We start from the raw sequence: 57,671 nt of genomic DNA on the forward strand, positions 1-57,671 counted from the left end.
ATATTGATGACATCGGCAATACCTAACTCACTCAACAAGAATACTGTGCCCAACAGCTTTGCTCATTGCCAAGCTGCGTCACTCCAATTGGAGTCGCTTGCTTGGTCACCCTACCGGCATAAAGCTTTGCTAGCGCCGATTAGTATTAAAATCAATGCGGGGGAATTTATCGCGGTAGTAGGCCCGAATGGCTCAGGTAAAACCAGTCTGTTGCGCTGCCTCTATCGTGTTAATAAACCCTCATCTGGCCGTGTGCTGCTCGATGGTGTCGATATTTGGTCACTGTCTCCTCGCCAATGTGCCCAACGCGTTGCCACCGTATTACAAGACGCAGGTGGGGAGTTTGGCTTGAGTGTTTTTGAGATGGTTGAGATTGGTCTTACACCAAAGTCCCATCGTTGGGGGCGCTCAAACGAAGATGTGGCCGCTATTGAAAACGCCTTAGAGCTACTGGATGTGACGCATTTGGCGCAGCGCCCTTTTAATGCTTTATCTGGTGGCGAGCGCCAACGGGTAATGATTGCCCGAGCCATAGTACAAGGCCCAGACCTACTTATTCTAGATGAGCCCACTAACCACCTTGATATTCGGCACCAACTAGAGGTACTGGAGCTTTTAGCCAGTTTACCCTGTACCGTGATTGTCTCTTTACATGATTTATCCCTTGCCGCTCACGCAGATCAAGTTTTGGTGATGAAGTCAGGGAAGATGCAAGATTACTCGCCACCGCAAGAAGCCTTTAAAGCACAGCAGATTAAACATGTTTTTGGGGTAAACACCGTCATTGACAAACACCCGGTGACACAACGACCACGATTTTCTTTTTACCTTGAGAACCCTGAGGACTGACCATGACAATTGCTAATCTATTACCAATGAATGCACTGCTAATCACGCCTGCTTTATTACTGAGCTCTCTTGCCGCTCATGCCCAAAATGATGGTCATTACCCAATCGAGGTACAAAGCTGCAATAGAGTAGTTAGTTTTCAACAAGCCCCTCAGGCTGCGGTGTCAAATGATGTGAACCTAACCGAGATGATGCTCGCCCTGGGCTTAGAGCAACACATGGTTGGCTACACAGGTATCTCTGGCTGGAAGACGCTTTCCCCTGAGCTAAGAGATGGGGTGGCCGAGTTGCCTGAGCTGTCCCCTAAATACCCAAGCAAAGAAGTACTGTTAGGAGCAGACGCGGACTTTTACTTTGCCGGTTGGAATTACGGTATGCGTGTTGGTGGTGGCGTCACCCCGGACACACTCAAGCCTCTAGGTATCAAGGTATATGAGCTGAGTGAAAGCTGTGTTCATATTATGGATAAGCCCAAAGTCTCCATGGATGATTTATACATCGACTTACTCAACTTGGGTCGCATTTTTAACGTTGAATACAAAGCTCAAGCACTGGTGAAGGGTTACCAGCAGTCGTTAGAGCAGTTCCAGCAAACACTGGCACCTCTTTTTGAACCCGTAAAAGTATTTGTCTATGACTCTGGAGAGGAACAGCCTTTCACAGCCGGTCGCTTCGGCATGCCAACGGCGCTTATTGAAGCGGCAGGCGGGATCAACATTGTAGATGATGTCGCTAAAAGCTGGACACAAATCGGTTGGGAATCTGTAATTGATCGTAATCCTGAAGTCATCGTCATTGTGAACTATGGTGATGTGACCGCTCAACAAAAAATAGACTTCTTGCTGAGCAATCCAGCGTTTAGTGACATCCCTGCGATTAAAAACCAACGCTTTGTTGTGCTTGAGTATGTAGCCGCTACCCCTGGGCCTCGCAATATCGACGCTATTAAAACCTTAGCCGAGGCATTTAGAACGGCCCTATGATTCTTAAACAAACACATACCCCATCGCTGGCTAAGCTGCCGATGACTTGGCTGCTCACCAGCCTAGCTATTCTATTGGTCGTTAGTATGGGAATTGCGGTGGGTGTAGGTTCAGTCGCCATTGACCAAGCAACGGTTTGGGGTGTCATTGCTCATAAACTTTCCTTGAGCAGTAGCCTGCCGGACTGGTCTATGGGTCGCGAAAATATTATTTGGGCTGTACGCTTACCCAGAGTGATTTTAGCTGCCATCGTCGGTGCTGCGTTAGCCATGGTGGGTGGCGCACTGCAATCTGTTACGCGTAACCCTTTGGCAGACCCGCACTTATTAGGCGTGTCTTCTGGAGCGGCACTAGGAGCGATTATCGCGTTACTCCATACCGGTATGATTTTAGGGGTTGCGACCGTGCCTGTGTTTGCTTTTATCGGTGCATTAGTGGCTATTTTTTGTGTGCTATTAGTCGCAAACTTTTCCGTGGCACACAGTGCTGGCCGTCTCATTTTGGCAGGGGTTGCCATTGCCTTCATTCTCACGGCGTTAGGAAACTTGTTTATTTTTATGGGCGACCATAGGGCATCTCATACCGTTATCTTTTGGATGTTGGGAGGCTTAGGTCTAGCCCAGTGGGATCAACTTTGGTTTCCGTGTTTGGCGCTTCTATTAGGGGCAAGCTATCTTATCTACAAAGCACGTTTTCTTAATGCCATGACCTTGGGAGATGAGACCGCCAGCACCCTAGGCGTACCTGTCACACGTTTTCGCCTCATGGTGATTGTGGTGTGCGCTTTACTCACTGGTGCTGCCGTAGCTTTTTCTGGCGTGATTGGTTTTGTGGGGCTCATGGTACCCCATATTACGCGTTTACTGGTCGGTGGGGATTATCGAAAGTTACTGCCTCTCTCTGGGTTATTAGGGGCACTCTTTCTTGTCATTGCAGACATTGTCGCCAGAGTCATTATCCCTCCACAAGACATGCCTATCGGTATCTTAACTGGGTTGGTGGGCGGTATTGCCTTCGTCTTCTTGATGCGTCAAAAACGCCACGTATCGTTTTAGCACTGCACCTTTAACCCATATACGAATGAATAGAGAAGTAGTAGCCTCATCGGGCAATGATGGTGATGACAGTAAGAATCTAAATTAGGAAGTAATTAAGAGGAAACTCGTTGAGTAAGGGCGAAAAAAGTCAGCCCTTACTCTGCATTTTCATAGGCCAGTTTATATTTCAGAACATCGTGAGCAGACATAGCTTTATTATGATACCAACCCTGATGTAGCACCACACCCATTTCTGTTAAGTGCTCAACATTCTCTTCACTTTCTACCCCTTCTGCAATACAAGCTATATTCAGCTCTTGAGCAAGCGTTTGAATTGACTTCATGATTGCATTATTTTTTAGGTTGTCGCCCATAAAAATTTTATCTGTTTTAATGATTTCAAAATCAAATTCAGAAATATAAGATAAACCCGAATATTCCATACCAAAATCATCTATTGCAAAGCGACAACCAGCAGTGCGAAGTAACTCCATGTTTTGTTTGATTTTATCCTTATGCCTCATAAGATTTTCATCTTCTGTAATTTCTAGAATAAGACTGTTGCGCATCGCTTCACTTAATTCAGAAATTTTACGTATAAAGTCTTCACTCTCTATATGCTTACTTGATACGTTAATTTGAAAATCATTCTCTCGTATAAAGTGTTCGGTAAAGCTCGTCTCAACCTCGGCAATTTGGAACAAAGTATGCTCGATGTATAAGTCAAAGTCTTTGATAATTTTAGCAATTTCACCGGCATCTTGAGTGCTTTTACTTCTCAGAAAGACTTCTATAGAAAACAACTTTTTGGTCTCTATATTCACAATTGGCTGGTAGACATTATAGAAATAGTTTCTATTTATTTTTCTCTTAAGGTCTTTTAATTCAAACCAACGTACTAGTTTAGGAGTTAGTAAAAACAAACAAATAATGAAGAACAATATGATTGTCGGAATAACATAGTAATTTATTTCTTGGTCATTACGTTTTGGAAGAGAAATATAAGATAAGTTCTTAATATGATCTGACTTTTTATAAAAAGTGCTAGCAGGATGTACTGAGTTAAAAATAGAAAGTGTTAACAATGATTCTTCAGGCAATAACTCTTCTATCGTACTTCTTTTAATAACCAAGTTATATTCTTGCGGACCAACTGTCTTCTTTATAATAAAAACAGGCTCTGACAATGACTTAATATCGAATGGCCCTATTATTACAAAGCCTTCAAATGGCAGAGGTCTGCCTACTTTCAGAACGACCTTATTTCCCCATGAGTCACAAGTGATAATCGCATGATCGCCTTTGTTGTCCACTATACCGAACTCGATACCGCCTGGGATGGTGAATAGCTCTTGGCGCATGGAATAAATGAAGTCTTGAGGGCATGACTCACTATAACTTTTTGATAGTTTAGTTATCATTTCAGTAATATCGCCAAAATAGCTTTCGGCAACAGCAAAGGCAGATTGTCTTTGAGTTTGAATCCTAGTTTCTTCGGTGTTTTCGTGCCACCTTTTCTCTGCAGAATAAAGAAAAACAGAAAAAGCAGCCACAAGGAAAACATTAAAGAACACTAAGAAAAATAATCTTTCCTTTTTGAACATGAAAACTATCCGACAGGCGTCATAAAAGTATGGGTCATTATATATTTTAAAGCATCTTAAGTGAACATTAATTAAATTCTGGTTAATCGCTTAAAAATAGCCCTCTAAAGCTTTTTTTTATCACCAAAAAATCACTCCTCGCTTGGCGTGGCAATCAAATAACTATTTGGCATATTTATACACAGTATTTCTACTCACCCCAGCTTCTTTGGCGGTTTGCGTAACATTTCCATTGAACGCCTCTAGCAGGCGAGGGATTAGACGCTCTAGAGGCTCGATGACTTTTGCAGGTTGCTCAAGCTTCTCGGGGTCATCCGCAGGGAAAGCTAAATCCTCAAAAAAGTCATCCGGCAAATGCCAATCTTCCAATTCTTCACCATCCGCCATGGCTAAACCGACTTTGAGTACGTGAGCGAGTTGACGCATGTTACCCGGCCAAGGGTGTTGTACAAGTAAATCCAGCATGGCTTGAGAAAGTTCAGGCCCAGCCTCTTCAAGTCGCAAACGATTATGTAGATATTGAATTAGCCTTGCCTTATCTTGCCGATCCCGTAACGCTGGCAATTCAATATTAAGGCCAGATATTCGATAATAGAGATCCTGTCTAAAATTCCCTTCTTTTACTTCGTTCTTCAAAGCGCGGTTGGTCGCTGAAATAAGCTTTATGTCTACAGGATAAACTTCTGTCGAACCTAAAGGCGTGACCACTCTTTCCTGCAGCACGCGTAGTAGGCGAGACTGGACAGCCGTGGGCATCTCGCCAATTTCATCGAGAAACAAGGTGCCACGATGTGCACGGCGAATCAGGCCAATAGACCCTTTCGTTTGCGCTCCTGTAAAGGCACCTTTTTCGTAACCAAACAGCTCAGATTCGACTAATTCCGCTGGAATCGCAGCACAGTTCACCGCCACCAGCATTTCTTGGCGACGCGAGCTATGGTAATGAAGGCTCCGAACAAAAATTTCCTTACCGGCCCCTGTTTCACCGTGAATTAAGATAGGAATGTCTTTTTCCATTATTTTATGGGCTTGTTTGACGATACGCTCGACATGCTCATCCCCGTGTTGTAGCTCTGTTAATGGGATAACATTGTCCGGTATGCGACTCATTTCTATCCTTTGATTCTCTTGTTTATGGTTGACCTTCATTGCCCCTTGTTGAGGAGCAACATACCCGCCACGCTGGCGAAAGTCGGGGACTTTCATAATCTGCTGGACTGGCGGAATGACTTTGACATAAAACTGATAACGGCCCATCGCCAGAAGTTTCATGGGTAATCGACTAGGATGATGTTTGATTTCACGCATTTCTACGTCGAAAATCTGGTTAATATTGAGTAAAGCTAGATCTCTAGCGAGCACAACTTCCGCCCGTCGGTTTGCAGAGACAATCGTACCGTTCTCGTCCAACACCAATATGCCTGACCAGTGGCTATCTAAACTGACAACATTGGTATTAAAACTGAGAATAAAATGCTCTTGCTGAAAAGCAGAGAAGATAAGCCGATTCTCAACGCTCAAAGACATGAGTTTGACCATTCCTAACGTATGGTCTTGGGGCAAATAAGCATCGGAGGAAATATCCAACACGCCTACCAGGTCATTTTGGGTGTTATAGATAGGCGATGCAGACCCCACCATGAAACGATTCGCTCGTAGAAAGTGCTCATCTCGACCAACTTGTATCGCCTCCCCCGTAATCAAAGCGGTGCCAATGGCATTGGTGCCAGCAGCCATTTCCGTCCATTGATTACCACCTACCAAGCCATGCTCGGCGGCGCTACCGAATCTCGGCTGCCCCCACGTATTTAGCACATGGCCTTGGCGGTCAGCCAATACAATCATGCAGGAAGAATTACTAAGAATATTTTCATAGTAAGGCAAAACTTCGTTTTCTGTGGTTTCCAAGAGACTGCGATGTTGATCAACTAGGTCATTTAATGGGCCTTTCGCTAACGAAGAAAAATCGGGACGACTACCATGCTCTAAACCAAATTGTTCACAGCGATACCAAGAAGCCTGAATTAATTCTTTATGTTCTTGTTTATCTTCATTTTTATTTTTTTCATCAGACATCTTTGTGTCTTTGAATTGATTATTTTTTGTTGGCATTTACAGCTCCAGATTCACTGGGGGCATTCTTATTTTTATGGCTAACCGGAATAGGTTGCTAAGCTCTAAATTTCGTTATAGCTGTTCACTAAAACTGTTAAAAAGTGTTCACTTTGTCAATTCACTGTAAACACTTTGAACACAACTGAACAGCATTTTTTCAGATGTGAAATTCATCAACACTTCAAGAAACAGCGAAAAAACCTCATATATTTCATGTAGATAGAATAAAAAATGGAGTGTTAATTTATTTTGGCACGGCATTTGTAATGTATAAATCAACATCACGTGTTCTTTTTTGATCCTGTTCAAGGTCAGATGTGTTCACGTAGACAAAACAATAACAACAAGAAAAAGGTACTCTCAATGTCTTTAACGCTGCAGAATGTCTCGCGCGTTGTTGACGGAGAAACATGGATCGATGAGGTCAATCTGACCCTAGAACCAGGCTCCTTCAACGTTTTACTGGGCAGAACACTATCCGGTAAAACCACGCTGATGCGATTAATGGCCGGTCTCGACCGCCCCTCCACTGGCAAGATCCTCATGAACGGTGTGGATGTTACAGGGGTTGCTGTTCGTGAACGCAACATTTCCATGGTATACCAACAGTTCATCAATTACCCCAATCTAACTGTCTACGAAAACATCGCATCACCGTTACGGCTCGCCAAAATGGCTGACGCGGAAGTAGACAAACGAGTCCGCGAAACTGCGGCCATGCTGCGCATTGATCCCTATTTAGATCGTCTACCCTTACAATTGTCTGGTGGCCAGCAGCAGCGTACCGCCATGGCCAGAGCCCTGGTCAAAGATTCCCAAATTATTCTTTTCGATGAGCCTTTGGTGAACTTGGATTACAAGTTAAGAGAAGAGTTACGTCAGGAATTAAGAGCCCTATTTAAAGCCCGCAATTGCATTGCAATCTACGCCACAACGGAACCAAACGAAGCGCTTGCCTTGGGAGGCAATACGGCAGTTCTGCACGAGGGGCGCTTATTACAAATGGGGCCTACGGCTGAGGTTTACCATCAACCGAAAGACATCATTACTGCGGAAATGTTTTCTGAGCCACCAATCAATGTAGTGCCTGGGCGAGTCAGCGAAGAAGAAGTCACCTTTGATGATACGGTGCATTTTCGTCTCAATAATGATTTACGTCGTCTGCCTCCGGGTGAATACCAATTTGGGGTACGCGCTTCCCATATCGGTTTGGTGCCCCATTCCGATGATGATCTTGAACTTCCTGTTCGAGTCGATCTGGCTGAAATCAGTGGTTCAGAAACATTTTTACACGTGCACAACTCTCATTTTGATTTAGTACTACACCTATCTGGTGTACACGCTTATCAGGTTGATCAGGAAATCAAAGTCTATTTCCCTACGCACAAACTCTATGCCTTTGATCATCAAGGTCAAATGGTGCATTCCCCAGCACGCATGAGGGAGCAATAATCATGGCCGAAATTACCTTAAATGCTTTAGCTCATACTTACTCTGACAACCCGAGCAAACCAGAAGATTATGCCATTCGCGAAATGAGCCATGTCTGGGAACAAGGGGGAGCGTTTGCACTACTGGGCCCTTCTGGCTGTGGTAAATCCACCTTGCTGAATATTATTTCTGGACTGCTTGAGCCCTCCGATGGAGAAGTATTATTTGACGGTAAGCGTGTCAATGAACTGAAACCGGAAGAGCGTAACATCGCTCAGGTGTTTCAGTTCCCAGTGGTCTACGACACCATGACGGTGTTTGATAATCTGGCCTTTCCGTTGCGCAACATCGGCATTCCTGAATACAAGGTAAAGTCGAAGGTTCATGAAGTGGCGGAAATTCTAGAGCTTTCCGATCAACTAAAACGTAAAGCCAAGGGTTTATCAGCGGACCAAAAGCAGAAAGTCTCTATGGGCCGCGGCTTGGTACGTGATGACGTGTCTGCCATTTTGTTTGATGAACCACTGACCGTCATTGACCCTCAGCTGAAGTGGAAATTACGCCGTAAGCTAAAACAGATCCACGAGCAATTTAATATCACCATGGTGTATGTCACCCATGATCAGCTCGAAGCGTCTACCTTCGCCGATAAAATCGCCGTTATGTATAACGGCCAGATCGTCCAATTTGGCACGCCAAGAGAGCTTTTCGAAAATCCAGCTCATACCTTTGTAGGTTACTTCATTGGCAGCCCTGGCATGAACTTCTTTGAGGCGGACCTAGAGGAAGGCTTAACCTTTGGTAACCATCAAATTGCTGTCAGCGACGCTATGTTAGCGCGTTTAAAAGCCATGAATGTGAATAAAGTTACAGTTGGTATTCGACCTGAATTTGTTCATGTTTGGGACGGTAAAAGTGATGATGCTTTTGCCGTCGAAGTCGACTTCGTTGAAGACTTGGGCACTTATAAGATTTTGTCTTTCCTCTTTAATGGCCAAGCCATGAAAGCACGCCTAAGCGAAGATCAAGTCATTCCTTCTGGGCAGGTATACGTTAGCTTCCCAGAGCAATGGACGAAGATTTACGTTGACGAATATCTAGTGGAGCGTCCACAAGCCACATCCGCGACTGAGCAGGAGGTTTCTCATGCAAACTAAGGTTGAAAATAACAAGGCTTGGTTCCTTGTACTGCCTGTGTTTTTGATTGTGGCGTTCTCAGCCATTATCCCTTTAATGACGGTGGTCAATTATTCGGTACAGGACATCTTTGATCCCTATACCCGCTACTTTGTTGGTACAGAATGGTTTAAGCAAGTCATTCTCGACAGTCGCTTACACGAAGCGTTGCTTCGCCAATTTTTGTACTCCTTCACAGTTCTGGCCATTGAGGTACCCTTGGGGATTTGTGTGGCCTTAATGATGCCCACAAAAGGGCGTAGTGCCTCCCTAGCGTTAATATTGGTCGCCATTCCGTTACTGATTCCATGGAACGTTGTCGGCACCATCTGGCAGATTTTCGGTCGTGCCGACATTGGTCTTTTCGGCGCCTTCATGAGCAGCATTGGAGTAGATTACAACTATGCCTCAAACCCAACTGATGCTTGGCTAACCGTAGTACTAATGGATGTTTGGCACTGGACACCACTTGTGGCGCTATTGTGTTACTCAGGTCTGCGTGCAATTCCCGAGGTTTATTACCAAGCCGCACGCATTGATCAGGCCTCGCGCTGGGCCGTGTTCCGCTACATTCAGCTGCCGAAGCTAACCAACGTGCTGATTATTGGTGTGCTATTGCGCTTCATGGACTCTTTCATGATCTATACCGAGCCTTTTGTATTAACCGGCGGCGGCCCTGGTAGTTCGACGACTTTCTTGAGTCAGTCCTTGGTACAGCAAGCAATTGGACAGTTTGATCTAGGTCCTGCAGCCGCTTTCTCGCTGGTGTACTTCTTAATCATCCTATTGGTGTGCTGGGTGTTCTACACCACCATCATGAACATGCAAAAAGACAAGTAGGAGCCGATCATGACACAAGCATCTATTACTCCCAGATCAGCACAAAACAAAGGCACAGCGACACAGGCCCCAGTGCACAGTAAAGCAGAACGTAAAGCTCGTAATGCCACCTTAAGAGGCCGCTTCGGCTTAGTACTCTATGTGGTGCTTTTATTGTTGCCTATTTATTGGTTAATCAACATGTCGTTCAAGACCAATACCGAAATCCTGAGCGGCCTGTCCTTTTTCCCAGCGGATTTTACGCTGGAAAATTACGCTAAGATTTTTGGTGACCCAACGTGGTACATGGGTTATGTAAACTCTATTTTCTACGTTTCCATGAACATGGTCATCAGTCTGATCGTCGCCTTACCAGCGGCCTATGCTTTCAGTCGTTATAAGTTTATTGGCGATAAGCACATGTTTTTCTGGCTACTGTCTAACCGTATGGCACCACCAGCAGTGTTCCTGTTGCCATTCTTCCAGCTTTATTCGTCTGTTGGCTTATTTGACACCCACATTGCCGTCGCCCTTGCCCACTGTCTTTTTAACGTGCCACTGGCGGTATGGATCTTAGAAGGCTTTATGAGCGGCGTCCCAAGAGAAATTGACGAGACCGCTTATATCGATGGCTACACCTTTCCGAAATTCTTTGTGCGTATCTTTATTCCTTTGATCCGCTCAGGCATTGGCGTTACCGCTTTCTTCTGCTTCATGTTCTCTTGGGTAGAGTTGCTACTGGCGCGTACTTTGACCTCTGTGGAAGCAAAACCTATCGCGGCCATCATGACCCGTACTGTGTCGGCTTCTGGGATGGATTGGGGGCTGCTCGCCGCCGCCGGTGTGCTAACCATTATCCCGGGTATGTTGGTCATTTATTTTGTTCGTAACCATGTCGCGAAGGGTTTTGCCCTTGGCCGAGTATAAGGAGAACCCCGATGGCTTGGATGTCTTGGACACTACCAACGGCAATGTTTTTTATCACCATTGCGGTCATTTTGATCTCGATGACCGCGTGGCAAATCATTTCACCCTGTATAGAACGCCGTGGTTTCTTGCCATTGGCCACTACGCGCGGTGACCGCTTATTTATAGGACTGCTTAGCAGTGCTTTTATCCACCTTGCGTTCGTTGCATTAACGGACGTGAATATCGCGGTGGCAACCGCCCTATGTGCCATTTGGATGATCGTCCTAATGCGCTGGGGTTAGTCTCGGCGTCCCTAGACACTAGGAACGATGGAATATCTGGCTTGGAAGCCAATCACTATTAACTTTGTTGAGGTAAATCATGCACTACAATAAGAAAAAAATTGCACTAGCCGCCTTACCCCTAGCTGTTATGCTGCATTCTGCATCATTATGGGCAGACGCCTATTCTGACGCCGCAGAAAAGTGGGTAGAAAACGAATTTTCTGTTTCAACGCTGACTAAAGACCAGCAGTTAAGTGAAATGCAATGGTTCACAGAAGCCGCGAAAAAATTCCGTGGTATGGAGATCAACGTTGCATCCGAAACCCTTACGACACACCAATACGAATCTCAGGTGTTAGCAAAAGCCTTTGAGGAAATCACTGGCATTAAAGTGAACCACGATCTGATTCAAGAAGGGGACGTGGTTGAAAAGCTACAAACTCAAATGCAATCAGGTCGTAATATTTACGATGCTTATGTAAATGACTCCGACCTTATTGGTACTCATTTCCGTTACGGTAAAGTTGTGCCAATTTCAGACATGATGACTGGAGATGGCAAAGCTTTCACCTCACCGACGCTAGATTTGGAAGACTTTATTGGTCTTGATTTCACGACAGGTCCAGATGGCAAGCTATACCAACTGCCAACTCAGCAATTTGCTAACCTGTATTGGTTCCGTGCGGATTGGTTTGCTCGTGAAGACCTCAAAGCGAAATTCAAATCCATTTATGGTTATGACCTAGGTGTACCCGTTAACTGGTCTGCTTATGAAGACATTGCGGAATTCTTTACCGATAAAGTAAAAAATATCGATGGTGAGCGTGTTTACGGCCACATGGATTACGGTAAAAAAGACCCTTCTCTTGGCTGGCGTTTCACCGATGCTTGGTTCTCTATGGCCGGTGCCGGCGATAAAGGCATTCCAAATGGTTTACCGGTGGATGAATGGGGTATTCGTGTAGAAAACTGTCACCCTGTTGGTTCAAGCGTGTCTCGTGGTGGTGCTACCAATGGCCCAGCGGCCGTTTACGCGACCACCAAATATGTGGATTGGTTGCGTAAGTACGCGCCACCAGAAGCACAAGGTATGACCTTCTCTGAATCCGGCCCAGTACCGGCTCAAGGGGGCGTTGCACAACAAATTTTCTGGTACACCGCTTTCACGGCCGATATGACAAAAGAAGGCTTAGCCGTTGTGAACCCTGATGGTTCTCCGAAATGGCGTATGGCGCCATCTCCTGTCGGGCCATACTGGCAAGAAGGCATGAAAAAAGGTTATCAAGACGTGGGCGCATGGACTTTCATGAACTCCACACCAGATGATCGCCGTCTAGCGTCTTGGTTGTATGCGCAGTTCACTACGTCTAAAACCGTTTCTTTGAAGAAAACCTTGGTGGGCTTAACGCCGATTCGTGAGTCTGATATTAACTCACCAGAAATGGCTGCTGCAGCGCCAAAACTGGGTGGTTTGGTTGAATTCTACAAGGGTCCTGCCCGTAAAGAATGGTCGCCAACGGGTACTAATGTGCCTGACTATCCAAAACTGGCACAGCTATGGTGGCAATACATTTCACAGGCCGCAAGCGGTGAAGCAACACCACAAGAAGCGCTTAATGGTTTAGCGGAAGCGCAAGATAAAGTCATGACTCGCCTTGAACGTGCAAAAGTTCAAGACATTTGTGGCCCTAAATTGAACGAACCTCGTGATGAGGCATACTGGCTAGCACAGCCAGGCTCACCAAAAGCTAAGCTTGCTAATGAGAAACCACAAGGAAAAACGGTTTCTTATGATGAGCTACTTCGCTCTTGGGAATAAGCTAGAGCCTAGTCACTCCCATTGATTTGGACCGGCCTTGCGCCGGTCTTTTTTTTGGCGGATAAGGAAACCACGCAGCAATGTTAGAAATAGGTTGCATCAAAGCTATTCGTTCGTTTCTATAAACACACGCTGCCACTATCTAATCCACTCATAAATACTATCCATGACGGAGAGAAAGCCTATGCAACTCATCATCGCGAATAAAAATTACTCATCTTGGTCATTACGGGGCTGGTTGGCACTAAAAGCGTTTAATGTGCCATTCGATGAAATCCAATTGAGCCTAGAAACGGAAGAGTTTTACCAAACCCTCGCACAGCACACTAACGTGGGTAAAGTACCAGTACTGATTGATAATGATTTGACTGTCTGGGACTCTTTGGCCATCTGTGAATATGTTAATGAAGCGTATTTACAAGGCAAAGGCTGGCCTGCAGACAAAAACAAACGTGCGGTAGCTCGCTCTATCGTTGCAGAAATGCACTCTGGATTATTGGCGATTCGTAACGAAATGCCCATGAACTGCCGTGCGACACGTCGTATTGAACCGACTGAATCCGCTCTTCAAGAAATTGCCCATGTAGATGGCATGTGGTCAAAATTGCGGGCTGAAAATAGTAAAGAGGGTGATTACCTGTTTGGCGACTTTAGCTTAGCTGACGTATTTTTTTCGCCACTTATCTTCCGCTTCATGACTTATCGTGTCGTCGTATCTGACTCAGTAAAAGCCTATATGGACACTATGTTTTCTCATCCAGCTATGCAGGAATGGTATCAGGCGGCACTTTCCGAAACAGAAATCGTTGCCTCAGATGAAGCTGGTGAACCAGTATAAATCTTCGCTTGGTCGGTGGTTAACTTGGCTCAAAGAGACACTGATTAGCTTTCGATAAAATCGAAGTGTGTATTTTTTGAACAGTTGGTGTCAGCCTTTGGAGCGCTTTTGTAATGTAATTTTAATTAAGTGTTATTTTGTATCTATATTGAGACATGAACAGGCAATCTAGGGATAATGCCCCTTATTGCATTAACAAAACTCGACTTTATTGTTCTCAAGGAGACACAACATGCCTTTTAATAAGAAACACTGCGCATTAATGACAAGTGTTTTAGCTCTTTCAACGGTTTCTTCTCAACTAATGGCAGAAACCCAGGAAGGCTTTACACTGACGCCAAGCATCGGCTACTACAACATGGACAATAAACGTGGTGTTGATAACGAAACCGCTTTGTCTCTTGGTTTAGGTTATCAGTTCAACTCCCCTTGGGCGGTTGAGTTTACTTACCTAAACGCTGACAGCAACACACTTAGCGGTGGTGCTGATGTGGATGTCGATCAATTGCGTCTTGACGCTCTATACCACCTTGCTAGCCGCGAAGGCCTAACGCCTTACCTAGCAGCAGGTGTTGGTTCAACAGACTTCAGTAGCCCGACCAACCTAGACAACACTCAACTTAATGCGGGTGGTGGTATTAAGTATGCCATCAACGACCAAGTTTCATTACGTGGTGACTTCCGTCTACTAAAAGATACCGAAGACCACCACCTAGATAACCTGACCACTCTGGGTGTGCAATTCACATTCGGTAATAAAGCAAGTAAGCAAGAAGAAGCGGTGGCACAACCTGTTGCCGTTGTTGCAGAAGAGCCTGTAGAGCAAGCACCAGTTGATACAGATGGTGATGGCGTTGTAGACGCAAATGACCAATGTTTAAGCACTCCAAAAGGCGCTGCCGTATACGCTAATGGTTGTGAGCTTGATGGCGACAATGATGGCGTAGTGGATCGTTTAGATCAGTGTTTAACGACACCAAATGGCGCCTCTGTAGATGCTAAAGGTTGTGCTCTTGATGGCGATAAAGATGGCGTTGCGGATTACAAAGACCAATGTTTGTACACAGCAGCAGGCGCTAAAGTGAACGAGCAAGGCTGTCATGAAACACTAAGCAGCACTAAGACCGTGAGCTTAGACGTTCAATTTGCTAACAACTCTGATGCAGTGGATGCGAAATACTTCCCACGAATCGAAGAAGTAGCAACTTTCCTCACCGAGTACCCAGAAACCAACGTTGTGATTGAAGGTCACACTGATGACCGTGGTTCTGCTGCTTACAACCAACAACTTTCTGAAAAGCGTGCTAAGGCAATTGCCAATGTACTCGTTGAAGAATTTTCTATTGCGGAAGATCGTGTAGCAGCTATTGGTTACGGCGAGTCTCAACCAAAAGTGGATAATGATACTGCAGCCAACCGTAACATTAACCGTCGAGTAGTTGCCGTTGTTTCTGCAACCGTTGAAGAAGCGGCTCAGTAAAGAAAAACGACCTACTGATCAAGCCATACCCTAAGCTTAGGGTATGGCTTTTTTATGATTGTAGATATTGCTCAACTCCTTGCGCAGCCAGAACACCCGTTGCAAAACAAGCCGTTAATAAGTAGCCACCTGTTGGCGCTTCCCAGTCCAACATCTCTCCAGCACAAAATATCCCGGGTATGTTTTTTAGCATAAGATGCTCTGTAACGCTCTCTTCACACACGCCACCAGCACTCGAGATGACCTCTTCAATGGCTTTCACTTGATCAAAATGTACGACCACACGTTTCAAACTTGCAGCAATTTTTTCAGGTGTGGATAAATTCTCTGGCTTAGTCACTTCATGCAGTAACGCCACTTTTACACCACCTAAATTCAAGGTGCGTTTGATGTACTTGGAAAACGATTCTTTGGCTTTACGATGAGACAGTTTTTTCACCAACTGAGAATGATCGAGCTGTGGCAATAAATCGATCACTAGCTGAGCTTGTCCGCGCTGTTCGATCTGATCCCGCAGGTATTTAGAGAAAGCGTAGATTAAGCTGCCTTCCATACCATCTTGGGTCAAAATACACTCGCCTTTCTTTGACACCTCTACCCCTTCGATCGTCGTACAACGAAACGCCACGCCTTTAAGAGGAGAGCCAGCAAACTTTTCCTTAAGGAAATTGCTCCATGGACTGTAGAAACCACAATTAGCACTTTTCAAAGGCTCAATCACTACCTTATGTTTTGCAAGTGCCTGCTGCCAACGGCCATCTGAGCCTAGCTTTGGCCAGCTTGCTCCCCCCATAGCCAAAACGAATGCATCTGCTTTGGCGACGGTTTCTTGATTATCATGGGAGAAAACAGCGTATGTGGATTCGATAGCGAGCATTTTTTGGCGCATATGAAACACTACGCCCATTTCTCGTAAGCGTTTCAGCCAATTACGTAGCAAGGGAGCGGCTTTCATATCTTTTGGAAAAATACGGCCAGAGCTCCCAATGAAAGTCTCAATTCCTAGGCCATGAATCCAATCTTGCAATGTATCTGCATCGAATTGACTGATGGCTCGGTCAAGCCAATTGGCTTTATCGTAATATCGTTGGATGAAAGCATCATAGGGCTCTGAATGGGTAATATTCATGCCACCCACACCCGCTAATAGGAACTTACGGCAAGCACTGGGTTTGGCATCATAAACATGCACTTGATACCCCTGTGCACAAATACGCTCTGCGGCCATAAGGCCAGCAGGCCCTGCTCCTATTACAATGACTTTCTTTGGCATCGATCGACTCATAAATACTGGAAAACAGGCATCATAAAGAAAAGTAGCGTCAGTACCAAATGATTATAAACTAATAGGTTAACTCGTTTTGCCAAGTTACGCCGTCTACTAACACCTTAGCAGGCGTACCGGCCGCGATGCTGCCCGCCGTCACAGATTTAGTAAGAGTCGAGTTAATGCCAACCACACAGTCATCTCCAACCTGTACGCCCTTTAGTACGGTTACATTATCAGCCAGCCAAACACGATTACCAATGTTAATGTTTTGAGCTGGGTTAATGCGCTGCCCTGATTTCATAATATTGTGTCCATCACTGGTCATGACCTTAACATTACGAGACAGCATACAGTTTTTACCGAGTGTTAAATGTGTCCCTTTTTCCCGTGCCGATAAATAGCAATTTTCACCGATTACACAGCCGTTATCGATAGAAACAACACAATCATCACCTAGAATCTCAATGTGTACGCCTTTAAGGTTCACTCCAGACGCTATTCGTAATTGGTTATTCTTGCCCTTCATAACAATTGTGCAGCCTCGGATACGTACACCTTCTTCAATATCAAGGTGGTATTCACCTTTAAGTTTTAACTTGTTGCGCAATGACAACAAGAATGTCATGAACATGTCCATACAGGCTCCTTAGAACTCGTCTATATCATTCACACTTTAATGCTAGGTCGAAGACAACTTACGAATACTCGCTTCAAGCTCTTCTTCAATAAGGTAAAAAGGTGTATCTATTGGGATTGCCTTATGTTTTTCGTCATTATAGGAGTGGCTATAAGGGTAACTTTTAACAGGAATCAATGAAAAAGTGGGAACCCCCATATAAGCTGACAGATGCTTAATCCCTGTATCCATCCCAATGAACATAATGGCATCTAAAAAATATAAAGGTAGCTCATTTAAAGGTTTTTCAACGAATGTTACGGGGGCTTCCAGTTCGATGAGTTTTTGTTTCATCGTCTGATCCACCTTGGATTTGCTTAGAGGGTAAATAATCTCAATTTTTTCAAATCGCGTCTTAACTTTTGTAATCAATTTCAGGAAGTCTTCAGGTTTACATAAATGATCAAAGGACGAGGACGCCATAGACATGACAAAATAGCCCTTCCTTTGCTCCACTACCTGCTGATACTGCTCATAAGAAGGAGGACTTTTTCTACCAGTGCCAATAGCCCACCAAATTTCATTTAGGCTTGATTGTAAAATATTCTTATCGACGAACTCATCTGGAATTTCTAAGTCTCTGTTTTTTGAAGAATAGAAAGTAAACTTTAAGGTTAGGTCAATAAATTTCAAGGCTTTTATAACCTTACCGACTCGCCTTACCGGGCATAACTCTATGATGTAGTCGGGCTTTATTCTTTTTAGTGCCTTATAGAATGAAATGATGCCTTTAAGCGATCTGTAATCCACTCCAAAAGATGAAAACTCGAAACCCTCCTTATCTTTTGCGAAAAGCTCATGTTCAAATAGGCCAGCATGCTTCTCATGCACACCAAAGTGGATGTCTACATCACCCAACAATTCCCTGATATAGGGGAACGTCATAACACTAACGATACAGTCCCCCATCCCTCTATTGTTTAGCACCAAAACTCTTTTATTCATATCTATCCTTTTCTGTAAAACTACGTCATGTTGTCAATATCCATCTACCTTTCGGCATGGAAGAGGTGCTCAAATCTAAAATAACCGTAGGGTAAATCTACTTAATGTTTAATCCGCATACAGTGCAAGCAAGTTCCTAATTTACCTATCATCAACGCTATGTTCTAATTCTTATCAATTGTATTGAAAATTTGACCATATTACAGGGCTTTAGGACATCACATGAAACATCCATGGCTTGCGAGCATGAAAAACCTTTGGTTTGAACAAGGGGCATACGTTACAAAAAAGGCCCGTGAGTATATCACCTCTGACTTCTCTCCAGAGGGCGTTAAAAAAATAGCTGTAATTCGCCACGCAGCACTTGGTGATCAAGTCATTTTAAGGCCTTTCTTAATCGAAGCGAGACGTTTCTTCCCGAATGCCGAGATTACGCTAGTAGGTGTGTCAAACTATCAGTACGGTATGCCGATTGATCTGGTTGATAAAACTCATATTATGCCGGGTAAAGGTGATACACAGCACCAAGGCGTGAAAGCAAAGTTTGCGAATATCAAGGAGCTTGGTGAACAAGACATTATTTTTGACCTTGCTGGTACAAATCGCTCCTATTGGATGACACTGCTTACGAAAGCCAAATTGAAAGTAGGCTTTCCTTATAAGCCCTTACATCGCGGCACCCTATATAATTTGTGTGTGTGGCGTTCCGACTTTCAAGCGGAGGTTGAAACTATGCTCGACATGCTGAGAGTTTTGGGCCATAACCCACCGCGTCGACTCGATTTCGCCTACCCAGACCATCAAGTGCTTTGCGAAAAAGAAAAACCGTTTATTCTGTATTTCAATGGTGCTTCGCAATTAAGAAAAATTTTAACCAAAGAACAAATGCGCACTGTAATGGTAAAGGCCATCGAGAAATTCCCTGATCATCAACACGTGTATTTAGAAGGTAAAAATGACTTTGAAAAGGGCGATTATCTAGAAGACCTAGTGTCGTCAGCGAGAAACTTTTCTATTCAGCCTTGTCTTGACCTTGATGAGTTGGTGACCTTGATTGCGAAAGCCAGTCTTCTAGTTGCACCTGATACAGGTGTGCGCAATATTGGTATTTCAACACATACACCAACTGTCGGTATTTTCTTTTCTACCGTGCCATTTCGCTACACACCACGTTATGAGGATCATTATATTGTCATGCGTCCTGATGCAACGACACCCTCTGCCGACGAAATAATACAAGGTATTCAAGACGCCCTATAACCCCCCATTAGCTAGACTTTTACATAATAAGAGTCTAGCTAATTCTATTTTAGGGTTTCTCCCCACCCTGCACTCCCCCAGTAATCGCGATACGCATCGCTTCTTCAACGCCAATATCCAGCTCTGTTAAGCGGTCACGGGAGACGTAAGCGGTAATCCCACCGATTTGATAACTTAGAGGAATGTAAACTCCCACTAGATCTTGTTCTTTAAACAGCCGTTGCCCAGTTTGCTCACCGGTGACAAAGCCAATCATTTGTGCCCCGTTCATTTCCAAGGCCACCACGCTTTTCATGTCATTTTTTTCAGATAGATTAAAGACCTTCATCATGTCTTTAATCGCGCCATAGAGAGATTTAACTAAAGGGATACGTTCGAATAAGTTATGGCTCAGCTTTATCAGATAGCGAATACCGTACAAGTTAACCAATAAGCCAATCAACACTAGACTCACAAGGCTGGTTAATACTCCTAGCCCCAAAAAGTAATAGTCCTCTGGCATTACCCATAATAATAGTGACTTAGTCACTTCCTCAGCCTTGGAAAGTAGCCAGTAGATTAAATAAACCGTTAAGCCTATCGGTAGTACCGCTGCAAGCCCTTTTAATAATAAAGACATCAATTTATTCATGATCACATCGCCTTATTCGCTGAAGATTTTCCCACATTGTACGCCAACTAGAGCAGGGAATACTCTAGATTAAGCGGCCATTTGTTCTCTGCCACAACAAAAGATTGCTCATCGTCCGGCCACCTTATACTCTTTCTCACTATTAACTTTAAACAACTTGTTAGGAGCCTGCTGGTGAATTACAAACGCCTAGAAACTTTTGTGTGGGTGGCTACTTTGGGCAGTTTCCGCAAAACAGCGGAACGATTGCACACCACACAACCTGCCATCTCAGCACGCATTACGGGATTAGAAAGCGATTTGGGGGTAAAGCTATTTGAACGAGAAGGTGGCTCTAGTCCTATTATTTTGACGTCCAAGGGCAAAGAGTTGCTTCCTTATGTCGAAAAAATTCTTTATCAAACAGAGCAGCTCAGAAAACGCGCAGAAATCTCGACCGCTTATTCGGGCGTGCTTCGACTCGGTGTTTCTGAAACCATAGTCCATACTTGGCTGCCTGACTTCCTGTCCCGTTTACACAAAAACATGCCGAATTTAGACGTCGAAATGACGGTCGACATCTCTAGTGCTTTAGCGGTGGCACTGAAAGAAAGAACCCTTGATTTGGGCCTTCTCATGGGACCAATATCTGAGCCTAATATAGTCAATAGAGAGCTATGTACCTTTCCGCTTTCTTGGGTGGCCAGCCCACATCTAGACTTACCTGATCGCCTGCTCTATCTGGAAGAGCTTACTCAATGGCCCATCATTACTTACGCCAAAGCCACAGGCCCTTATGTAGAAATCAATCAAAAACTGAGAGAGCTTGAAGGGCCTGCGGTACATTTTTTTGCTTCCACTTCCTTATCTGCTTGTCGCAGTTTAGCCATCGATGCTGTGGGAATCTCAACCTTACCAGATGTGATCATTGGTAAAGAATTAGAGCGAGGCACGCTGAAAAAGCTGCGTACTATTTGGTCTCCAAGCCCTTTGAAATTTACCGCATCCTATTCTAATGACCCTTTTAACCCATTAGCAGAAGTGGCCGTTGAGTTCGCTGTAAAAGCGGCACAGGAGTATGAAAGAAAAAGCATTCGATAAATATTTTTTATCAAACAAGCAAAAAAAACACGATTAGACTTTCCTCTGCCACAACATCTACTCTTGAATGTAAGAAATGTGGCAAGAATGAGGAATAAGCACAATGAGTCTATCGGCAGCACCACTATTGCAACAAACCTATGAATTGCGTCAAGCCATTCGAAGCAAGCGCCATACTGGCCCGACCAGCGGTCTAGCTACAGGGGCGATGCAAGGCAATGTAGTTATTTTACCGGCCGATTGGGCGAATGATTTTTTACTGTTCTGCCAAAAGAACCCTGTCTCCTGCCCTCTCATTGGCGTTTCAGAAGTCGGCAGTTTCAAACTGCCAGAACTTGGTCAAGACATTGATATGCGCCACGACATTCCTGAATACTTTGTTTACCGCAATGGTGAAAAAGTTGAAAGCCGTAGCGACATTGAAGATTTGTGGCAAGACGATATGGTGGCCTTTGTACTAGGTTGCTCTTTCTCATTCGAACATGCGCTATCACAAGCGGGTTTGACACCACGCAATATTGAAGAAGACGTTAATGTATCCATGTACGAGAGCAATATTGCCACCGTACCGGCAGGACGTTTTTACGGCAACACTGTGGTCACCATGCGTCCATACCAACCCAAAGATGCCATTCGTGCCATACAAATCACCACGCGCTTTCCTAAAGCTCACGGCGCGCCTTTACATTTTGGTACCCCAGAAAATATTGGCATTAATGACCTAACCAAACCAGACTTTGGTGACTCGGTGAGCGTAAAAGAAGGTGAAGTGCCTGTTTTTTGGGCTTGCGGTGTGACCCCACAAGTGGCACTACGCAATGCCAAGCCACCCATTTGCATCACCCATGCACCTGGCAAGATGCTCATCACCGATATTCTAGATACGGATTTATCCGTTCTTTAAAACGATTGCTTTACCACCTGGCCTTGTCAGGTGTCGGATATACCTAAAACCATAATGAAAAGATAACGCATCATTAAGAGGAAGGAATTATGTTAAAAGTAACCAGTGCTCTACTTATCGGCGGACTTGTATCAACGGCTAGCTATGCTGACAAATGGCACATGCCAACACCTTACGGTGACGGTAACTTGCAAACGCAAATCGCTTATGAATTTGCTCAAGAGATTAAAGACAAATCTGAAGGTAACCTAGACATTACCGTGCATTCTGGCGGCTCGCTGGTTAAACACACAGAAATCCCACGTTCCGTAAAAACAGGTCAAGTGCAAATGGGTGAGTTGTTCCTAGGCATCCTAGGTAATGAAAATCCAGTTTATAAGCATGACAACATTCCTTTCTTGGCCACGACTTATGAAGAAGCTGAGAAGCTATGGGAAGCAGCTAAGCCTTCTGTTGCAAAACAACTCGATAAAGATGGTATGCAACTACTTTATGCTGTGGCATGGCCTGCACAAAGCCTTTACAGTAAAGAGGCAATCAACTCCCTAGAAGATATTGAAGGCGCAAAAATGCGTGCTTACAGCCCATCTACATCACGCCTAGCGGATCTAATGGGTACCACACCAACGACGATACAAACACCAGATATTCCTCAGGCGTTCAGTACTGGCATTATTCAAGCCATGGTGACCTCGCCTTCTACAGGTGTAGACAGCCAGGCATGGGATTATGTCTCACACTTTACGGATGTTAGAGCTTGGATTCCGAAGAACATCGTAGTGGTTAACAAGCGCGCTTTCCGTCGCCTAGATAAAGCCACTCAACAAATCATCCTAGATGCTGCGAAAAATGCTGAGCAAAAAGGCTGGACTGGCGTTGCTGCACGCGCTGCGAAAGACAAAGCGACTCTAATCGAGAAAGGTATGGTAGTTACCGACCCTACCGCTAAGCTAGTTGAAGAGCTGCAAGCCATTGGTAAAACGATGACAGAAGAATGGTTAGCAGAAGACCCTAAAGAAGTTGGCGCCATCTTATCTCGCTACCAAAATTAATTAGGCAATTGCTGTTGTCCTAATACACCGCGTCCTCCTTTCACCGTCTGGCTTGGTTTCTAACTCCTTCGGCCAGGTTAGACGGTGTCTTTTATTCCAAAAAGAGAACACTATGAGCCATATAAAAGAAAAATGTTACCAATGCTCTGGGTTGTTATCCGGTTTTTTCATTGTCGCGATCACCTTACTGCTGCTCGCACAAATCGTTGGTCGACTGTTTGGGTTTATTGTCCCTTCGGCTGAAGATTTTGCCGGTTATTCCTTAGCTGCATCAACTTTTCTAGGGCTTGCTTATACCTTTCGTGAAGGTGGTCATATTCGCGTAACACTGTTAATTCAGCGTTTCTCACCCTTGCCACGACGTATTCAAGAAGGCGTGATTTTAAGTTTGGCCTTTTTCTTACTGTGTTTTTTAAGCTACTCATGCTCCTACATGGTGTACGAGTCTTATATTTATGAAGAAGTTTCCTATGGGTATATTCCTGTGCCTTTATGGATTCCTCAAATTCCCGTTGCCCTCGGTGTCATTGCTTTAAATTTAGCAATTTTAGACGCTTGGATCATGGTCATACGCGGCCAAAAACCTAGCTATTCTGAGCAAGAAGACGCTTTATCCTTGGAGGAAATTTAATGGACATGATGTGGATTTCAATCCTCCTTGCGTTTGGCATGTTTGCCTTGCTTTCTATGGGCGTGTGGGTGTCATTTACCCTGATCACCATTGGCGGTCTAGGACTCATACTGTCAGAGAACTATCAAATTGACCTACTCTTCGCTACCTCCAGTTGGGGTGCAAGTACGGCGTGGTCACTCACCGCTCTGCCGTTATTTATCTGGATGGGGGAAGTGCTGTTTCGAACCCGCTTATCCGAGGATCTCTTTAAAGGCTTATCTCCTTGGTTAGGAGGCGTACCGGGTAAATTGCTACACGTTAATATCTTAAGTTGTGGTATTTTCGCCGCGGTTTCAGGCTCTTCTGCAGCAACTGCCGCCACCATTGGCCGCATGACCTTACCTGAGCTACGTAAGCAGGGTTACAGTGATCGTATGGCCATCGGCACCTTAGCAGGTTCGGGTACGCTTGGTTTATTGATCCCACCTTCCATTATTTTAATTGTGTATGGGGTGGCAGCAGAAGTATCCATTGCTCGATTGTTTATCGCCGGAGCCATGCCTGGGTTGCTGTTAGTGTCATTATTTATGGGCTTCACCATGATTTGGGGCTACCTACACAAAGACGAACTACCAAAAAGCACGGGTCATGAAAGCAGCTGGAGCGCCCGCATTAAAGGTTTACGCCAACTGCTGCCCGTAGTCGGTTTAATCGGTTTTGTGCTGGGTTCTATCTATGGTGGTATTACGACACCAACGGAAGCCGCGGCCATTGGTGTAACCGGCGCGTTAGTACTGGCCGCTTGCACGGGCTCCTTAAGCCGTCACAGTTTTATGGACAGCTTACTAGGAGCCGTAAAAAGCTCGTGTATGATCGGCTTTATCTTAGTCGGGGCACACTTCCTGACCCTTGCTATGGGTTTCCTCGGCATACCTAAAGCATTGGCCGTGTGGATCGGCTCCATGTCTTTGTCACCGATGGAATTGATCTTATACCTCACCGTATTGTTCGTAATATTAGGGTGTTTCTTAGATGGAATTTCCGTTGTGGTCCTGACCGTTGCGGTTATTTTACCTATGGTACAAGCGGCCAATATCGATTTGCTTTGGTTCGGTATCTTCATCGTACTGGTTGTTGAAATGTCGCAAATAACACCGCCGGTGGGCTTTAACCTCTTTGTCATCCAAGCCCTTACCGGCAAAAACATCTTATACGTCGCTAGAGCGGCACTGCCTTTCTTCCTACTCATAGGTGTCGCTATTCTATTAATCAGTGTATTCCCTGAAATAGTGACTTACTTACCAACCACCATGTCCCAGAACTAGTCAGTTAGGACAAGGAGATAATAATGAAATTAAATTGTGATATGGGTGAAGCGTTTGGCGCTTGGAAAATGGGTTTAGATGATCAAATCATGCCGTTTGTTGACTTAGCAAATGTAGCTTGTGGGTTTCATGCTTCCGACCCATACACCATGGCAAAAACCGTCGCCCTTGCTGTTGAGCATAATGTCACGATTGGAGCTCACCCAGCCTACCCAGATTTGGTAGGTTTTGGGCGCCGCAACATGGACATTGCCCCACAAGAGCTAAAAGCCATTATTCAATATCAAGTCGGTGCGTTACAGGGCATTTGTAAAAGCTACAACACGCAAATCAACTATGTTAAGCCCCATGGTGCCTTGTATAACACCATGATGGCAGACTTCTCAGTGCTAGAAACAGTGATGAAAGCCGTGAGTGAATTAGATACAAATTTACCTCTAATGGTCATGGCTGTACCAGAAGCAGAAGAGATCAAAGTCATGGCTGAGAAATACGGTTTAACCGTATGGTTCGAGGCTTTTTCTGACCGTCTCTATACCGACGAAGGCCGCCTTACCCCTCGTAAAGAGCCTCTTGCTGTACATGCTTCTTTTGAACTTATCGAGCAACAAGTTACGCAACTGTGCGAAACCGGCACCCTTACTACTTCATCAGGCAAACAGCTCGCGATTCATGCCGACACCATTTGCGTTCATGGGGACGGCAGCCATGCGGTAGAAGCCGTGACACGTATTCGAGCTTTAGTCGACCAACTTAATGGTGCAGCGGTAAAGTAATCCTATGAAACAACCCAATCAACAACCAGCGATTACTATGCCAAGCATAGAAATGGTGAGCGACCACGCCTGCTTGTTACGTTTCTCTGAAATCATCAATGAGCAGGTGTCGAATCAAATAGCCTTGGTCACAAGTTATCTTAAAGTGTTACCCGGCATCGTGGATCTAGTCCCTTCTTACACCACCTTATTAGTGGTGTTTGATAGCGACCATTTTGACCGCTACGCTATTTGCAAAACCATCCGCGACACCATTACAGAGATTGACCCAGAACAAAGCCTACAGGCCGATATACGTGAAGTAGTGATTCCTGTGTATTACGGTACGGAAGTTGGGCCAGACCTTGACGATGTGGCGGCGCATTGTCAGCTATCCATAGAAGAGATCATTCAGCGCCATAGCCAGACTCTGTATCGAGCCTACGCCATTGGCTTTACCCCAGGTTTTGCTTTTCTAGGCAATACACCCGATGAATTGCATGTCCCTCGTAAAACCACCCCTAGACTGAAAGTCCCCACCGGCAGTGTTGCCATTGCTGAAAATCAAACTGCGGTGTACCCAAGTGTCACACCGGGTGGCTGGCAAATCATTGGCCGCACACCGATTAACCTGATCGATTGGGGCAGCAAAAATCTTGCCCTGATTGCCATGGGTGATGCGGTACGTTTTGAAGCCATTTCCAGAGATGAGTTTTTAGTATTAGGGGGACAGTTAGATGGCTTTTAATGTGGTAAAACCCGGCTTATTGGCATTAGTTCAAGACCTAGGTCGCCATGGCCATCAATCTATCGGCCTAACCACAGGTGGCCCGATGGATGAAATCGCCTTTCGTTGGGGCAATGCCTTACTTGACAACCCAACGAATGCGCCACAAATTGAAATCACTTTCGGCATGCTTACTCTAGAGGCACATGCCGCTACCAGTATCGCCATCACAGGTGCGGACTTAGCCGCCAAACTGAACGATAAAAGCATTGTGCCTTGGCAAACCTACGCCATAAAAAAAGGCGACGTGTTGAGTTTCCAGCAACCGGTCTGGGGGCTAAGAGCTTACCTAGCGGTGAAAGGAGGCTTTTTTTGTGAGCCTATTTTGGGCAGTGTTGCCACCGTCATGCGAGAAAAAGTGGGCGGTCTGACCGGCAAGGGAGACAAGTTGCAAAAAGGCGATCGCCTAGCTTTTACCCCAACGACAGAACACGTACATAGAAACGTGCCACGTCTCGCCATTCCTGATTACAGCCAAACTGAAATCCCTGTGGTATTAGGTTATCAATACCAGTTTTTTTCAGAACGTCAACGAGCACACTTTTTTTCGAGCGACTATAAAGTCTCATCAAACAGTGACCGTATGGGTTACCGCATGGAAGGGGTCGCCATTCACAGTGAACAAAAAGGCATTATTTCGGAAGGCATCGCTTATGGGGCCATTCAAATTCCTAAAGATGGCCAACCTATCATTCTGCTAAGAGATCGACAAACCATTGGCGGCTATCCAAAAATGGGCTGTATTACCAGTGCTGGCGGCGCCATCTTGTCGCAACAAAAGCCAGGAGAATGCGTGCAGTTTACGCCCATCACCATAGATCAAGCGGAACAGCAAAGACATTTACAGATGTCTCGTCTCGCACAGTGGCGCTAGCCATTTTTACGCTCAACCCAATACCTGCCTGACTTTGCTCAGGTAGGTATGCAGTCAAACAATCCCTCCAAAACACCTGATAGTTTTTTATTATTAGAGTGTAAAAAAATAATAATTTTACCAATGCTAAAATATTCCCTACTATAGGTCCTGTTCTTAACACACTTAATTCATTTTTAGGGGAAACAAAATGATCAACACACAAATCAAACCATTTAACGCAACAGCATACAAAAACGGTGAGTTCGTAGAGATCTCAGAAAAAGACGTTTTAGGCAAATGGTCTGTTTTCTTTTTCTACCCAGCTGACTTTACCTTTGTTTGCCCAACTGAGCTTGGTGATGTTGCTGACAAATACGAAGAGCTACAATCACGTGGCGTAGAAGTATTCTCTGTATCTACAGACACTCACTTCACTCACAAAGCTTGGCACGACAGCTCTGAAACAATCGGCAAAATCAAATACTTCATGGTAGGCGACCAAACAGGCAACATCACTAACAACTTCAACGTAATGCGTGAAGGTCAAGGCCTTGCTGACCGTGCTACTTTCTTGATCGATCCAGAAGGTACTATCCAAGCAATGGAAATCACTGCTGAAGGTATCGGCCGTGACGCTGAAGACCTACTTCGCAAAGTGAAAGCTGCACAATACGTAGCCGCTCACCCAGGTGAAGTTTGCCCAGCTAAATGGAAAGAAGGTGAAGCGACTCTTGCGCCTTCTCTAGATCTAGTAGGTAAAATCTAATTTCGATTAGACACTAGCCTAAAGCCCCCTTCTAAGAGGGGGGCTATTTCTAAAAATATTTTTTTACTATCTTATTTCGAAGATACTAGAAATATAAAAATGCAGTAAATAACCACTCAATCATAATGGGTTACATCATGTTAGAAGCAAACTTAAAACAGCAGTTGGGCACATACCTACAGAATATCGTTAATCCGATTGAGATTACTGTGTCCACAAACGGTTCAGAAAAATCATCCGAATTATTAACGTTGGCTCGCGAAATTACCGAGCTAGAAAGCAGCAAAATCACCTTAACTATCGAAGACAATGCCAGCGGTCGCGCACCTCAAATGGCGATCGGTGCCAAAGGCGAGGCTCCACGCGTGCGTTTTGCTGGCATCCCAATGGGCCACGAATTCACTTCATTAGTATTGGCCTTGTTGCAAGCAGGTGGTCACCCATCAAAAGCGGCACCAGAATTATTAGCGCAAATTAAATCTCTTGATACAGAGTTAAACTTTGAGGTGTACATTTCCCTTTCATGCCACAACTGTCCAGACATAGTTCAAGCCACTAACTTGATGGCCGTATTGAACCCGAAAGTGACAGCGACCATGATTGATGGCGCCTTGTTCCAAGACGAAGTAAACGACTTAAACATCATGGCAGTACCTTCCGTTTACTTAAACGGTGAGCACTTTGGCCAAGGCCGTATGACACTGGACGAGATCCTGAACAAGGTTGATACCGGTGCGGCGGACAAACAAGCGGCGGCTTTAGCAGAAAAAGAGCCATACGACGTATTAGTGGTTGGTGGTGGTCCTGCAGGGGCGGCAGCAGCGATTTACTCTGCACGTAAAGGCATTCGTACCGGTGTTGTTGCTGAGCGCTTTGGCGGCCAAGTGGCTGACACCATGGCCATTGAGAACTTTATCTCGGTAAAAGCCACTGACGGCCCGAAACTGGTCGCAGGCCTAGAACAACACGTATTAGATTACGATGTTGATGTGATGAAAACACAGAAAGCAGTGCGTTTAGAGAAAAAAGAATTCGTTGAGCTAGAGCTTGAAAATGGCGCAGTACTGAAAAGTAAGTCTGTCATTCTCGCCACTGGTGCTCGTTGGAGAGAAATGAACGTACCGGGTGAGCAAGAGTATCGCGGTAAAGGTGTTGCTTACTGCCCACACTGTGACGGTCCTTTGTTTAAAGGCAAGAAAACCGCCGTTATTGGTGGTGGTAACTCAGGTATTGAAGCCGCCATTGACCTTGCAGGTATTGTTGAGCACGTTACCGTTCTAGAATTTGGCGACACACTACGTGCCGACGATGTATTGGTGAAAAAAGCCGAATCGCTACCAAACGTCACCATCATCAAGCAAGCGATGACAACAGAAGTACTAGGCGATGGCGAGCGTGTTATTGGCTTGAAATACACTGATCGTAAGACAGATGAATCTCACCTTTTAGATGTCGCAGGTATCTTTGTGCAAATCGGTTTGGTGCCAAACAGTGAATTCTTGCAAGACACATTAGAACTGACGAACCGTGGTGAAATTGTCATCAATAGTCACGGTGAAACGTCTCTACCAGGTGTCTTCGCAGCCGGTGATGTGACAACAACACCTTACAAGCAGATCATAATTTCTATGGGATCAGGTGCCACCGCTGCATTGGGCGCATTTGATTACCTAATCCGAAATTAAACCGGGTACCCCAGAAATGAAGTGAGAACTTCATAGTACGACAACCACCCTCAGCCTAGCTGATGGGTGGTTTTTTATGTTTATGAATTAACTTAGTTGAGGGTCAAGCAGAAGCTTTCTTCACAAACTGTGATTTCAACATCATATCCCCTGCACCATCCACCTTACAGTCGATGTCATGGTCGCCATCGACAAGACGCTTGATGGTGGCTTTGGTGCCGATTTTTAAAACCTGAGAAGAACCTTTCACTTTCAAGTCTTTGGCTAGAGTAACCTTATCGCCTTCTTCTAACAGCTTACCGCTGGCATCTTTGATGATTAGGGCATCCTCATCCACCAACACTTCATTGGGATTCCATTCGTGAGCACACTCAGGGCAGATCAATAGGTCTTGATCCTGGTAAGTATATTCCGAGTTACATTGTGGGCAATTGGGCAGAGCCATAATCATTTCCTTGAGTTGCATAAAATAATGGCGGCATTATACCCCTATTTTTCTTAGGGTTTTATGTTTTATCCAAGAGATTTCAGAAAGAGCAAAACTTACTTTCTCGTAAGTTCTGCAACGTTGCCTTAATAGCTTCTGAGGACTAGGTAGGCAGGCATTAACGCTGAGGCCACTCAACCATCAAGTCACTGCTGATTTTCTCTAGCGCTAACTCTAATGCCTCTAAAGATACGTCGTTTGGCACGGATAGCTCCATATCCGTTTTAAACAACATTTCCGAGCTCATCGGAGCTGGCTCGCAGTCGGTTGTAAGGGATTTCACGTTAACCATTAAGTTATGCAGCACTTGAGAAACTTCACGGACAATACCCGGACGATCGTTCCCAACCACAGATAAGGACACCAAAGTATTGTCGGTTTCCACCACATCGCCACTTTCAACGCGTATATGAAGCCCGAGCTTTTCATCATCTTGTAGGGCATGGATCAGGGCGTCTTTCTGATCTAATGGCACAGATACCACCAAAATCCCGGCAAACTTATTGGCAAGGTGAGACATTTTACTTTCCAGCCAGTTGCCCTGATGCTCTACCACAGTGGCTGAAAGGCGTTCTACCAAACCAGGCTTGTCATCACCAATAAAACTTAACACTAAATGCTGTGACATAAGGTACTCCTACTCTTGTTATTATCTTGTGTGGCCCATCCTTGATAAAACCACTGGGTTACGAAGATGGCTCTGTTTCTAGCTTAGCTTTTTTTGACGATACCACAGACCTAATGATGCCGCTAACACCCCAGAAATACTCCCCATACCGATCGACCAGCGAGCACCAAAAGTATCTGCTACCCAGCCAACCAAGGGTGCGCCAATGGCTGTACTGCCTAATGCTGTGGCCATAACCACGGCCATAACTCGACCACGGTAGGGTTTCTCTGTCGCCACTTGCATATAAGATGAAGTGGAGGTTGTGAATAGCTGCAAACTTAAGCCCAGCAAGATCAGCAGTCCAGCAAAGGACAAAAATGAAGTCGCCATTGATACTAATAAGCAACTTAGTGCAAACATGGCGGCCACTAATATCATAAAGTGGAAGGTCGGCGCTGAGGCACGACTTGCTGTGACCACAGCACCCGAAATCGAGCCGATCGCCATCATGGATATGAGCAATCCGTATTGGTCTGCATGGCCTTCAAATACATGTACCGTCATGGCAGACAGATACACTGAAAAATTCATGCCTAGACTACAGATCAAAAAAGACATAAATAAAATCACGGCCATTTCTCTGTGTTGCCAAATATAGCGAAAGCCATCTAAAAATCTGGCCATGCTCGGACCATTGGATGACACATCCGCTGCTCTTTTTGGCAAGCGTCTACGTAAAACAAATAACCCTAAAAGTAGCGGAAAGAAGGTCAACACGTTTATCATAAACACCCAACCACTGCCCACCAAAGCGATCAGTACTCCGGCAATAGAAGGTCCTATAAGACGTGCACTGTTAAAGGCCACAGAATTTAGCCCCACCGCATTAGATAGTGCTTTTTCATTGACTAGATCGGAAACAAAAGCATGACGTGCAGGAGCATCGAAAGCCGCCACACAGCCTAGCGCTAAGGCACAGCCACACACTTGCCATAACACCACATGACCACTGATCACCAATACTCCTAAGAGCAAGGCCAAGGCCGCCATCAGCGTTTGAGTAATAAAGAGTAATTTACGTCGATCCACCCTATCTGCCGTCCAACCCGTAATCGGCAATAGCAGAATTTGTGGCGCAAATTGTAAAAATACCACCAAGCCTACGGCTGCGGCATTTTTATCGGACAGTTCTGCAATCACCAACCAATCTTGGGCGGTTCGTTGTAGCCAAGTACCGATATTTGAAATGGCTGAACCCCAAAACCAAATTCGATAATTAGGGTTCGATAACGATCTAAATGTACTGGCCAATCTTTTCTCCTACTATCACTTGAGCGAACTTCCCTATCTTGATTTGGTTGTCTTTACGGTCTCATGGCACTTTGTGGTACGGATTTTGTTAGATGATTATCCCTATTAGCTCCTAATTTCTCATCTACTTTTACGTTGCCAGCATGGTAATAATGATGAGTACTCGCCAATGACAAGGATAGATTCGATGAAATATATAAGTTACGCGTTACTCGCTTTGCTTTTAAGCGCCTGCTCTAATGCCGATTGGCGAACCGCCAGCCGTGAGCCAGCCGGTATTGCACCTAACCCAGACGAGCATAAAGAAGCCGTGATTGAGTTTTACGCAGCAGATGCTTTTAGCTGGCGAGGTTGGTTTGCCGTGCATACTTGGGTGGCCGTTAAGCCAGAAAATGCCAGTCAATATACAGTTTATGAAGTCACTGGCTGGCGAGTCAAAAGAGGCTTACCGGCACTCAATGAATATCATACCGAAACCCCTGATCGCTATTGGTTCGGTGCCGAACCAGAAAAAGTGCTGTCACTGAGTGGTGAAAAAGCCGCTCGTTTAATCCCTGAAATCACCACCGCGGTAGCGCGTTATCCATGGGCCAATGAATACACGGTTTTCCCAGGACCAAACAGCAATACTTTTCCTGCTTGGTTGGGCAAAGAAATACCTGAACTAGAACTAAACATGCCTTTTAGTGCCATTGGTAGTGGCTACGCAAGCCACTAAAGAAAAAAGCGGCCTACCTATTCAGGTCGACCGCTTGCGTTTCATCCACAGGTTAATGCTTGGTCATGCCAGGATTCGGAATAAAGTTAATCACAACTTCTTCCGCTTCTGGGGCACTCACATGCGGCTGATTGACGCGGGTTACCAATTCAGGTGACTGCGCTTGTATGCTAGTAGATTGAGTATCCTCATAGCCACAAGCAATGCATTCACGAAACTGTTTTTCCGCTTCATCATCTCGCCAAGCACGAATCTTATCCATCTCACTACAGCGAGGGCATACGGCTCCCGCGATAAAACGTTTAACTGTCATTAGTTCTCCACCCATATTCGGGTTAAGCGGCAATACCGCTGTGCCTTAAAAGTGCATCCGTACTTGGTTCACGGCCACGGAAATCAGCGAACAATTCCGCTGCGGGGCGGGAACCACCATTGGCTAATATGGTATCACGGAAGTGGGCACCGGTTACCGTATTGAAAATACCTTCTTCCTCAAATTTCGAGAAAGCATCGGCAGATAATACTTCAGCCCATTTATAGCTGTAATAGCCGGCAGCATAACCACCCGCAAAGATATGCGAGAAACTGTTTTGGAAACGGTTAAAGCTCGGGGGTGCGGTAACCGCCACTTGGCTACGCACTTCGTCAATCACAGCTTGTACCGACATGCCTGTTTGATATTCTTTGTGTAGGCGGAAATCAAACAGTGAAAATTCCAGCTGTCTGACCATTTGCATGCCTGATTGGAAATTTTTAGCGGCTAACATTTTATCCAATAAATCCACGGGTAAAGCTTCACCGCTTTCATAGTGGCCAGCAATATGAGCCAAGGCTTCGGGCTCGTAGCACCAGTTCTCCATAAACTGGCTTGGCAACTCTACCGCATCCCAAGCAACCCCATTGATCCCAGACACGGAGGATACATCTACTTGCGTTAGCATATGGTGTAAACCATGACCAAACTCATGGAATAAAGTGGTGACTTCATCGTGAGTTAACAAGGCTGGTTTGTCACCTATAGGTGGCGTGAAATTACAAACAAGATACGCAACCGGTAGCTGAAGACGATTATCACTTAGTCTGCGGCGCGTTCGGCAAGAGTCCATCCATGCACCACCACGCTTCGCTTCACGGGCGTATGGGTCAAGATAGAAGCGCGCAACATCTTCTCCTTCTTTACTGATGGTAAAGAGCTTCACATCTTTGTGATAACTATCGAAGTCTTGCTCCTCGCGGATTGACACTCCGAATAAGGTTTGTGCCACGTGAAACAATCCAGACAACACTTTGTTCATTGGGAAGTAAGGTCTTAGCTCTTCTTGGGACAAGCTGTATTCGTGTTGGCGTAGCTTTTCCGAGTAATAGGGCATATCCCAAGCATTCAAACTTTCAACGTCATACTGCGCTTTGGCGAAGGTTTTTAATTGCGCCAAGTCTTGCTCTGCGGAAGGTTTTGAACGGCTCGCTAGGTCATTTAGAAAATCAATGACTTGCTGACCATTGTCGGCCATTTTTGTCGCGACAGATAACTCGGCATAGTTCTCAAACCCCAAAATTTCTGCCATTTCATGGCGTAGCGCTAAAATTTCGTCAATCAGGTTCGCGTTGTCGAATTTCACCTCGCCACCTTGATCTGAAGCGCGAGTGGCATAAGCGCGATACATTTCTTCTCGTAATGGGGCGTTATCTGCATAGCTCATCACAGGAATATAAGAAGGTAAATCGAGCGTAAACAACCAGCCATCTAAGGCCTTAGCCTGTGCCATTTGTTTTGCTTGATCGAGAGCCGATTCAGGTAAGCCAGACAATTCGCGCTCGTCAGTAATATGCTTGCTCCAAGCTTGCGTTGCGTCCAACACATTTTCACCAAACTGGCTGCCTAGCTCAGACAACCGCTGGCTAATTTCTGCATAACGCTGTTTTGCTGCCCCTTCTAAACCCACACCAGAAAGTTCAAAATCTTTAATGGTTTGAGTTAGTGCTTCGGTTTGTGCCACCGACAAATGCTTAGCTTGATCACTTTCTGCTAAGGCTTTATAGGCTTGATAGAGCGCCTTGTTTTGCCCAAGTTCAGTATAAAACTGAGTCAGCTTAGGTAAGCAGGCATTGTAAGCCTCACGGATCTCCGGGGAATTCTTAACGGAATTTAAGTGACTTATAGGTGACCAAAAATTATTTAGATCGTCATGTAATTGATCTAAAGGTAACACTAAACTTTCCCATGTAGGCTGAGTATTATTCGTAACACAAGCTTCAATAGCTTGCTGATTATGGGCCAGTATCTTGTCCAACTCGCTTTCTATTGTCTGTACGTTAACCGCTGAGAAAACAGGTAAACTGGTCGCGTCCCAAACAGATTGTGACATAACATGATATCCTTTTTTGAATAAGTATATTGGGCACGATGTAACGGGTGAATAGGCTCACATCCAATGTGTGAGACAGCAGTACTCACGTGCCAAACTGTTTTTAAACTCTACCTATTAGATAGGTAGTAATTGTGTTTTTTCAATGAATAAATAACTATTAGGTTAATAACAAACAACCTTGCTCAATCAATATAGAGAAACATTATGGTGATGAGATCTTTTCGAGGCAAAACCCCTCAACTAGGCCAACGAGTTTGGATTGATGAAAACGCAGTAGTGATTGGCGATGTTCACATTGGCGACGACAGTTCGGTGTGGCCCCTAGTGGCGATTCGTGGTGATATGCACAGCATTCGCATCGGCGCTCGTACCAGTATTCAAGATAACTCATGCTTACACATCACTCACGCAAGTAGCTACAAGCCTGAAGGCCATCCGCTAGTCATAGGCGACGATGTCACCGTTGGCCACATGGCCATGCTCCACGGCTGTCAGATTGGCAATAAAGTATTGGTCGGGATGGGGACAACCATACTAGACGGGGCAGTGATTGAAGACGAGGTCATTATCGGTGCAGGCTCCTTAGTGCCACCCGGTAAAGTACTTGAATCCGGTTTTATGTATTTGGGCTCCCCGGCTAAAAAAGTTCGTCCGCTAAGCGAAAAAGAGATCGAATATTTCCAATATGCAGGTCTTAACTATGTGAAACTTAAAGATGAATACCTTGCCGAGTGGGAACTTTCAGCTCCCAATAGGGACTGATACTCCATCTTTTTAAAAATTTTCATATTTTGTGTAATAAAGTGTGAACAACGCCGTCTAATCATTGAATACTAAACCGAGGCTAGAATGAGCAATGCAAGGTCAACGTCTGATATAGAAAGTGCTCCAACAGCGGCTATCTTCCACGATGCTGTTTTTATTGAGGATCTACGTAATCAAATGCAAAAATTTGCGGTATTACAGGTCCGAGATGTTCAGCTAGCGGAAGATGCGGTGCAAGAGGCTATGATATCGGCTTACCAAAACATAGAACGCTTTGCTCGAAAGTCCGCCTTTAAAACCTGGGTGTTTAGTATTCTGAAAAACAAAATAATTGATTTGCTTCGCAAAGAAAAACGCCATTCAGCGGCTTCCGATCTTGAAAATGGAAGTAACACAAATGGTGAGGCTCTAATGGATCAATTATTTGTCGAGAACGGACATTGGCAAATGAACGAGCGTCCAAAAAAGTGGGATCAACCCGATCATCATGTAGAAAACAAAGATTTTTGGGTGATTTTTGACGCCTGTTTAAATGGTTTACCAGAAAAATATGGTCGACTTTTTATGATGCGGGAGTTCCTAGAAATGGATACCGCAGAAATCTGCCACAATGAAGAAATGTCAGTCAGTAATTTGAATGTCACCCTATATCGCGCGCGCTTACGCCTTCGTGAATGTCTGGAGGACAACTGGTTTCAAGTGGAGAATTCTTAGACTATGATGAAATGTAAAGAAGCCACCCAACTGCTATCTGAAAAACTTGATAGACCGTTGGACAGAAAGGAAAAGCTTGCTTTGGCAATGCACACTGCGATGTGTCCCCCTTGCCGTCAGTTTGGCAAACAGATGGAAGATTTACGTTTTATTGCTAAAGCTTATATGGACCCTGAAACATCTCACAAAAAATAAATTTGATTTTTTTGTGTAATAAATCAATAGGGACCTACGACTAACTCAATGTAACCATAAGACATGACTGTCTTACCTTTAAACGAAAAGAGGAAATACCCATGAAAAACACTAAAACTTCTTTATCTCTTGCTCTAGGTACAGCCATCGCTCTTACAGCCGTTGCCGCACCTGCTGAAGCCGCTAGCAAAGAAAAATGTTACGGCGTTGCATTAGCAGGTCAAAACGATTGTGCAGCGGGCCCAGGTACATCTTGTGCAGGTACATCTAAAACAGACTTCCAAAGCAACGCTTGGAAACTTGTTCCAGCAGGCTCTTGTGTTGAAATGGAATCTAAAACTTCTGCAACTGGTTTCGGCCAACTAAAAGCTTTCTAAGACGCTTTTATCATGAACTCAGCGACACAAGCTCTTAGACAACAAGTGCTTAATAAAGATGAGGGTGACACAACACCCTCAAGCTTTCTATCCCAAACAGGCATTAGCCTGAAAGCCAATTATTTCCAAACTATTTTAACGGATCGCCCTAAAGTAGGTTTCTTTGAAATTCATGCAGAGAATTACTTAAGCGCAGGCGGCCCAGCACGTTTTCATTTAGAAAAAATCAGACAACACTACCCTATAACTATTCATGGTGTAGGCTTATCTCTCGGTGGCGAAATGCCTCTTGATCAGACGCACCTTAAGCGGGTGGTAAAACTGGTCAATGACATGCAACCAGAAATTTTTTCTGAACACCTAGCATGGTCAACTCACAACAATGCCTTTCTTAATGACCTGTTGCCTGTGGCATACGATCAGCAAAGCTTAAACAGAGTCTGTGAACACATAGATCAATTACAGAATGCCCTTCAGCGTCGGGTACTGATCGAAAACCCTTCGACTTATTTTGAGTTTACTCATAGTGATCGCAGCGAAATAGATTTCATATCCGAAATGAGCCAGCGTACTGGCTGTGGCTTATTATTGGATGTAAACAATGTTGAGGTCTCTTGCTTCAATCGATCTGCCGACCCTTTCGAGTACCTAAACGCATTCCCTGTGGCCTCTGTTGGGCAAATACATCTGGCTGGACACACACTCGACGACAATCCAACGGTGCCTTTGAAAATCGACAGCCACGATGCCGCTGTTTGCCACCAAGTTTGGGAACTGTATCGCCACACTTTGCAACTCACGCAAGATTGCCCTACTTTAATAGAGCGTGACGGAAACCTACCACCACTGTCAGAATTACTTGCCGAAGCACAACATGCGGACCATATTCGCCGTAGCTTGGCCTAAGGGGATAAGTGTGAACTCAAAGTTCCAAGCGGCACTTTTAAGTGAAGACAACCAGTTCTATCAAACTGTAGACGCCCCTTCTATTACTGAAAAAGAAGCTCGTCTTAACGTCTATCGCAATAACGTTTTCGTTTCTCTCATCGATGCTCTAAGCGATATTTTTCCGGTAACACAGACCCTTGTCGGAGAAGACTTTTTTCGTGCAATGGCGAGAGAATACGTTCAGCAAAACTTACCGAAAAGCCCAGTGATCAGTGAATATGGTGAGCATTTTGCTGACTTTATTGCTCAGTTTCCACCCGCCCAAAGTTTGCCTTTTTTGGCCAACCTTGCGGCGCTTGAGCACGGCATGCTGACACTCACCAATGAAGCCGAAGAATCTACTTTGTCGCAGCAAGACGTGGCTGAAGCATTTTCACAAGTAGAAGATCCTAGTGATTTGTTGCTTGCACTGCCCACCAGTTCGAAAATTTTTGTTTCGCCCTACGCCATAGGCTCAATATACAAAGCCCATCTTAATGATGGTAATACCCGCTTAGGTGAGGTGAAGGTAGATTCGACAGAACATTTATTTTTGGTGAAGTCGCACTTATACGCCCAATTGCATATCATCACTAAAGCCGAAGCGATTTTTTTTAAAAACTTATTGCAGGGCAAGTCCTTAGCGGAAGCCGCCCCAGATGAAGAAGATTTTGACTTAGGGAGTAGCCTCGCTAAGTTAATAGAGTGGAAAGTATTAACCCAAATACAAAAAGCATCCCGTTAACGTTCTCAATTTAAGGTGAGCCATTATGTTGTCTTTGATACTAAAAACCAGTGAGGGAATTTTCAAAAAGATTCCTGAGTCACTGATGCTATTTATCGCACGTTTTTCCATCGCAGCGGTTTTTTGGAAATCCGGCCAAACCAAAATTGAGGGCTTTTCTCTTGATTTTATTGCCATGAAATTTCAACTCGACTGGCCTCAATTGGCAGAAACCACGCCCTTTCTATTTGAGTACGAATACAACCTGCCCCTGATACCGCCTATGATCGCCGCTGTGTTAGCGACTTTAGCAGAGCACATTTTACCTATTTTGGTATTAGCGGGAGTATTTACGCGTTTGGCTGCTTTTGGTTTAGCGGCGATGACAATGGTCATTCAACTGTTTGTTTACCCTGATGCCTACCCAACCCACGGCACATGGTTAGCGATTGCTCTTGTACTAATGTACCGTGGCGCAGGCGCGTTTTCAGTCGATCACTTAATCACTAAACGTTCGGCAGCGTAAAGGTTCGTGTTGCTTTGTGAGTGAGCTCTGCTGACCCTGATAAGGTATCAGTGAGCTCACTTAATTGCTCTGACGTGGCTTCGTTACTGCTCGTCACTTCGACAATTCGTGTCACATGCTCGGTAATATCACTCGCCTCGTTCGCCTGCTGTTGTGCCAAGAGAGATAACTCATCAAGGCTACTCAAAGATTGAGCCGAATCGGCCTCAAGCTGCTGTAAAGGCGCAACAACGTTTTCTATCTGCTCTACGCCAACACGCATCTTCTCTTGCCCTTGAGACATTTCAGCGGAAATCTGTTCAGAAAGACTCGCGATACGGGTAATCACCTCATCAATCGATGCGGTCACTTCTGCGGTATTGGTGGCAAGATTACGGACCTCATCAGCGACAACGGCAAACCCTCGACCAGTTTCACCTGCACGAGCGGCTTCAATAGAAGCATTCAGTGCTAATAGATTGGTTTGCTCGGCAATGTTTCGAATGCTGTTTACAAACTCAGTGACGGTCACTGCGTTGTTGGTCAGCTGTGCTACGGCGTGAGAAGTTTCATTAATGTAGGCCGCAACAGAGGTAATATCCTGCACTGCATCCGTGATCACTTGCTTACCATGCTTAGCAAGATCGTGGGCGGCTTCTGCTTGATTTCGAGAAACGCCTACGTGCTCAGAAATAACCCCTGCCGCACCGGACAATTCCCCCACGGACTGCTGGATTTCATTAGCCATACGGGCTTGAGTTTGTGAGCCTTGCTGCACATCTTTCACGTTCTTACACATGGACTCGGTTGCATCAACCACCACGCCAACGTTTTGATCAATCTTCTCAATAACATCGATTAAACTTAAACGCATGCGCTTAACACTCGCCAATAATTGACCAATCTCGCCTTTCGGTTCACTTTCGATCGTTTGGGATAAGTCTCCTCGGGCAAATTTGTCGAGTATGCTCACCACATAACTTAATGGCGTGACTATGCTACGGGTAATCAACACAGACATGACTGCACCAATAAGGATAGCTAAAATACCGACACCAACAGTCGACCAAATAGCAATATCCGCTTCACTTAAAATCTCAGATTGGCGATGCTGCATCATATTACGTTCACGAGAAGACAGAGCTTGAGTTTGATCTAGAAAGGTTTGCAGTTCTGCCCGAGTTAAACCTGCCATGAGAGCCTTAGCATCGGCCAGCTCACCGAACTCTAACGCTTCCACTGTGGATTGTAACGCGGCTTGATAAACGACTCGTTGAGCTTTGAGGGATTCTACCATCTCTTTATTAGCAGGGTCTTGAACGAGCTCAGACATGGCTGCTAAACTGTCATCTAGACGCTTATTACGCTCGTCTATTTCTTTGTAGATTGCCACTCGGGCATCTCGCTCTTCGAGCACAAACAGCAGTAGTAAGCGGCTGGCGAGGCTTTCCGCGTTGACATTTACCTCACCTGCTAAATCCACCAATGCGGCGTTTTCATCAACAATGCCACGAATATTGTTCGACAGTAGCTGAAAGCGTGTTGCAGACAAACCAATGACTAAAATCAACAAGGCTAATAACACTATGTAACTTGTCGTTAGACGGCTACGAATACTTGCAAAACCCAACATAAATCACCCTCTACATTTTGTTATTGGTTCCAAACCATTAACTCGTTAGACGTCCATAATCTATTTAATCCTAACAGCTGAACTACTATGTCTACAATGAAGCGTTTTGCTTTAGTGATTTCATGGTAAGGCTTTGCGTGAACGAGCAAAGGGCACGGTATAAGCCACCAAGAACAAAAAGGCAGCACACACCACCACACTTGGTCCTGTGGGTGTATCCCATTGATAAGATGCCCACATGCCACCACAGACAGCAAGACAGCAAGACAGCCAATAATACTTGCCATGCTGGCCATTTGAATGGGCGTTCGAGATAACTTTCGTGCGGTGGCTGCCGGAATGATCATCAAAGAAGTGATCAACAACACCCCGACAATTTTCATTGCCACGGCAATAACTAAGGCCACCAATAGCATCAGTAGTAAACGAATGAACTCAACCGGATAACCTTCCACTTTAGCCAGCTCTTCATTGACCGTCATTGCTAACAAAGGTTTCCAAAAAATTACTAAAAGTGAAATAACAGCTAAACCACCTGCATAAATCCAATATAAGTCTTCTGGACTGATCGCTAGCAAGTCACCAAATAAATAAGCCATTAGATCAATGCGGATATTATCTAGAAAGCTGACGGCAACCAAACCTAATGATAGAGCTGAATGCGCTAAAATCCCCAGTAATGTATCTGTGGCGATAATATGTTTTTTCTGCAGAACCACTAGAACTGCGGCCAAGCCCACACAAAGCACTATGATGGCTAGATTCAAATTCACATCAAACAGGAAACCAAGCGCGACGCCAAGCAAAGCCGAGTGAGCCAGAGTATCGCCAAAATAGGCCATGCGACGCCATACGACAAACGCCCCTAAAGGACCGGCAACCGCCGCAACACCCAAGCCTCCCAACAGCGCTCTGAGTAAAATATCAAACATTATTAAAAGTACTCCAAATCGGTAACAAGGGGATCTAACTCACCAGATTAATGATGGCAATGACGATGCGCATCATCTTGTGTGGATAAAATATCGCCATGGTCATCATGAACATGATCATGTTGATGGGCATATATTGCGATGGATTCATCAGCGCCCGGCACCCCAAACAAAGCTTGATAAGCAGGGTGACCCGTCACGTGTTGCGGCGTTCCAGAACAGCAGACATGCTGATTAATACAGACGACCGTGTCGGTTTTTGCCATCACTAAATGCAGGTCATGGGAAACCATTAAAACCCCACAATTCAACTCATTTCGTATGCTTTCAATAAGGTTATAAAGCTCTACCTGTCCATTAACATCCACCCCTTGTACGGGTTCATCCAACACCAATAAATTAGGACGGTTCAATAATGCTCGCGCCAATAAAACACGCTGAGTCTCCCCCCCAGATAACACTTGCACTTGAGACTGTAATAAATGTGCAATACCCAACTTTTCTAACGTTGGGAGAATTTGTTTTTTATCGACACCGCGCACCAGAGCTAAGAAATGCTTCACGGTTAAAGGAAGAGTCGGATCAATATGTAGCTTCTGAGGCATATAACCAATCCGCAAAGACGGGTGCCGCTCTATCTGCCCTATGGTTGGAGCCTGCAACCCTAAAAGAATCCTAATTAGAGTACTCTTACCACTACCATTAGGGCCAATTAACGTAACGATTTCGCCCTCGTTTATCGTCATATCAATTTGGTCTAATAATGTTCGACCGTCAAATGAGATGCCAACCTGTTTAAAGGCCGCCAATTGTTGAGTCATTCTTTTGTTTCCCCTTCGTGGGTCTGGCAATCCTGGCACACACCTGTTAGTTCAATGGTTTCTGAGCGTAATGCAAAACCTTGCGTCATGGCTTTATTCTCGAGAGATGCATGTATATCTTGATAGTCAAATTCCATGACAATATGACAGTCGTCACAAATCAAAAAATACCCTTTGTGCGGTTTGTCCGCATGGGCACAGCCCAAATATGCATTCATGGACTCTACTTTATGGATCAGTCCCGTTGACAGCAAAAAGTCTAATGCACGATAGACCGTTGGCGGGGCCGAATTAAAGCCTTCATCGGCGAGCTTTGCTAGCAGCTGATAAGCCCCCAATGGACGATGACTTTCCCAGATGAGTTCTAATGCACGACGGCGTACTTTGGTCAGGCGTTGGCCTTGTTCTAAACAGAGCGTTTCCGCTGTCGCTAAGGCCTGTTTGATACAAGCATTGTGATTGTGATCATGTTGGTCGAATACCATTAAAATGCCCTCCCTGAATTCATCATGTAGCCCCATACCATGGAACTACCGATTAAGATCAATGCTAATGCCGCAGCATAGGAAAAGGTCTTGCTAAGACGAGCACGCCATACGCCCTGTGAACCACTGACCATAAAGCCGGTGTCACGCACCAAGACACTGACCGCCGCCAAAGCAGACACTGTAATGGCAGTGCCTAGGCCCATCGCAAAAGTGGCAGCAACCCCCCATAAGAAGATGTTGGTGCTCATGGCAAACAACAAGACTAATACCGCCCCAGTACAAGGACGAATGCCCACCGCTAAAATCATCGCCCAGAGGCTGCGTTGTGCAGTTTTTTGCTCGGCCGCTTGATGCTCATGAACTTCATGATCATGCTTGTGATGACAAGCGGGAGAGTGCAAATGTTCACTAGAACAATGGTGGTGTGTGTGGTCATCATGGTCATGTGAGTGATCGTGCCCACAACTGGATTTACCTCGCAGCAGCCGAGTTAGCATCCACATCCCCATTAGTGCCACCGCTGAGAAACTAGCAATCTCTAGCAAGCGACTGATCTGCATGGCTTTACCCGCCAAGGAAAACAGCTGGCCGAGTACGAGCATAAGAGCAATGGCCATTAAAGCCTGTGCCAACGCACAAACAAAAGACAAGGCAATTCCGTGTTTAACAGAAGAACGACTTGCTAGCATATAAGCTGAAATAACCGCCTTACCATGACCAGGGCCCGCGGCGTGAAACACGCCATACATAAAGCTGGCAAACATCAAGCTCCACAACAAAGCTGGGCTCGCATCTTGGCTAATGGCTCGAACTAAGGTCACTAACTCACGATGCAGTTGCGCCTGTTGAGCAAGCCCCCATTGAATAAATTCTTGGTAGCCGAAGAAATCGACTGCGGCGAATGCTGGCCCTGCCAGAAAAACAAACGATAAGGCCAAAAAAGCGGCGTGCCGTACCATAACACCTACCCATTAATAAAAATTTAATTGTTATAGTATAACACTTGACTTAGAAGGAGAAGCCGTTATCGCAACTCTCCTTCTTTCAGGTCGATAGGTGATCTAGCTGACCATAGGTTGTAGAAAGCCCATTACGCCACTCATGAAGATTTGTGCCGCCATCGCCGCTAAAATAAGACCGGTAATTTTCGATAAGACATTCAGGCCAGTACGCCCTAATAGGCGCTCGATTATCGATGAAGAGTACAGCAGCACAAGCAGAGAGCCTAGTGCCAGCAAAAGCCCCATAAGACCAACAATTAAATCCCAGCCTTGTAATTCCGCACCATACACCAGAATCGTACCAATTGTGGCAGGACCAATAATAGTTGGAACGGCCAACGGCACCACAGACACATCATCTCGCTCTTCACTGGGCATGCCCACGGCATGATTACGAGTGCCGTCTTTTACCAAACTTAGCGCCGACATAAAAAGCAAAATACCGGAACCAATTCGGAAGGAGTCGAGGGTAATGCCCAGTACCGCAAATAAGCTACTACCGAAAAACAGTAGCACTAAGGCAATGGCGATTGCGGCGATAATAGCTTTATTGGCGACTTGCTTACGCGCCGCGGCGGATTCGCCTCGGGTTAAAGCTAAGAACATTGAAAGCACAAAGAAGGGAGCGAATAAAAAGAAGAATTTTATCCAAGTTGAGATCAGTAAACTCATTGAGTGGTTTCCACATAAGAGACTCGCTTAGCGTTGGCTTAACGCGAGACGAACACCAAAGCCCACCAGCAATACGCCTGTGAGGCCATCCAAGACTTGCGCAACTTTTGGTCGCGCTAGCCAAACTCTCGCTCTATGAACCATAAGAGCCAGAAAGGTTTGCCACACCATCGCTATGATAAAGTGAAGGGAGGCCATAAAAAGTGACTGCGCCAATGCCGAATGGCTCGGATCAATAAACTGAGGCAAAAATGCCATATAGAAAATAATAGGCTTGGGATTCAACACGTTAGAAAGCAACCCTTGGCGAAAGCTTCCCCATGATGTTAACGCTTTAGGACCTTTGCTAGTATCAAAGGTCATGCCTTTAGGGCGCCAAGCGCTACGCAGCGCTTGCACACCTAAGTAAACTAAATACGCTGCACCGAGCAATTTAAAAGCGGTAAATAAGCCTGCCGAGCCAAGTAGAATCACCGACAACCCCAAAGCGGAAACCGTGGCGTGGGCAAACAAGCCCATACAAATGCCCAAGCTGGTTAAAAAACCTAGTTTCCAACCTCCTGTGACAGAATTACGCATCACTATGATGGTATCTACCCCCGGACTCATGGTCAGTACCATAATGGCAGCCAAAAACGAAAACCACTGAAAATGCTCTAGCATGTTACAACTCCAACGAAAGGGATGACATAAACCACGGAAAAATTAAGGGGAACACTGCAGATCGACCCAAGATTCAACGGCCATTTCTTCTGCTTCACGAGAAATGAGCGTGCACGTTTCTGCATAGGCACCAGACAATCTAAGCAGGCCCTCTTCTAAAGGCACCATAGCAAAATACAGCTCATCATCGCCGAACGCTAAACTCAATGTATCACGCACTAAATCGACACTTTTAGGCAACTGAATACGCAAGCTCACCCACAACATTTGATCTTTGATACCAAGATCCAAAATGTCTACGCTTTTAGGTGCCATTGGGTAACCATCTACAACCATCTTGATAAAGTAGTTGTACTGGTCAAACGAGCTAAGCACTTCAATCAACTCTACTTTTTCTTGGCCACTAAGCTGGGCATTTGCATCCACATCGTACTCAACAATCAGGCTGGTTGAAGTAAATAGATCAAACGACCAAGTCGCTTGTATATACTCCACTTGAGGTTGGTCCACCGTAATCTGATACTGGGAGTCTACCCATACATGAGGATGCGCTTGACTGCTCCCCAAGTAAAAGATGCCAACAAGCGCCAGCCAAAAATGTTTCATGTGTTACACCATGAGCGCTGGAGTATGTCTCACTCGCGCCTCTAAAATTCGTTGAAATTCTTTTGGATCATGCTGTTGAGCCAAACGCTCAGGGTCATCTTTCGCACCATGCCACGCTTCTAATCGGGACAACCAAAAACGTAACGCAGCAATACGAAGCATATATGGCCAGGCTTCTTGCTCTGCTACGCTCGGCACACGCTGAGCAGTGTAAGCCGTCAGTAACGCTTGGTATTTTTCCATATCCAACTCGCCAGTAGCACGATCACTGCACCAATCGTTTACCACAATGGCTAGATCGTACATTACCCAAGTGTGGCAAGCATTATAGAAGTCGATAATGGCCGACAGTTTTTCACCGTTAAACAAGGTATTGTTATAAAACAAATCCCCATGAATGGTCGCTTTAGGCAGATCCCCATGTTGGGCAATAAAGGTATCAAACTGAGCAATCTGAGTACTTAACAAACTGAATTGTTCAGACTCTAACTCAGACTCTAGCAAACGACTGGTTTCATGCCACCAAGCGATACCGCGATGGCTCTCTCGCTGCGTTGGAAAGTCTTCTCCCGCAAGGTGTAACTTCGCCAGTACGTCTCCCATCTCACGACAAGTATTGGCATTAGTCGAGGCCAATTCCTGCCCGCTAAAGCAGTCAACGATAATCGCTGGGCGCTCATTGACCATCCGCAAACGCTCGCCTTGACTGTCTACTAGCGCCGCAGGAACATTGAAACCTTTTTCTTGTAGATGTGCGACAACATCTAGAAAGTACGGCACTTCCTCAAACTCAAACTCTTCGAACAAAGTTAAAACGTATTTGCCCGTTGTGGTGTTCACAAAATAGTTGGTGTTTTCAACACCACCTGAGATCCCTTGAAAAGAAACCAGCTCGCCTAAAGAATAATCAGCCACTAAGGCCCGCATGTCAGAGTCCGAAAGGGAAGTGTAAACAGCCAAGTTTGCTACCTATAAATGTCGTAAAAGGGTAATTTAAAAATCCAAAAGCCTATGCTCCACAATAAGCAGGAAAAGGTCAATTCGTTCTAAGCAAAAGCGTGATTTATTCCTTCAGATAGCAACGAATTGCAAGCCATAAGGAGTTTCCATCATTAATGAGCATTAAGACTGCAAAAATCATCGCAAGCGCTTAGAATAGATAGCAATTATCGCCGATTCATTTAGAGGTCTTATTTTGGCTACGGATTCATCAACACAAACACCCCCTATGATTCTGGTAGACGGCTCGTCTTACCTTTACCGAGCATTCCATGCGATCCCCCCCATGAGTACCAGCGACGGGCACCCTACCAACGCGACTCGTGGTGTCATCAGCATGATCCGCAGCCTGATCAAAACCTATCCTGACTCTCCAATGGTGATCATCTTTGATGCCAAAGGTAAAACCTTCCGCGATGAAATCTACAGTGAGTACAAGGCACAGCGTCCACCTATGCCGGATGATCTTCGCCCGCAAATTGAGCCCATTCACCGTATGGTAGAAGCCATGGGGCTTCCCTTAGTGATTATTGATGGCGTGGAGGCGGATGATGTGATTGGCACCATCGCCAAGCAAGTCGGTGAAGCGGGTCGTGAAGTGGTAGTGTCCACTGGCGATAAAGATATGGCTCAGTTGGTTACAGAGAAAGTCACCCTAGTAAATACCATGAACAATACCGTGATGGACATTCAAGGTGTCAAAGACAAGTTTGGCATTCCACCAGAATTGATCATCGATTATCTCGCTTTAATGGGTGATAAGGTGGATAACATTCCTGGTGTGCCTGGCGTGGGCGAAAAAACCGCCTTGGCTTTGTTGCAAGGCTTAGGCTGCATACAAGACATTTATCAGCGCCTTGATGACATTGCTGACTTGGGCTTTCGTGGTTCAAAAACCATGGCCAAGAAAATGGCCGAACACAAAGAAATGGCCGAGCTTTCATACACCCTTGCCACCATCAAGTGTGATGTCGAACTGCCCTTCAATGCACTTGAACTTAAAAATGGCGAAGCGGATAAAGCCACGCTTAAAGAATGGTTCGCTAAGCTGGAGTTTAAAACTTGGCTGGCAGACCTAGACAAAGCGCCAAGCGTTGAAACCGCCAGTGATACGGTAAATAGCGCCGGACAAGCAGCAGCCCCTGTCGCGGCCAATATCGAGATTGAATACGACACTGTTTTGGATAAAGAGAGCTTTGCTGCTTGGCTAAAAACTATTCAAGACGCTGAGTTAGTCGCCTTTGATACCGAAACCACCAGCCTAAACTATATGGTTGCAGAGCTGGTCGGCGTGTCTTTCTCTGTCTCACCGGGTAAAGCGGCCTACGTGCCTTTTGCCCATGACTATGAAGGCGCGCCAGAGCAACTGGATCGTGACTGGGTATTGGCGCAATTGAAGCCTTGGCTTGAAGACGACAGCAAAGCAAAAGTCGGTCAACACCTTAAGTACGATGCCAATGTGTTGAACAACTATGACATTGAGCTTCGCGGCATTGCTTATGACACCATGCTCGAGTCCTATGTTTACAACTCGGTGAGTTCTCGTCATGACATGGATACCCTAGCGAAAAAGTTCTTAAACCACACTTGTGTCAGCTTTGAAGAGTTAGCCGGTAAAGGTAAGAAGCAAAAGACGTTTAACCAAATCGAACTGGAACAAGCCGCTTTCTACGCCGCCGAAGACGCCGACATTACCCTGCGCCTGCATCAGGCAATCTGGCCGCAAGTGGAACAAACACCTGAGCTTGTCAGTATCTTTAAAGACATCGAATGTCCGCTAGTGCCAGTACTGGCGAAAATGGAGCAAACGGGCGCTCTCATCGACCCTGAGTTACTGCATCTACAAAGCACCGAGATCGGTGCCAAGCTACAAGAACTAGAGATTAAAGCGCATGAACTGGCCGGTGAAAGCTTCAATCTGAGCTCACCTAAACAGCTACAAGTTATCTTGTTTGAAAAGCAAGGTTTGCCAGTCATTAAGAAAACCCCGAAAGGCCAGCCTTCTACTGCTGAACCCATCTTACAGGAGTTAGCGCAGGATTATGAGCTGCCACGTTTAATCATGGAGCACCGCAGTTTATCTAAGCTCAAATCAACCTATACTGACAAGCTACCAGAAATGATCCAAACGACTGGGCGCATCCATACCTCTTACCATCAGGCAATCACTGCCACAGGGCGTTTGTCCTCTACTGATCCAAACTTGCAGAACATTCCGATCCGTACCGCAGAAGGTCGTCGCATTCGCCAAGCGTTCGTCGCACCAAAAGGCTACAAACTACTGGCCGCGGATTACTCTCAAGTAGAGCTACGTATCATGGCGCACTTGTCGCAAGACAAAGGCTTGCTCGATGCCTTCACCCGCGATGCCGATGTTCACAAAGCCACCGCAGCGGAAGTATTCGAAGTCAGCTTAGAGGAAGTCACCACAGAGCAGCGTCGTCGCGCTAAAGCCATTAACTTTGGCTTGATCTACGGCATGTCAGCCTTTGGCCTAGCGAAGCAGCTGGATATCAGCCGACCAGAAGCGGCGAAATACATCAAACGCTACTTTGAGCGCTACCCAGGTGTGCAACAGTACATGGAGAACACCCGTGAAGGCGCGAAAGAGAAAGGCTACGTGGAAACCATTTATGGTCGCCGCTTATACCTGCCTGACATCAAGGCCAGCAACGCCATGATGCGCCAAGCCGCCGAACGCACCGCGATCAACGCACCGATGCAAGGCTCCGCCGCCGACATCATCAAACGCGCTATGATCAAGATGCACAGCTGGCTCGCCGACACCGACCTAGACGTGAAAATGATCCTGCAAGTACACGATGAATTGATCTTCGAAGTGGCCGAAAACGACCTTGAAAGCGCACAAGCGAAAATCGTCGACATCATGCAGAACAGCAGCCAAATAGACGTGCCTTTGCTGGTTGAAGCAGGCGTTGGTAACAACTGGGACGAGGCGCATTAAGCGCCTCGTTAAATCGATAAAGAGACTTCAAATGACAAGGCGTAAACAAAGTGTTTTCGGTTGGATATGGTTTGTCATCTGGCGTGCGGCGTTACTCTTAGTACTATTTTTATTGTTGTTCCGCTTTGTACCACCCCCAACAACGGCATTTATGCTGCAAAGTGATTATCCCGTCACTCACCATTGGATCAGTATTGATAAGCTGCCACCTCAGGTGCCATTAGCGATTGTTGGTTCCGAAGATCAGCGTTTTCCTCAGCACTTTGGCGTTGATTTTGTTGCTATTACTAAAGCCCTCAGTCAATACGATGATGGCGAAGGCCTGCGTGGCGCCAGTACGATTACTCAACAAACGGCAAAGAACCTTTTCCTCTGGCCGGGGCGAAGTTTTATTCGCAAAGGGTTAGAAGCAGGGTTAGCCATTAGCCTTGAAGTCATTTGGGGCAAAAAACGTATTCTAGAAGTGTATTTAAACGTGGCGGAATTCGGCCAAGGCATTTATGGTATCGACGCTGCGAGCCAGCATTATTTTGGTCGCTCTGCCCGTCATCTAACAGGCAATCAAGCTGCACGATTAGCCGTACTATTGCCCAGCCCTCGAACACGAGACCCAAACCGTTTAACACCAAATCTGCGTCAAAGGGCCGATTGGGTGGAGCGTCAGATGCAGCAACTTGGCAGTGGTTACCTTGCCCCTATACTCGATAATTAGCAGGCTAAGGCCTCTCTTTACTGCTAGAATGCCTGTTATTTTTCAGTTGTTACGCTTAAAGGCAGGCTATGACCGTTCTTCTAATGACTCCCCCCATGACGCAACTCAATACGCCCTATCCAGCAACGGCGTATTTAACGGGCTTTTTACGCTCACGGGGTTATGAGGCGACACAAAGAGACCCTGCCATTGAGCTTTTCTTGGAGATGATGACAGCATCTGCACTGGATATTATTCGTCAGCACGTTGAAGCCAATTTTGAAGCCTTCGCGGATGAAGAGTTGCCAGATGTTATCTTCAACTTTTTGGCCGAATTTGACCGTTATCGCCTGTGTGTTGAGCCTGTCATTCGTTTTTTGCAGGGTAAGGACTCGAGCCTTGCCCTACGCATTGTCTCACGACGCTTTTTACCGGAAGGCCCCGCCTTTGACACTATAGCGCAAATGGAAGCCGTGTCCGGTGATATCTTAAAAACCGCCTTTGGTAATCTTGGCATTCAGGATCAAGCCAAGTATTTGGCCACCTTATTCATAAATGACTTGTGTGCTGTTATTACACAAGGTGTGGATCCAGACTTTCAAGTCAGTAGCTATGGTGAACGTTTAGCCGCCGCCAACCCAAGTTTTGACGATCTTTATAACACCTTGCTAGATGAGCCCAGTTTTAGCGCTGAGATACTCGAACAATTGGTTGAGCAGTATTTGCAAGAAACCCAGCCCAGTGTTGTGGCACTCACCGTGCCTTTTCCTGGCAATATGCTCGGGGCTCTGCGTATTGCGCAAACCTGTAAAGCCATTCAGCCAGATTTGCCGGTGGTGTTAGGTGGTGGCTTTGTGAATACCGAATTGCGTGCGCTAAAAGACCCTCGTGTGTTTGAATTTGTAGATTTTATTTGCCTTGATGATGGGGAGCGCCCCTTCATGACCTTGCTGGAATACTTTGCTGGTGAGCGCCAGCTAGACGAATTAGTTCGTACTTACTTTCTTGCCGAAGATGAGCAGGGGCAGGTCTATGTGCATTTGAACGACAACAAAGAGCTACATGATATTCCTCAATCAGACGTGGGTACTCCTATCTACGATGGTTTGCCTTTGAGTGAATATTTATCCTTATGTGACATGCTTAACCCTATGCACCGTATTTGGAGTGATGGCCGTTGGAATAAACTCACCATTGCTCATGGCTGCTATTGGCGTAAATGTAGCTTTTGCGATGTCAGCCTAGATTATATTGACCGCTATGATGCCGCTGGGGCTGATTTATTGGTGGACCGGATTGAAGAGCTTATCGAAGAAACCGGCCAAACGGGCTTTCATTTTGTCGATGAAGCCGCGCCACCAAAAGCTCTGTTTGCGCTAGCCAATCGGCTTATTGAGCGCGGTGTGGTGATCAGCTGGTGGGGCAATATTCGCTTTGAAAAAACCTTTACCCCAGAACGCTGCCAGTTACTGGCGGACTCTGGATGCATTGCCGTCAGTGGCGGCTTAGAAGTCGCCTCGGACCGATTGTTAAAGCTAATGAAGAAAGGCGTCAGTGTTGAACAGGTCGCGAGAGTCACTAAAGCCTTCAGTGATGCCGATGTTTTGGTACACGCCTACTTGATGTATGGCTTTCCCACCCAAACCGATCAAGAAACCGTCGATTCACTGGAAATGGTGCGACAAATGATGGCGCAAGGCTGTTTCCAATCGGCCTATTGGCATCGCTTTGCAGCAACCGTACACAGCCCAATCGGCATACGCCCACAAGATTATGGCATTACATTAGAACCCCATTCTGACATCCAATTTGCCGAGAACGATGTTGATTTTACAGACCCCACCGGCACAGACCACGACATGCTCGGCAAGGGTCTTCGTAAGGCCCTGTATAACTACATGCATGGCATTGGCTTTGAGCAGCCGATGAACTTTTGGTTTGAGCAAGCCGTGCCGCGGACCAAGGTAAAAGAAAGCCTAATTTCACAAGCTGTTTTCAATACAATTGCAACACATTAACCCTTTGATCATTATGCTAAAAAGCCAGTTTGTTGCATAAAAACTTCTCTTAATACAACAAATTGGCTATCTTTATCATAGCTTTTATTTGTTTGCTCTCCTTGTGTGGATAGCTCAAACTACACTTCGAGAATATACAACTACACTTAGCTGAACTCGAACCATATTGCCTTTAGGAACCTCCTCCATGACGATTAATACCCGCCTTATTATAGGTTTTGGCATCACCATCATTATGATGTTAGTGCTCACTGTCATTAGTATTCATCGTGTTAACTTTATTGATGCGACTATTACGCAAATTAATGACGTTAACTCAATCAAACAACGCTATGCCATTAACTTCCGTGGCAGTGTTCATGATAGAGCCATTGCGATTCGAGACGTTGTGTTGTCACGAAACCCTGAAGAGTTAGCTAAATCCGTCACCATGATCGAAGAGCTAGATAGCTTCTATCAGGAATCGGTCAAGCTTATGGCGTCTCCTAAGCTCACTATGACACAGCAAGAAAGCGCCTTGTACAAAAAGATCCAAGCCGTCGAGAGCAAAACCTTACCCTTGATTAAACAGATCATTCAGGCCAAACAAAACCAAAATCTCGAGCAAGCTCAAAGCTTACTACTCAATCAAGCCAGGCCTGCTTTTACCCAATGGTTAGCGATCATTAATGAGTTCATCAATCTGGAAGAGACTGCCAATCAACTCGCTACCGATGAAACTAGGTCAGTAACAGGTAATTTCCAAAATTGGATGATAGGTCTCACAAGCTTAGCGACCCTTATTGCCGTGTATGTTGCTTACCTTATCAGTATTAGAATTCGCAATTCCGTTGGCGGCGAACCTCAAGAGGCAGCTCTTGTTATCGCAGAAATTGCTAAAGGGGATTTGCGAGGTCAAGTGTCGTCTTGCTGCGATGACAGTATGATGTCCTCGGTTGAAATTATGCAGAAGCAATTGGTGTTCACTGTGAACAGCATTGTCACTTCAGCAAATGAGCTATCACAGCGCTCAGCAGTCGTGGCGGCAGGTACTCAGCAATCACTTGTTGCGGCAGACACACAATTGGAATACACCAATTCTGCCGTAAATAAGCTTAATCAAATGAAGTTAAGCATTAACGATATATCAGAAAAGGTTAAACAAACCGCCAATAACTCCGATATCGCAGCCGACCTGTCTAAACAAGGAAAAGAGGCGGTACAGAAAGTCTCGAACGAAATAGAAAAAGTGGCCGGGACGGTGAACAACACGGTAGGGCAGGTGAATCGTTTACAAGAACGCACTCGAGATATTGGTGACATCATCAACGTTATCCGCGAAATTGCCGATCAAACAAATCTGTTGGCTCTCAACGCCGCTATTGAGGCCGCCCGTGCAGGTGAAACGGGTCGAGGCTTTGCTGTGGTTGCCGATGAAGTAAGGCACCTTGCACAGCGAACAGGGGAAGCAACGGGGGATATCGAGAAAATGATTACCCAAGTTCAAGAAGATACACTGGCGGCAGTAAAAGCAATGGAAACCACTGTACCGCAAGTCGAAAATGGCTTAGCACTCACCCATGAAGCCAGCGAATTGCTAACCAATATTCAGGAGCAATCTAAAGATTCTTTGCAAAGAGTATTGGAAATTGTTGAAGCAACTTCGGAGCAGGTTTCTACCGTGGTGGATATCAACGAAGAAATTCAAGAAATTGCGAATATGTCCAAAGAAAGCAGTTTATCTCTTAAAGCCAGTAGCCAAGAAACCCTAGCGCTAGATCAACTGTCGACTAAGCTAAACAAGGATATTAATTACTTTAAAATCTAGACGTGATAACGCCAAGTATGCGAATTTTACTCGCTTACTTGGCGTTTCAATAATTTCTGCTCATACATACTTTGATCCGCATAAGCCAAACACTCAAACTGATCATTGGCTTCTTCATTAGTCGAGATCCCATAACTCAAGCCTGCCTCTGGCCAACGCACTCGTAGCTTTCTATTTATTTGAAGAATGATATTTTCTATCTCTTCTTTTTGTTCCTTACTAATGACTTCGTCTGACGCCACCAACCAAACAAACTCATCCCCTCCGGAACGGTACACATGCCCATAAGAGCCTAATGCCCCCGTCATAAGGTTAGCCACTTCGATAAGAAATGTATCTCCCGCCTCGTGCCCCATACTGTCGTTGATCTGCTTCATGCCATCTAAATCGATGAAGACGATCATGTATTTTTTATTATCTAGCGTGGCCAGCTTTTCATCCAATGAAAAACGGTTACCCACCTTCGTAAGAGAATCGATTCGCGCTTCAAATAATATTTGTTGGTACTCATTTTGGCGCAATTTCAGCCACTCAGATAAAGACAAAACAATACAAACACAATCAATTGCTAGAGCAACTAAAACCACCAGCTCTGGGTAGACTAAACCCTGAATTATATGGGTATGCGAAGTGAGAAAATAAAACAGTGACACTCCATAAAGCAGGTTCCCTACCAGATAATACTTCGCTCTAAAGTCTCGTTTGGTCAAACGATGAAACCCCACATACAGACTAAGGGGTACCCAAACCATGGCGATAACATGGGATAAATAAAACGCCCACTGAAAAGGAATAAACAGCATGAAAACACCGGCACCTAGGCACATTTTAGCGAATAACATAAGGTGTTTCGCTAAACGAGAGGCAGTCTCTTGCGTATCAAACAACTCTCGGGTAAAGAGCGCTGCAAAAGCAATCGCGAACGGGAATAAATAGATACCGCCATAGGTTAAATTGATCGGTAAAGGCCCTAACAGGCTGCCCATTAAACCTGCAGCCATCGCCCAACCAATACCGTGTAAGCCCACATAACCAGCACATAAAATAGACAAACTTTGTTTGGTACTGATACCAAATGCCAAAACAATTAATGCCAAGGTCAACATCACAGTCACAGCGCCACTGGTCACTGTGTTGACGATAAACTGGTAATGATAAAAGCTTTGCGCTGAATGAATAACGATGGGCGCTGGCGTTGGGTAATGCTTAGCTTTAATGCGTATCCATAACCTGCCGCTTTCATTTGCTTGAAGAGCAAGAGGGAAGCTTTGCACATGCATGGCTTTCGGGATGGAAAAAGCATCTAGTTGAGAAAAGTTCGCAATGTATTTCAATTTGCCGTTTTCTGGCTGCCAATAAGCATCCCCTTCATCCATAAAGTTAGCCATCAACACCACATACCAGGTTTGCGCATGACTGGAGGTAAGCGGTATGTCCGTCACGTAAACGCCTGAATGACCAACAATCGAAGTATTAGACGTATTGGACGTATCGTTTTCCCAAGGGGGAAGTAAGGAACCATTAGGCAAAGTTTCAAGGGAGCGCCATAAGCCGATGTCTTCAAATTCGATGGATTTGCCAGACAAGTTCACAGATGCCTGCCCTAAACTCAGCTGGGAAAAGAGAAACACTAAGAAAAAAGTCAAACAACGTATTGGGAAAACAAAAAACGGCATATTCTATCGAGCAAAAGCAAATGAGAAGTGACAACTTTAGTATAAAAAACAGGCAATAAACAGCTTAATCGGTTGCCTTATTTCCAGTTGCTATCAAATATTGATTCAATTTCCCCAACAAGTCGCTAGACTATAACGTATTAAATAATAAAAGCGTCACCCTGCATAACGTTAATCATGACAAGGGATGAGCAGAATTATGCCTCTACGACTCGATATAAAGTATTCAAAAAAGTCCTTCTTATACCTCAGTACAATCATATTGCTACTCGATATTTGTTTTGTCTCGTTAAATTATAGTAATGCCCGAAAAGCCCTACACTCAGATATTCAGCACCATGCCGAAGACCATCATAGAGCCTTCGATGTTGCCATAAAAATGTCTTTTCAAAGCATGCTACAGCTCGCTACTTTTATTAGTCAGCAAGATGAGTGGAATCAAGCATTGCTAACAGGGAAGCAAGCCCTAGAGCAAATAGGCAATAGTACTCAAAGACAAGCAGTGCAAGCTCGGCAGGCTCTTCTAAACAAACTACAACCTGCTTGGAAAAAAATGAACCAAGCCTTCCAAATCCGTCAGTTACACTACTATTTAGCACCCGACAATGTAAGTTTTTTACGCGTCCATAAACCTGATTTATTCGGTGACAAAATGGAGCACTTGCAATGTGCTGTAGTCGATACCAATGCGGAAAGACGCCCTAAATTTGGTTTTGAAACAGGCAAAATATACAGTGGCTTGAAAGGTGTTGCACCTATCTGGGCAAAAGACCCTGAAACCCAGCAAGATGTTTATGTTGGTGCGGTGGAAGTAGGTACCTCGTTCGATCAAATGCTACCAGTGTTAACTAATAACTTTGATTTTGATGCCGCAGTTTTCCTTTCTAAACCGTATTTAGAACCAAGAATGCAAAAAGAGCTGCTGCAAGCGAAATTTAACCAGTATCCAAATTCCCTGTATTACCTTGAGGCTTCATCCACGACTTCAAAAATCGCACTGCAAGTACTTAATCAAACAACCATTAATAAGAGCTTCAACGCCCCCGAA

At 45.3% G+C, this 57,671-nt stretch carries 55 protein-coding genes and 1 pseudogene (1 of these 56 only partly in view); 35 read left to right on the top strand and 21 right to left on the bottom strand.

What is annotated here, in order from left to right; all coding sequences use genetic code 11:
* The first annotated feature begins 6 nt into the window (after positions 1–6).
* Genes ABJF92_RS03145 through ABJF92_RS03155 form a run of 3 tightly spaced genes read left to right on the top strand, consistent with a single transcriptional unit; the run spans position 7 to position 2,887 of the window.
* Complete coding sequence (locus tag ABJF92_RS03145) at positions 7–849, top strand: ABC transporter ATP-binding protein (RefSeq protein WP_446814391.1); 843 nt, start codon at positions 7–9, stop codon at positions 847–849.
* Positions 850–851: 2 nt separating this feature from the next.
* Complete coding sequence (locus ABJF92_RS03150) at positions 852–1,832, top strand: ABC transporter substrate-binding protein (protein ID WP_446814392.1); 981 nt, start codon at positions 852–854, stop codon at positions 1,830–1,832.
* A complete protein-coding gene (locus ABJF92_RS03155; RefSeq protein ID WP_446814393.1) occupies positions 1,829–2,887 on the top strand; it encodes a FecCD family ABC transporter permease in 1,059 nt (352 codons plus the stop codon). The genes ABJF92_RS03150 and ABJF92_RS03155 overlap by 4 nt, the downstream gene beginning before the upstream one ends.
* Before the next feature lie 137 nt (positions 2,888–3,024).
* Here the strand turns inward: ABJF92_RS03155 and ABJF92_RS03160 are convergent, their stop codons facing one another.
* Complete coding sequence (locus ABJF92_RS03160; RefSeq protein ID WP_446814394.1) at positions 3,025–4,473, bottom strand: EAL domain-containing protein; 1,449 nt, start codon at positions 4,471–4,473, stop codon at positions 3,025–3,027.
* A gap of 162 nt (positions 4,474–4,635) precedes the next feature.
* Positions 4,636–6,549 carry a sigma-54-dependent Fis family transcriptional regulator gene (locus ABJF92_RS03165; protein ID WP_446814395.1) on the bottom strand — a complete coding sequence of 638 codons (1,914 nt, stop codon included), beginning with the start codon at positions 6,547–6,549 and terminating at the stop codon, positions 4,636–4,638.
* A gap of 402 nt (positions 6,550–6,951) precedes the next feature.
* Between ABJF92_RS03165 and ABJF92_RS03170 the strand changes: the two genes are divergently transcribed.
* The 8 genes from ABJF92_RS03170 (at position 6,952) to ABJF92_RS03205 (ending at position 15,344) form a co-directional block, all read left to right on the top strand.
* Positions 6,952–8,040, top strand: coding sequence for an ABC transporter ATP-binding protein (locus ABJF92_RS03170; protein ID WP_446814396.1), 1,089 nt, complete (start codon positions 6,952–6,954; stop codon positions 8,038–8,040).
* Between the two features lie 2 nt (positions 8,041–8,042).
* The gene (locus tag ABJF92_RS03175; protein ID WP_446814397.1) at positions 8,043–9,176 is read left to right on the top strand and encodes an ABC transporter ATP-binding protein; all 1,134 of its coding nucleotides are present in this window, start codon (positions 8,043–8,045) and stop codon (positions 9,174–9,176) included.
* Positions 9,166–10,035 (top strand): carbohydrate ABC transporter permease, encoded by an 870-nt coding sequence (locus ABJF92_RS03180; RefSeq protein WP_446814398.1) that lies wholly within the window; start codon positions 9,166–9,168, stop codon positions 10,033–10,035. Before ABJF92_RS03175 ends, ABJF92_RS03180 begins: the two co-directional genes overlap by 11 nt.
* Before the next feature lie 9 nt (positions 10,036–10,044).
* Complete coding sequence (locus ABJF92_RS03185) at positions 10,045–10,941, top strand: carbohydrate ABC transporter permease (protein WP_446814399.1); 897 nt, start codon at positions 10,045–10,047, stop codon at positions 10,939–10,941.
* 11 nt (positions 10,942–10,952) lie between these two features.
* Positions 10,953–11,225 (top strand): DUF2160 domain-containing protein, encoded by a 273-nt coding sequence (locus ABJF92_RS03190; RefSeq protein ID WP_446814400.1) that lies wholly within the window; start codon positions 10,953–10,955, stop codon positions 11,223–11,225.
* 79 nt (positions 11,226–11,304) lie between these two features.
* Complete coding sequence (locus ABJF92_RS03195; RefSeq protein WP_446814401.1) at positions 11,305–13,026, top strand: ABC transporter substrate-binding protein; 1,722 nt, start codon at positions 11,305–11,307, stop codon at positions 13,024–13,026.
* 184 nt (positions 13,027–13,210) lie between these two features.
* Positions 13,211–13,864 (top strand): glutathione S-transferase family protein, encoded by a 654-nt coding sequence (locus ABJF92_RS03200; protein ID WP_446814402.1) that lies wholly within the window; start codon positions 13,211–13,213, stop codon positions 13,862–13,864.
* Between the two features lie 232 nt (positions 13,865–14,096).
* Positions 14,097–15,344 carry an OmpA family protein gene (locus tag ABJF92_RS03205; protein ID WP_446814403.1) on the top strand — a complete coding sequence of 416 codons (1,248 nt, stop codon included), beginning with the start codon at positions 14,097–14,099 and terminating at the stop codon, positions 15,342–15,344.
* 52 nt (positions 15,345–15,396) lie between these two features.
* Here ABJF92_RS03205 and ABJF92_RS03210 read toward each other — a convergent pair whose 3' ends face one another.
* The 3 genes from ABJF92_RS03210 to ABJF92_RS03220 form a co-directional block, all read right to left on the bottom strand.
* Positions 15,397–16,617 (bottom strand): TIGR03862 family flavoprotein, encoded by a 1,221-nt coding sequence (locus ABJF92_RS03210; RefSeq protein ID WP_446814404.1) that lies wholly within the window; start codon positions 16,615–16,617, stop codon positions 15,397–15,399.
* A gap of 70 nt (positions 16,618–16,687) precedes the next feature.
* A complete protein-coding gene (locus ABJF92_RS03215) occupies positions 16,688–17,245 on the bottom strand; it encodes an acyltransferase (protein ID WP_446814405.1) in 558 nt (185 codons plus the stop codon).
* Between the two features lie 48 nt (positions 17,246–17,293).
* On the bottom strand, positions 17,294–18,235 hold the full coding sequence (locus tag ABJF92_RS03220) for a glycosyltransferase family 9 protein (protein ID WP_446814406.1): 942 nt from the start codon (positions 18,233–18,235) through the stop codon (positions 17,294–17,296).
* A gap of 222 nt (positions 18,236–18,457) precedes the next feature.
* On the opposite strand from ABJF92_RS03220, the gene ABJF92_RS03225 reads away from it, so the two are divergent.
* Positions 18,458–19,495, top strand: coding sequence for a glycosyltransferase family 9 protein (locus tag ABJF92_RS03225; RefSeq protein ID WP_446814407.1), 1,038 nt, complete (start codon positions 18,458–18,460; stop codon positions 19,493–19,495).
* Positions 19,496–19,544: 49 nt separating this feature from the next.
* On the opposite strand, the gene ABJF92_RS03230 is transcribed toward ABJF92_RS03225, so the two are convergent.
* Complete coding sequence (locus ABJF92_RS03230; RefSeq protein WP_446814408.1) at positions 19,545–20,126, bottom strand: DUF502 domain-containing protein; 582 nt, start codon at positions 20,124–20,126, stop codon at positions 19,545–19,547.
* Positions 20,127–20,300: 174 nt separating this feature from the next.
* Between ABJF92_RS03230 and ABJF92_RS03235 the strand changes: the two genes are divergently transcribed.
* The 10 genes from ABJF92_RS03235 (at position 20,301) to ahpF (ending at position 29,949) form a co-directional block, all read left to right on the top strand.
* Complete coding sequence (locus ABJF92_RS03235) at positions 20,301–21,206, top strand: LysR family transcriptional regulator (protein WP_446814409.1); 906 nt, start codon at positions 20,301–20,303, stop codon at positions 21,204–21,206.
* Between the two features lie 103 nt (positions 21,207–21,309).
* On the top strand, positions 21,310–22,110 hold the full coding sequence (locus ABJF92_RS03240) for a putative hydro-lyase (protein ID WP_446814410.1): 801 nt from the start codon (positions 21,310–21,312) through the stop codon (positions 22,108–22,110).
* A gap of 89 nt (positions 22,111–22,199) precedes the next feature.
* Positions 22,200–23,162, top strand: a complete 963-nt coding sequence (locus ABJF92_RS03245) for a TRAP transporter substrate-binding protein (RefSeq protein WP_446814411.1) — start codon at positions 22,200–22,202, stop codon at positions 23,160–23,162.
* A gap of 112 nt (positions 23,163–23,274) precedes the next feature.
* Entirely contained in the window at positions 23,275–23,793 is a 519-nt protein-coding gene (locus ABJF92_RS03250) for a TRAP transporter small permease (protein ID WP_446814412.1), read from the top strand.
* Positions 23,793–25,100, top strand: coding sequence for a TRAP transporter large permease (locus ABJF92_RS03255; protein ID WP_446814413.1), 1,308 nt, complete (start codon positions 23,793–23,795; stop codon positions 25,098–25,100). Before ABJF92_RS03250 ends, ABJF92_RS03255 begins: the two co-directional genes overlap by 1 nt.
* Positions 25,101–25,123: 23 nt before the next feature.
* A complete protein-coding gene (locus ABJF92_RS03260; RefSeq protein ID WP_446814414.1) occupies positions 25,124–25,876 on the top strand; it encodes a 5-oxoprolinase subunit PxpA in 753 nt (250 codons plus the stop codon).
* Between the two features lie 4 nt (positions 25,877–25,880).
* Positions 25,881–26,603: a 5-oxoprolinase subunit PxpB gene (gene pxpB, locus ABJF92_RS03265; RefSeq protein ID WP_446814415.1), complete on the top strand. Its 723-nt coding sequence runs from the start codon at positions 25,881–25,883 to the stop codon at positions 26,601–26,603.
* Positions 26,593–27,516 carry a 5-oxoprolinase subunit C family protein gene (locus ABJF92_RS03270; RefSeq protein ID WP_446814416.1) on the top strand — a complete coding sequence of 308 codons (924 nt, stop codon included), beginning with the start codon at positions 26,593–26,595 and terminating at the stop codon, positions 27,514–27,516. Before pxpB ends, ABJF92_RS03270 begins: the two co-directional genes overlap by 11 nt.
* Positions 27,517–27,706: 190 nt before the next feature.
* A complete protein-coding gene (ahpC, locus tag ABJF92_RS03275; protein WP_446814417.1) occupies positions 27,707–28,264 on the top strand; it encodes an alkyl hydroperoxide reductase subunit C in 558 nt (185 codons plus the stop codon).
* A gap of 137 nt (positions 28,265–28,401) precedes the next feature.
* Entirely contained in the window at positions 28,402–29,949 is a 1,548-nt protein-coding gene (gene ahpF, locus ABJF92_RS03280) for an alkyl hydroperoxide reductase subunit F (protein WP_446814418.1), read from the top strand.
* A 103-nt stretch (positions 29,950–30,052) separates the two neighbouring features.
* On the opposite strand, the gene ABJF92_RS03285 is transcribed toward ahpF, so the two are convergent.
* From ABJF92_RS03285 to ABJF92_RS03295, 3 genes are all read right to left on the bottom strand, one after another.
* Positions 30,053–30,394: a zinc ribbon domain-containing protein YjdM gene (locus ABJF92_RS03285; RefSeq protein ID WP_446814419.1), complete on the bottom strand. Its 342-nt coding sequence runs from the start codon at positions 30,392–30,394 to the stop codon at positions 30,053–30,055.
* Positions 30,395–30,554: 160 nt separating this feature from the next.
* A complete protein-coding gene (locus ABJF92_RS03290; protein ID WP_446814420.1) occupies positions 30,555–31,064 on the bottom strand; it encodes a glycine cleavage system protein R in 510 nt (169 codons plus the stop codon).
* Between the two features lie 78 nt (positions 31,065–31,142).
* Positions 31,143–32,357, bottom strand: a complete 1,215-nt coding sequence (locus ABJF92_RS03295; protein WP_446814421.1) for an MFS transporter — start codon at positions 32,355–32,357, stop codon at positions 31,143–31,145.
* Between the two features lie 187 nt (positions 32,358–32,544).
* On the opposite strand from ABJF92_RS03295, the gene ABJF92_RS03300 reads away from it, so the two are divergent.
* A complete protein-coding gene (locus ABJF92_RS03300) occupies positions 32,545–33,075 on the top strand; it encodes a DUF3750 domain-containing protein (RefSeq protein WP_446814422.1) in 531 nt (176 codons plus the stop codon).
* 52 nt (positions 33,076–33,127) lie between these two features.
* Here ABJF92_RS03300 and ABJF92_RS03305 read toward each other — a convergent pair whose 3' ends face one another.
* Together ABJF92_RS03305 and prlC are read right to left on the bottom strand one after the other, a co-directional pair.
* Complete coding sequence (locus ABJF92_RS03305; RefSeq protein ID WP_446814423.1) at positions 33,128–33,388, bottom strand: YheV family putative zinc ribbon protein; 261 nt, start codon at positions 33,386–33,388, stop codon at positions 33,128–33,130.
* Between the two features lie 22 nt (positions 33,389–33,410).
* Positions 33,411–35,441 (bottom strand): oligopeptidase A, encoded by a 2,031-nt coding sequence (gene prlC / locus ABJF92_RS03310; RefSeq protein ID WP_446814424.1) that lies wholly within the window; start codon positions 35,439–35,441, stop codon positions 33,411–33,413.
* A 207-nt stretch (positions 35,442–35,648) separates the two neighbouring features.
* Here prlC and ABJF92_RS03315 point away from each other — a divergent pair, with 207 nt between their 5' ends.
* The 7 genes from ABJF92_RS03315 to ABJF92_RS03345 all read left to right on the top strand — a co-directional run bounded on the left by ABJF92_RS03315 (position 35,649) and on the right by ABJF92_RS03345 (position 39,672).
* Complete coding sequence (locus ABJF92_RS03315) at positions 35,649–36,206, top strand: gamma carbonic anhydrase family protein (RefSeq protein ID WP_446814425.1); 558 nt, start codon at positions 35,649–35,651, stop codon at positions 36,204–36,206.
* 87 nt (positions 36,207–36,293) lie between these two features.
* On the top strand, positions 36,294–36,923 hold the full coding sequence (locus ABJF92_RS03320; RefSeq protein WP_446814426.1) for an RNA polymerase factor sigma-70: 630 nt from the start codon (positions 36,294–36,296) through the stop codon (positions 36,921–36,923).
* A 3-nt stretch (positions 36,924–36,926) separates the two neighbouring features.
* Positions 36,927–37,118, top strand: a complete 192-nt coding sequence (locus ABJF92_RS03325) for a zf-HC2 domain-containing protein (RefSeq protein WP_446814427.1) — start codon at positions 36,927–36,929, stop codon at positions 37,116–37,118.
* A 101-nt stretch (positions 37,119–37,219) separates the two neighbouring features.
* Complete coding sequence (locus ABJF92_RS03330; protein ID WP_446814428.1) at positions 37,220–37,495, top strand: BufA1 family periplasmic bufferin-type metallophore; 276 nt, start codon at positions 37,220–37,222, stop codon at positions 37,493–37,495.
* A 12-nt stretch (positions 37,496–37,507) separates the two neighbouring features.
* Positions 37,508–38,401, top strand: a complete 894-nt coding sequence (gene bufB, locus ABJF92_RS03335; RefSeq protein WP_446814429.1) for an MNIO family bufferin maturase — start codon at positions 37,508–37,510, stop codon at positions 38,399–38,401.
* Between the two features lie 10 nt (positions 38,402–38,411).
* Entirely contained in the window at positions 38,412–39,167 is a 756-nt protein-coding gene (locus ABJF92_RS03340; protein ID WP_446814430.1) for an HvfC/BufC family peptide modification chaperone, read from the top strand.
* A gap of 25 nt (positions 39,168–39,192) precedes the next feature.
* Complete coding sequence (locus tag ABJF92_RS03345; protein ID WP_446814431.1) at positions 39,193–39,672, top strand: DoxX family protein; 480 nt, start codon at positions 39,193–39,195, stop codon at positions 39,670–39,672.
* Here ABJF92_RS03345 and ABJF92_RS03350 read toward each other — a convergent pair.
* The 9 genes and pseudogenes from ABJF92_RS03350 to ABJF92_RS03390 all read right to left on the bottom strand — a co-directional run bounded on the left by ABJF92_RS03350 (position 39,653) and on the right by ABJF92_RS03390 (position 47,427).
* Positions 39,653–41,284 carry a methyl-accepting chemotaxis protein gene (locus ABJF92_RS03350; RefSeq protein WP_446814432.1) on the bottom strand — a complete coding sequence of 544 codons (1,632 nt, stop codon included), beginning with the start codon at positions 41,282–41,284 and terminating at the stop codon, positions 39,653–39,655. The two genes, ABJF92_RS03345 and ABJF92_RS03350, sit on opposite strands and share 20 nt — an antisense overlap.
* Before the next feature lie 120 nt (positions 41,285–41,404).
* Positions 41,405–42,216: pseudogene (znuB, locus tag ABJF92_RS03355) on the bottom strand (zinc ABC transporter permease subunit ZnuB).
* A gap of 47 nt (positions 42,217–42,263) precedes the next feature.
* The gene (gene znuC, locus ABJF92_RS03360; RefSeq protein WP_446814433.1) at positions 42,264–43,037 is read right to left on the bottom strand and encodes a zinc ABC transporter ATP-binding protein ZnuC; all 774 of its coding nucleotides are present in this window, start codon (positions 43,035–43,037) and stop codon (positions 42,264–42,266) included.
* A complete protein-coding gene (locus tag ABJF92_RS03365; protein WP_446814434.1) occupies positions 43,034–43,522 on the bottom strand; it encodes a Fur family transcriptional regulator in 489 nt (162 codons plus the stop codon). The genes znuC and ABJF92_RS03365 overlap by 4 nt, the downstream gene beginning before the upstream one ends.
* The gene (locus ABJF92_RS03370; RefSeq protein WP_446814435.1) at positions 43,522–44,484 is read right to left on the bottom strand and encodes a nickel/cobalt transporter; all 963 of its coding nucleotides are present in this window, start codon (positions 44,482–44,484) and stop codon (positions 43,522–43,524) included. The genes ABJF92_RS03365 and ABJF92_RS03370 overlap by 1 nt, the downstream gene beginning before the upstream one ends.
* A 102-nt stretch (positions 44,485–44,586) precedes the next feature.
* Entirely contained in the window at positions 44,587–45,198 is a 612-nt protein-coding gene (locus tag ABJF92_RS03375) for a MarC family protein (RefSeq protein WP_446814436.1), read from the bottom strand.
* A 27-nt stretch (positions 45,199–45,225) separates the two neighbouring features.
* Positions 45,226–45,861 carry a LysE family translocator gene (locus ABJF92_RS03380; protein ID WP_446814437.1) on the bottom strand — a complete coding sequence of 212 codons (636 nt, stop codon included), beginning with the start codon at positions 45,859–45,861 and terminating at the stop codon, positions 45,226–45,228.
* A 42-nt stretch (positions 45,862–45,903) separates the two neighbouring features.
* The gene (locus ABJF92_RS03385; RefSeq protein ID WP_446814438.1) at positions 45,904–46,467 is read right to left on the bottom strand and encodes a DUF1007 family protein; all 564 of its coding nucleotides are present in this window, start codon (positions 46,465–46,467) and stop codon (positions 45,904–45,906) included.
* A gap of 3 nt (positions 46,468–46,470) precedes the next feature.
* A complete protein-coding gene (locus ABJF92_RS03390; RefSeq protein WP_446814439.1) occupies positions 46,471–47,427 on the bottom strand; it encodes a homoserine kinase in 957 nt (318 codons plus the stop codon).
* A 268-nt stretch (positions 47,428–47,695) separates the two neighbouring features.
* Here ABJF92_RS03390 and polA point away from each other — a divergent pair, with 268 nt between their 5' ends.
* The 4 genes from polA (at position 47,696) to ABJF92_RS03410 (ending at position 54,947) form a co-directional block, all read left to right on the top strand.
* Entirely contained in the window at positions 47,696–50,431 is a 2,736-nt protein-coding gene (gene polA, locus ABJF92_RS03395) for a DNA polymerase I (protein WP_446814680.1), read from the top strand.
* Between the two features lie 31 nt (positions 50,432–50,462).
* A complete protein-coding gene (mtgA, locus tag ABJF92_RS03400; RefSeq protein WP_446814440.1) occupies positions 50,463–51,143 on the top strand; it encodes a monofunctional biosynthetic peptidoglycan transglycosylase in 681 nt (226 codons plus the stop codon).
* 68 nt (positions 51,144–51,211) lie between these two features.
* A complete protein-coding gene (locus ABJF92_RS03405; RefSeq protein ID WP_446814441.1) occupies positions 51,212–53,140 on the top strand; it encodes a B12-binding domain-containing radical SAM protein in 1,929 nt (642 codons plus the stop codon).
* Between the two features lie 187 nt (positions 53,141–53,327).
* On the top strand, positions 53,328–54,947 hold the full coding sequence (locus ABJF92_RS03410) for a methyl-accepting chemotaxis protein (protein ID WP_446814442.1): 1,620 nt from the start codon (positions 53,328–53,330) through the stop codon (positions 54,945–54,947).
* A gap of 26 nt (positions 54,948–54,973) precedes the next feature.
* On the opposite strand, the gene ABJF92_RS03415 is transcribed toward ABJF92_RS03410, so the two are convergent.
* The gene (locus tag ABJF92_RS03415) at positions 54,974–56,539 is read right to left on the bottom strand and encodes a sensor domain-containing diguanylate cyclase (RefSeq protein WP_446814443.1); all 1,566 of its coding nucleotides are present in this window, start codon (positions 56,537–56,539) and stop codon (positions 54,974–54,976) included.
* Between the two features lie 283 nt (positions 56,540–56,822).
* On the opposite strand from ABJF92_RS03415, the gene ABJF92_RS03420 reads away from it, so the two are divergent.
* Positions 56,823–57,671 carry the 5' portion of a diguanylate cyclase gene (locus tag ABJF92_RS03420; protein WP_446814444.1) on the top strand. The gene runs 753 nt beyond the window's last position, so 849 of the gene's 1,602 nt are visible here — the first part of the coding sequence; its start codon is at positions 56,823–56,825; its stop codon lies beyond the right edge, outside the window.

The organism is Marinomonas sp. (genome assembly GCF_039940335.1).
Lineage (GTDB): Bacteria > Pseudomonadota > Gammaproteobacteria > Pseudomonadales > Marinomonadaceae > Marinomonas.

Coding starts and splice junctions, on each gene's coding strand:
- ABJF92_RS03145 (WP_446814391.1), top strand. CDS start 7: ATGACATCGGCAATACCTAACTCACTCAACAAGAATACTGTGCCCAAC.
- ABJF92_RS03150 (WP_446814392.1), top strand. CDS start 852: ATGACAATTGCTAATCTATTACCAATGAATGCACTGCTAATCACGCCT.
- ABJF92_RS03155 (WP_446814393.1), top strand. CDS start 1,829: ATGATTCTTAAACAAACACATACCCCATCGCTGGCTAAGCTGCCGATG.
- ABJF92_RS03160 (WP_446814394.1), bottom strand. CDS start 4,473: ATGTTCAAAAAGGAAAGATTATTTTTCTTAGTGTTCTTTAATGTTTTC.
- ABJF92_RS03165 (WP_446814395.1), bottom strand. CDS start 6,549: ATGTCTGATGAAAAAAATAAAAATGAAGATAAACAAGAACATAAAGAA.
- ABJF92_RS03170 (WP_446814396.1), top strand. CDS start 6,952: ATGTCTTTAACGCTGCAGAATGTCTCGCGCGTTGTTGACGGAGAAACA.
- ABJF92_RS03175 (WP_446814397.1), top strand. CDS start 8,043: ATGGCCGAAATTACCTTAAATGCTTTAGCTCATACTTACTCTGACAAC.
- ABJF92_RS03180 (WP_446814398.1), top strand. CDS start 9,166: ATGCAAACTAAGGTTGAAAATAACAAGGCTTGGTTCCTTGTACTGCCT.
- ABJF92_RS03185 (WP_446814399.1), top strand. CDS start 10,045: ATGACACAAGCATCTATTACTCCCAGATCAGCACAAAACAAAGGCACA.
- ABJF92_RS03190 (WP_446814400.1), top strand. CDS start 10,953: ATGGCTTGGATGTCTTGGACACTACCAACGGCAATGTTTTTTATCACC.
- ABJF92_RS03195 (WP_446814401.1), top strand. CDS start 11,305: ATGCACTACAATAAGAAAAAAATTGCACTAGCCGCCTTACCCCTAGCT.
- ABJF92_RS03200 (WP_446814402.1), top strand. CDS start 13,211: ATGCAACTCATCATCGCGAATAAAAATTACTCATCTTGGTCATTACGG.
- ABJF92_RS03205 (WP_446814403.1), top strand. CDS start 14,097: ATGCCTTTTAATAAGAAACACTGCGCATTAATGACAAGTGTTTTAGCT.
- ABJF92_RS03210 (WP_446814404.1), bottom strand. CDS start 16,617: ATGCCAAAGAAAGTCATTGTAATAGGAGCAGGGCCTGCTGGCCTTATG.
- ABJF92_RS03215 (WP_446814405.1), bottom strand. CDS start 17,245: ATGTTCATGACATTCTTGTTGTCATTGCGCAACAAGTTAAAACTTAAA.
- ABJF92_RS03220 (WP_446814406.1), bottom strand. CDS start 18,235: ATGAATAAAAGAGTTTTGGTGCTAAACAATAGAGGGATGGGGGACTGT.
- ABJF92_RS03225 (WP_446814407.1), top strand. CDS start 18,458: ATGAAACATCCATGGCTTGCGAGCATGAAAAACCTTTGGTTTGAACAA.
- ABJF92_RS03230 (WP_446814408.1), bottom strand. CDS start 20,126: ATGAATAAATTGATGTCTTTATTATTAAAAGGGCTTGCAGCGGTACTA.
- ABJF92_RS03240 (WP_446814410.1), top strand. CDS start 21,310: ATGAGTCTATCGGCAGCACCACTATTGCAACAAACCTATGAATTGCGT.
- ABJF92_RS03245 (WP_446814411.1), top strand. CDS start 22,200: ATGTTAAAAGTAACCAGTGCTCTACTTATCGGCGGACTTGTATCAACG.
- ABJF92_RS03250 (WP_446814412.1), top strand. CDS start 23,275: ATGAGCCATATAAAAGAAAAATGTTACCAATGCTCTGGGTTGTTATCC.
- ABJF92_RS03255 (WP_446814413.1), top strand. CDS start 23,793: ATGGACATGATGTGGATTTCAATCCTCCTTGCGTTTGGCATGTTTGCC.
- ABJF92_RS03260 (WP_446814414.1), top strand. CDS start 25,124: ATGAAATTAAATTGTGATATGGGTGAAGCGTTTGGCGCTTGGAAAATG.
- pxpB (WP_446814415.1), top strand. CDS start 25,881: ATGAAACAACCCAATCAACAACCAGCGATTACTATGCCAAGCATAGAA.
- ABJF92_RS03270 (WP_446814416.1), top strand. CDS start 26,593: ATGGCTTTTAATGTGGTAAAACCCGGCTTATTGGCATTAGTTCAAGAC.
- ahpC (WP_446814417.1), top strand. CDS start 27,707: ATGATCAACACACAAATCAAACCATTTAACGCAACAGCATACAAAAAC.
- ahpF (WP_446814418.1), top strand. CDS start 28,402: ATGTTAGAAGCAAACTTAAAACAGCAGTTGGGCACATACCTACAGAAT.
- ABJF92_RS03285 (WP_446814419.1), bottom strand. CDS start 30,394: ATGGCTCTGCCCAATTGCCCACAATGTAACTCGGAATATACTTACCAG.
- ABJF92_RS03290 (WP_446814420.1), bottom strand. CDS start 31,064: ATGTCACAGCATTTAGTGTTAAGTTTTATTGGTGATGACAAGCCTGGT.
- ABJF92_RS03300 (WP_446814422.1), top strand. CDS start 32,545: ATGAAATATATAAGTTACGCGTTACTCGCTTTGCTTTTAAGCGCCTGC.
- ABJF92_RS03305 (WP_446814423.1), bottom strand. CDS start 33,388: ATGACAGTTAAACGTTTTATCGCGGGAGCCGTATGCCCTCGCTGTAGT.
- prlC (WP_446814424.1), bottom strand. CDS start 35,441: ATGTCACAATCTGTTTGGGACGCGACCAGTTTACCTGTTTTCTCAGCG.
- ABJF92_RS03315 (WP_446814425.1), top strand. CDS start 35,649: ATGGTGATGAGATCTTTTCGAGGCAAAACCCCTCAACTAGGCCAACGA.
- ABJF92_RS03320 (WP_446814426.1), top strand. CDS start 36,294: ATGAGCAATGCAAGGTCAACGTCTGATATAGAAAGTGCTCCAACAGCG.
- ABJF92_RS03325 (WP_446814427.1), top strand. CDS start 36,927: ATGATGAAATGTAAAGAAGCCACCCAACTGCTATCTGAAAAACTTGAT.
- ABJF92_RS03330 (WP_446814428.1), top strand. CDS start 37,220: ATGAAAAACACTAAAACTTCTTTATCTCTTGCTCTAGGTACAGCCATC.
- bufB (WP_446814429.1), top strand. CDS start 37,508: ATGAACTCAGCGACACAAGCTCTTAGACAACAAGTGCTTAATAAAGAT.
- ABJF92_RS03345 (WP_446814431.1), top strand. CDS start 39,193: ATGTTGTCTTTGATACTAAAAACCAGTGAGGGAATTTTCAAAAAGATT.
- ABJF92_RS03350 (WP_446814432.1), bottom strand. CDS start 41,284: ATGTTGGGTTTTGCAAGTATTCGTAGCCGTCTAACGACAAGTTACATA.
- znuC (WP_446814433.1), bottom strand. CDS start 43,037: ATGACTCAACAATTGGCGGCCTTTAAACAGGTTGGCATCTCATTTGAC.
- ABJF92_RS03365 (WP_446814434.1), bottom strand. CDS start 43,522: ATGGTATTCGACCAACATGATCACAATCACAATGCTTGTATCAAACAG.
- ABJF92_RS03370 (WP_446814435.1), bottom strand. CDS start 44,484: ATGGTACGGCACGCCGCTTTTTTGGCCTTATCGTTTGTTTTTCTGGCA.
- ABJF92_RS03375 (WP_446814436.1), bottom strand. CDS start 45,198: ATGAGTTTACTGATCTCAACTTGGATAAAATTCTTCTTTTTATTCGCT.
- ABJF92_RS03380 (WP_446814437.1), bottom strand. CDS start 45,861: ATGCTAGAGCATTTTCAGTGGTTTTCGTTTTTGGCTGCCATTATGGTA.
- ABJF92_RS03385 (WP_446814438.1), bottom strand. CDS start 46,467: ATGAAACATTTTTGGCTGGCGCTTGTTGGCATCTTTTACTTGGGGAGC.
- polA (WP_446814680.1), top strand. CDS start 47,696: ATGATTCTGGTAGACGGCTCGTCTTACCTTTACCGAGCATTCCATGCG.
- mtgA (WP_446814440.1), top strand. CDS start 50,463: ATGACAAGGCGTAAACAAAGTGTTTTCGGTTGGATATGGTTTGTCATC.
- ABJF92_RS03405 (WP_446814441.1), top strand. CDS start 51,212: ATGACCGTTCTTCTAATGACTCCCCCCATGACGCAACTCAATACGCCC.
- ABJF92_RS03410 (WP_446814442.1), top strand. CDS start 53,328: ATGACGATTAATACCCGCCTTATTATAGGTTTTGGCATCACCATCATT.